This window comes from Peribacillus sp. NPDC097198 (assembly GCF_044762055.1).
In the GTDB taxonomy this organism is placed as follows: domain Bacteria; phylum Bacillota; class Bacilli; order Bacillales; family DSM-1321; genus Peribacillus.
Genome location: NZ_JBIWDO010000004.1, coordinates 345,208 through 402,878, shown reverse-complemented (window position 1 = coordinate 402,878; position 57,671 = coordinate 345,208). Strand labels below are relative to the sequence as shown.

The 57,671-nt window shown below is 39.7% G+C and carries 53 protein-coding genes, 1 pseudogene and 3 riboswitches (2 of these 57 only partly in view); of the genes and pseudogenes, 13 read left to right on the top strand and 41 right to left on the bottom strand.

The annotated features are described in order from the left end of the window. A protein-coding gene (locus ACIQXQ_RS09740) for a biotin transporter BioY (protein WP_402868850.1) crosses the window boundary here: on the top strand, window positions 1-384 show its 3' portion. It extends 186 nt beyond the left edge of the window; 384 of the gene's 570 nt are visible here — the last part of the coding sequence; its start codon lies beyond the left edge, outside the window; it ends in the stop codon at window positions 382-384. A 281-nt stretch (window positions 385-665) separates the two neighbouring features. On the opposite strand, the gene ACIQXQ_RS09735 is transcribed toward ACIQXQ_RS09740, so the two are convergent. The 17 genes from ACIQXQ_RS09735 to ku all read right to left on the bottom strand — a co-directional run bounded on the left by ACIQXQ_RS09735 (window position 666) and on the right by ku (window position 22,400). Continuing rightward, window positions 666-1,148 (bottom strand): YusW family protein, encoded by a 483-nt coding sequence (locus tag ACIQXQ_RS09735; RefSeq protein ID WP_402956929.1) that lies wholly within the window; start codon window positions 1,146-1,148, stop codon window positions 666-668. A 90-nt stretch (window positions 1,149-1,238) separates the two neighbouring features. Then, the gene (gene trhA / locus ACIQXQ_RS09730) at window positions 1,239-1,883 is read right to left on the bottom strand and encodes a PAQR family membrane homeostasis protein TrhA (protein ID WP_402868854.1); all 645 of its coding nucleotides are present in this window, start codon (window positions 1,881-1,883) and stop codon (window positions 1,239-1,241) included. A 174-nt stretch (window positions 1,884-2,057) separates the two neighbouring features. Next, a complete protein-coding gene (locus ACIQXQ_RS09725) occupies window positions 2,058-2,657 on the bottom strand; it encodes a cell wall hydrolase (protein WP_402868856.1) in 600 nt (199 codons plus the stop codon). Window positions 2,658-2,779: 122 nt separating this feature from the next. Then, window positions 2,780-3,349 carry a GNAT family N-acetyltransferase gene (locus ACIQXQ_RS09720; RefSeq protein WP_402868858.1) on the bottom strand — a complete coding sequence of 190 codons (570 nt, stop codon included), beginning with the start codon at window positions 3,347-3,349 and terminating at the stop codon, window positions 2,780-2,782. 27 nt (window positions 3,350-3,376) lie between these two features. Further along, window positions 3,377-3,781 (bottom strand): secondary thiamine-phosphate synthase enzyme YjbQ, encoded by a 405-nt coding sequence (locus ACIQXQ_RS09715; RefSeq protein WP_402868860.1) that lies wholly within the window; start codon window positions 3,779-3,781, stop codon window positions 3,377-3,379. Between the two features lie 228 nt (window positions 3,782-4,009). After that, the gene (locus ACIQXQ_RS09710; protein ID WP_402956925.1) at window positions 4,010-5,899 is read right to left on the bottom strand and encodes a PTS fructose transporter subunit IIABC; all 1,890 of its coding nucleotides are present in this window, start codon (window positions 5,897-5,899) and stop codon (window positions 4,010-4,012) included. A 4-nt stretch (window positions 5,900-5,903) separates the two neighbouring features. Then, window positions 5,904-6,824, bottom strand: a complete 921-nt coding sequence (gene pfkB / locus ACIQXQ_RS09705) for a 1-phosphofructokinase (protein ID WP_402956923.1) — start codon at window positions 6,822-6,824, stop codon at window positions 5,904-5,906. Beyond that, window positions 6,824-7,576: a DeoR/GlpR family DNA-binding transcription regulator gene (locus ACIQXQ_RS09700; protein ID WP_402956921.1), complete on the bottom strand. Its 753-nt coding sequence runs from the start codon at window positions 7,574-7,576 to the stop codon at window positions 6,824-6,826. Before ACIQXQ_RS09700 ends, pfkB begins: the two co-directional genes overlap by 1 nt. A 210-nt stretch (window positions 7,577-7,786) precedes the next feature. Beyond that, window positions 7,787-9,043 carry a 2-oxoglutarate dehydrogenase complex dihydrolipoyllysine-residue succinyltransferase gene (gene odhB / locus ACIQXQ_RS09695; protein ID WP_402956919.1) on the bottom strand — a complete coding sequence of 419 codons (1,257 nt, stop codon included), beginning with the start codon at window positions 9,041-9,043 and terminating at the stop codon, window positions 7,787-7,789. 1 nt (window position 9,044) lies between these two features. Then, on the bottom strand, window positions 9,045-11,891 hold the full coding sequence (locus ACIQXQ_RS09690) for a 2-oxoglutarate dehydrogenase E1 component (protein ID WP_402956917.1): 2,847 nt from the start codon (window positions 11,889-11,891) through the stop codon (window positions 9,045-9,047). Between the two features lie 353 nt (window positions 11,892-12,244). Next, window positions 12,245-13,015, bottom strand: a complete 771-nt coding sequence (locus tag ACIQXQ_RS09685) for a dioxygenase family protein (RefSeq protein WP_402956915.1) — start codon at window positions 13,013-13,015, stop codon at window positions 12,245-12,247. A gap of 84 nt (window positions 13,016-13,099) precedes the next feature. Then, window positions 13,100-13,858: a polysaccharide deacetylase family protein gene (locus ACIQXQ_RS09680; protein ID WP_402868874.1), complete on the bottom strand. Its 759-nt coding sequence runs from the start codon at window positions 13,856-13,858 to the stop codon at window positions 13,100-13,102. A gap of 203 nt (window positions 13,859-14,061) precedes the next feature. Next, entirely contained in the window at window positions 14,062-17,511 is a 3,450-nt protein-coding gene (gene metH / locus ACIQXQ_RS09675) for a methionine synthase (protein WP_402956913.1), read from the bottom strand. Further along, complete coding sequence (locus ACIQXQ_RS09670; protein ID WP_402956911.1) at window positions 17,504-19,351, bottom strand: bifunctional homocysteine S-methyltransferase/methylenetetrahydrofolate reductase; 1,848 nt, start codon at window positions 19,349-19,351, stop codon at window positions 17,504-17,506. The genes metH and ACIQXQ_RS09670 overlap by 8 nt, the downstream gene beginning before the upstream one ends. Before the next feature lie 106 nt (window positions 19,352-19,457). Then, window positions 19,458-19,556: riboswitch (SAM riboswitch) on the bottom strand. A gap of 110 nt (window positions 19,557-19,666) precedes the next feature. After that, a complete protein-coding gene (locus ACIQXQ_RS09665) occupies window positions 19,667-20,308 on the bottom strand; it encodes an MOSC domain-containing protein (RefSeq protein ID WP_402956909.1) in 642 nt (213 codons plus the stop codon). 485 nt (window positions 20,309-20,793) lie between these two features. Continuing rightward, window positions 20,794-21,468: a phosphatase PAP2 family protein gene (locus ACIQXQ_RS09660; protein ID WP_402868881.1), complete on the bottom strand. Its 675-nt coding sequence runs from the start codon at window positions 21,466-21,468 to the stop codon at window positions 20,794-20,796. An 89-nt stretch (window positions 21,469-21,557) separates the two neighbouring features. Continuing rightward, window positions 21,558-22,400 (bottom strand): non-homologous end joining protein Ku, encoded by an 843-nt coding sequence (ku, locus tag ACIQXQ_RS09655; RefSeq protein ID WP_402868883.1) that lies wholly within the window; start codon window positions 22,398-22,400, stop codon window positions 21,558-21,560. 137 nt (window positions 22,401-22,537) lie between these two features. On the opposite strand from ku, the gene ligD reads away from it, so the two are divergent. Beyond that, window positions 22,538-24,400, top strand: coding sequence for a DNA ligase D (gene ligD, locus ACIQXQ_RS09650; RefSeq protein WP_402868885.1), 1,863 nt, complete (start codon window positions 22,538-22,540; stop codon window positions 24,398-24,400). Window positions 24,401-24,484: 84 nt separating this feature from the next. Here ligD and dapF read toward each other — a convergent pair whose 3' ends face one another. The 4 genes from dapF to ACIQXQ_RS09630 all read right to left on the bottom strand — a co-directional run bounded on the left by dapF (window position 24,485) and on the right by ACIQXQ_RS09630 (window position 28,520). Continuing rightward, window positions 24,485-25,471, bottom strand: coding sequence for a diaminopimelate epimerase (gene dapF, locus ACIQXQ_RS09645; protein ID WP_402956907.1), 987 nt, complete (start codon window positions 25,469-25,471; stop codon window positions 24,485-24,487). Window positions 25,472-25,652: 181 nt separating this feature from the next. After that, complete coding sequence (locus ACIQXQ_RS09640) at window positions 25,653-26,945, bottom strand: NCS2 family permease (RefSeq protein WP_402956905.1); 1,293 nt, start codon at window positions 26,943-26,945, stop codon at window positions 25,653-25,655. A gap of 158 nt (window positions 26,946-27,103) precedes the next feature. Further along, window positions 27,104-27,676 (bottom strand): beta-class carbonic anhydrase, encoded by a 573-nt coding sequence (locus ACIQXQ_RS09635; RefSeq protein WP_402868892.1) that lies wholly within the window; start codon window positions 27,674-27,676, stop codon window positions 27,104-27,106. A gap of 523 nt (window positions 27,677-28,199) precedes the next feature. Further along, window positions 28,200-28,520, bottom strand: coding sequence for a DUF4870 domain-containing protein (locus ACIQXQ_RS09630; protein ID WP_402868896.1), 321 nt, complete (start codon window positions 28,518-28,520; stop codon window positions 28,200-28,202). A 199-nt stretch (window positions 28,521-28,719) separates the two neighbouring features. On the opposite strand from ACIQXQ_RS09630, the gene ACIQXQ_RS09625 reads away from it, so the two are divergent. The 4 genes from ACIQXQ_RS09625 to ACIQXQ_RS09610 all read left to right on the top strand — a co-directional run bounded on the left by ACIQXQ_RS09625 (window position 28,720) and on the right by ACIQXQ_RS09610 (window position 31,719). After that, entirely contained in the window at window positions 28,720-29,502 is a 783-nt protein-coding gene (locus ACIQXQ_RS09625) for an undecaprenyl-diphosphate phosphatase (protein WP_402956903.1), read from the top strand. A 355-nt stretch (window positions 29,503-29,857) separates the two neighbouring features. Beyond that, window positions 29,858-30,412 (top strand): GNAT family N-acetyltransferase, encoded by a 555-nt coding sequence (locus ACIQXQ_RS09620; protein ID WP_402956901.1) that lies wholly within the window; start codon window positions 29,858-29,860, stop codon window positions 30,410-30,412. Window positions 30,413-30,668: 256 nt separating this feature from the next. Then, window positions 30,669-31,061: a CidA/LrgA family protein gene (locus ACIQXQ_RS09615; RefSeq protein WP_402956899.1), complete on the top strand. Its 393-nt coding sequence runs from the start codon at window positions 30,669-30,671 to the stop codon at window positions 31,059-31,061. Continuing rightward, window positions 31,036-31,719 (top strand): LrgB family protein, encoded by a 684-nt coding sequence (locus ACIQXQ_RS09610; RefSeq protein WP_402956897.1) that lies wholly within the window; start codon window positions 31,036-31,038, stop codon window positions 31,717-31,719. Before ACIQXQ_RS09615 ends, ACIQXQ_RS09610 begins: the two co-directional genes overlap by 26 nt. 72 nt (window positions 31,720-31,791) lie before the next feature. Here ACIQXQ_RS09610 and ACIQXQ_RS09605 read toward each other — a convergent pair whose 3' ends face one another. The 5 genes from ACIQXQ_RS09605 to ACIQXQ_RS09585 all read right to left on the bottom strand — a co-directional run bounded on the left by ACIQXQ_RS09605 (window position 31,792) and on the right by ACIQXQ_RS09585 (window position 37,006). Continuing rightward, window positions 31,792-32,970: a Ger(x)C family spore germination protein gene (locus ACIQXQ_RS09605; RefSeq protein ID WP_402956895.1), complete on the bottom strand. Its 1,179-nt coding sequence runs from the start codon at window positions 32,968-32,970 to the stop codon at window positions 31,792-31,794. A 3-nt stretch (window positions 32,971-32,973) separates the two neighbouring features. After that, window positions 32,974-34,446: a spore germination protein gene (locus ACIQXQ_RS09600; RefSeq protein ID WP_402956893.1), complete on the bottom strand. Its 1,473-nt coding sequence runs from the start codon at window positions 34,444-34,446 to the stop codon at window positions 32,974-32,976. Then, the gene (locus ACIQXQ_RS09595; RefSeq protein ID WP_402956891.1) at window positions 34,421-35,530 is read right to left on the bottom strand and encodes an endospore germination permease; all 1,110 of its coding nucleotides are present in this window, start codon (window positions 35,528-35,530) and stop codon (window positions 34,421-34,423) included. The genes ACIQXQ_RS09600 and ACIQXQ_RS09595 overlap by 26 nt, the downstream gene beginning before the upstream one ends. A gap of 183 nt (window positions 35,531-35,713) precedes the next feature. After that, window positions 35,714-35,863: a YflJ family protein gene (locus ACIQXQ_RS09590; RefSeq protein WP_402956889.1), complete on the bottom strand. Its 150-nt coding sequence runs from the start codon at window positions 35,861-35,863 to the stop codon at window positions 35,714-35,716. Between the two features lie 54 nt (window positions 35,864-35,917). Beyond that, window positions 35,918-37,006: an undecaprenyldiphospho-muramoylpentapeptide beta-N-acetylglucosaminyltransferase gene (locus tag ACIQXQ_RS09585; RefSeq protein WP_402956887.1), complete on the bottom strand. Its 1,089-nt coding sequence runs from the start codon at window positions 37,004-37,006 to the stop codon at window positions 35,918-35,920. Between the two features lie 189 nt (window positions 37,007-37,195). Here ACIQXQ_RS09585 and ACIQXQ_RS09580 point away from each other — a divergent pair, with 189 nt between their 5' ends. Together ACIQXQ_RS09580 and ACIQXQ_RS09575 are read left to right on the top strand one after the other, a co-directional pair. Beyond that, window positions 37,196-38,308, top strand: coding sequence for a mechanosensitive ion channel family protein (locus ACIQXQ_RS09580; RefSeq protein WP_402956885.1), 1,113 nt, complete (start codon window positions 37,196-37,198; stop codon window positions 38,306-38,308). A 127-nt stretch (window positions 38,309-38,435) separates the two neighbouring features. Beyond that, window positions 38,436-39,791 (top strand): MATE family efflux transporter, encoded by a 1,356-nt coding sequence (locus tag ACIQXQ_RS09575; RefSeq protein WP_402956883.1) that lies wholly within the window; start codon window positions 38,436-38,438, stop codon window positions 39,789-39,791. A 56-nt stretch (window positions 39,792-39,847) separates the two neighbouring features. Here ACIQXQ_RS09575 and ACIQXQ_RS09570 read toward each other — a convergent pair whose 3' ends face one another. Next, a complete protein-coding gene (locus ACIQXQ_RS09570) occupies window positions 39,848-40,621 on the bottom strand; it encodes an SDR family oxidoreductase (RefSeq protein WP_402956881.1) in 774 nt (257 codons plus the stop codon). Between the two features lie 161 nt (window positions 40,622-40,782). On the opposite strand from ACIQXQ_RS09570, the gene ACIQXQ_RS09565 reads away from it, so the two are divergent. After that, a complete protein-coding gene (locus ACIQXQ_RS09565) occupies window positions 40,783-41,250 on the top strand; it encodes an Hsp20/alpha crystallin family protein (RefSeq protein ID WP_402956879.1) in 468 nt (155 codons plus the stop codon). 97 nt (window positions 41,251-41,347) lie between these two features. On the opposite strand, the gene ACIQXQ_RS09560 is transcribed toward ACIQXQ_RS09565, so the two are convergent. From ACIQXQ_RS09560 to ACIQXQ_RS09535, 6 genes are all read right to left on the bottom strand, one after another. Then, a complete protein-coding gene (locus ACIQXQ_RS09560) occupies window positions 41,348-42,205 on the bottom strand; it encodes a CAP domain-containing protein (RefSeq protein ID WP_402956877.1) in 858 nt (285 codons plus the stop codon). Window positions 42,206-42,669: 464 nt separating this feature from the next. Beyond that, window positions 42,670-43,113, bottom strand: a complete 444-nt coding sequence (locus ACIQXQ_RS09555) for a FixH family protein (RefSeq protein WP_402956875.1) — start codon at window positions 43,111-43,113, stop codon at window positions 42,670-42,672. Window positions 43,114-43,131: 18 nt separating this feature from the next. Next, window positions 43,132-44,544, bottom strand: a complete 1,413-nt coding sequence (locus ACIQXQ_RS09550; protein ID WP_402956873.1) for a sensor histidine kinase — start codon at window positions 44,542-44,544, stop codon at window positions 43,132-43,134. Next, a complete protein-coding gene (locus ACIQXQ_RS09545) occupies window positions 44,534-45,226 on the bottom strand; it encodes a response regulator transcription factor (protein WP_402956871.1) in 693 nt (230 codons plus the stop codon). The genes ACIQXQ_RS09550 and ACIQXQ_RS09545 overlap by 11 nt, the downstream gene beginning before the upstream one ends. 5 nt (window positions 45,227-45,231) lie before the next feature. Continuing rightward, the gene (locus tag ACIQXQ_RS09540; protein ID WP_402956869.1) at window positions 45,232-46,194 is read right to left on the bottom strand and encodes a YncE family protein; all 963 of its coding nucleotides are present in this window, start codon (window positions 46,192-46,194) and stop codon (window positions 45,232-45,234) included. A gap of 103 nt (window positions 46,195-46,297) precedes the next feature. Next, window positions 46,298-46,582: a hypothetical protein gene (locus ACIQXQ_RS09535; protein WP_402956867.1), complete on the bottom strand. Its 285-nt coding sequence runs from the start codon at window positions 46,580-46,582 to the stop codon at window positions 46,298-46,300. Between the two features lie 102 nt (window positions 46,583-46,684). Between ACIQXQ_RS09535 and ACIQXQ_RS09530 the strand changes: the two genes are divergently transcribed. Next, complete coding sequence (locus tag ACIQXQ_RS09530) at window positions 46,685-46,927, top strand: DNA alkylation repair protein (RefSeq protein ID WP_402868932.1); 243 nt, start codon at window positions 46,685-46,687, stop codon at window positions 46,925-46,927. Window positions 46,928-46,984: 57 nt separating this feature from the next. Here the strand turns inward: ACIQXQ_RS09530 and ACIQXQ_RS09525 are convergent. The 7 genes and pseudogenes from ACIQXQ_RS09525 to ACIQXQ_RS09495 all read right to left on the bottom strand — a co-directional run. Then, window positions 46,985-47,131, bottom strand: a pseudogene (locus ACIQXQ_RS09525) (DUF2188 domain-containing protein); the annotation flags it as partial. A 62-nt stretch (window positions 47,132-47,193) separates the two neighbouring features. Then, window positions 47,194-48,120, bottom strand: a complete 927-nt coding sequence (locus tag ACIQXQ_RS09520; RefSeq protein ID WP_402868934.1) for a CobW family GTP-binding protein — start codon at window positions 48,118-48,120, stop codon at window positions 47,194-47,196. A 127-nt stretch (window positions 48,121-48,247) separates the two neighbouring features. Then, window positions 48,248-48,781, bottom strand: a complete 534-nt coding sequence (locus ACIQXQ_RS09515) for a cupin domain-containing protein (RefSeq protein ID WP_402868936.1) — start codon at window positions 48,779-48,781, stop codon at window positions 48,248-48,250. Window positions 48,782-48,802: 21 nt separating this feature from the next. Next, entirely contained in the window at window positions 48,803-49,429 is a 627-nt protein-coding gene (locus ACIQXQ_RS09510) for a methylthioribulose 1-phosphate dehydratase (protein ID WP_402956865.1), read from the bottom strand. 2 nt (window positions 49,430-49,431) lie between these two features. Further along, window positions 49,432-50,088: a 2-hydroxy-3-keto-5-methylthiopentenyl-1-phosphate phosphatase gene (locus tag ACIQXQ_RS09505; RefSeq protein WP_402868939.1), complete on the bottom strand. Its 657-nt coding sequence runs from the start codon at window positions 50,086-50,088 to the stop codon at window positions 49,432-49,434. A gap of 2 nt (window positions 50,089-50,090) precedes the next feature. Next, a complete protein-coding gene (gene mtnW, locus ACIQXQ_RS09500) occupies window positions 50,091-51,323 on the bottom strand; it encodes a 2,3-diketo-5-methylthiopentyl-1-phosphate enolase (protein WP_402956863.1) in 1,233 nt (410 codons plus the stop codon). Between the two features lie 156 nt (window positions 51,324-51,479). Further along, window positions 51,480-51,637: riboswitch (SAM riboswitch) on the bottom strand. A gap of 115 nt (window positions 51,638-51,752) precedes the next feature. Then, window positions 51,753-52,937 (bottom strand): pyridoxal phosphate-dependent aminotransferase, encoded by a 1,185-nt coding sequence (locus tag ACIQXQ_RS09495; protein ID WP_402868943.1) that lies wholly within the window; start codon window positions 52,935-52,937, stop codon window positions 51,753-51,755. 100 nt (window positions 52,938-53,037) lie between these two features. Between ACIQXQ_RS09495 and ACIQXQ_RS09490 the strand changes: the two genes are divergently transcribed. From ACIQXQ_RS09490 to mtnA, 3 genes are all read left to right on the top strand, one after another. After that, window positions 53,038-53,820: a carbon-nitrogen family hydrolase gene (locus tag ACIQXQ_RS09490; RefSeq protein ID WP_402956977.1), complete on the top strand. Its 783-nt coding sequence runs from the start codon at window positions 53,038-53,040 to the stop codon at window positions 53,818-53,820. A gap of 73 nt (window positions 53,821-53,893) precedes the next feature. Continuing rightward, window positions 53,894-54,046: riboswitch (SAM riboswitch) on the top strand. 71 nt (window positions 54,047-54,117) lie between these two features. Further along, window positions 54,118-55,323 (top strand): S-methyl-5-thioribose kinase, encoded by a 1,206-nt coding sequence (gene mtnK / locus ACIQXQ_RS09485; protein ID WP_402869862.1) that lies wholly within the window; start codon window positions 54,118-54,120, stop codon window positions 55,321-55,323. 12 nt (window positions 55,324-55,335) lie between these two features. Continuing rightward, window positions 55,336-56,382 carry an S-methyl-5-thioribose-1-phosphate isomerase gene (mtnA, locus tag ACIQXQ_RS09480; protein WP_402868945.1) on the top strand — a complete coding sequence of 349 codons (1,047 nt, stop codon included), beginning with the start codon at window positions 55,336-55,338 and terminating at the stop codon, window positions 56,380-56,382. A gap of 525 nt (window positions 56,383-56,907) precedes the next feature. Here the strand turns inward: mtnA and ACIQXQ_RS09475 are convergent. After that, on the bottom strand, window positions 56,908-57,671 hold the 3' portion of the coding sequence (locus tag ACIQXQ_RS09475; protein ID WP_483878329.1) for a lmo1851 family serine protease. Its footprint extends 694 nt past the window's final position; the window shows 764 of its 1,458 coding nt (coding positions 695-1,458); its start codon lies off the right edge, out of view — the gene reads right to left on this strand; the stop codon is at window positions 56,908-56,910.

Here is a 57,671-nt window from a genome sequence, read left to right as displayed (position 1 = left end):
TTATTCATTGGTGCAGCTGGTGTTCCTGTCTTTGCAGAAATGTCTGGAGGACTGGCAAAGATTTTCGGTCCTACTGGTGGCTATTTATTGTCTTATATCCCTACTGTTTTCATTACCGGCTGGATTTTGGAAAAAACCCGTTTTACATTTCCCATTGCACTCATAGCTAATATCATTGGCATGATGATAACATTAACCATTGGAACAATATGGTTGAAATATGCAGCTGCATTAACTTGGACAGCTGCCATTGCTAGTGGATTCGCACCATTCTTAATCGTAGGTATCCTGAAAGCCCTCCTAGCATCCTGGTTAGGTGTTTCCATTCGAGCTAGACTTGCTTCAGCTAAAATGCTTCCCAAAAAAAATATCTCTATTTCCTAATAGACAAAATAAAGACAGGTAGATACCATGGATTTGGTACCCCCTGTCTTTATCGTTTAATTAAATATATTTAAAGTCGGGCTTTATTTTTCAGAAAAATAAAAAAAGACTCTTTTTAGAAAAAAGACTCTTTTTTTATATGTATTTACTACGGTCCTATCCCCATAAGCCCGAATTAAATAGCATAGTAAAAGTATGATAAACCCCTTTGTTTACCTACACCATTTTACTATAACAATTAAGATTTGACAACTCTTGAATATATTCTATCACGATTGTTTTTATTTATTAACGACTTTATATACCTTTGTTTTTCCATCGCTATACGTAACTTCCAATTCGAACTCTTGGTAATCCTCTTTTAAGTTAAAGGCTTTAGTCACCTCTTGTATGACCTCATCATCCGTAGAGTCTTGGGTGAAAGTCAACTTTTCTAAAATTGGCGTCAATTCTTCCATCGCTTCATCACCATGAACTTCATGTTTATTAGATTCATCATCGATAGAAGCTTCCGTTTGAGCACCCATGGTATCATATTCCGCTTCATAGTCATTGTTATTCCCTTTATAATCAACTTCTAGGTTAAAGGCTTTGAAAGTAAATGGAAGCTTTTCATTGGTTTCTGTTCCCTTTTCAGGATTTGTTTCCGCTTGGTTTTCATTTTCTTGTACCGGCGGATTCTTTACCTCGTCATCTTCTCCACATCCTGCTAATACAAGCATAGCAGCAAATGGGACCGAAAGTACTTTTAAAGATTTCTTCATATGGTTTCCTCCTAAGTCTCTTTTCTTATCTATTACCTAAATGGTAGAATTTAAAACACGAATTTATTTATATAAAGATAATCCCTCTAGTTATAGAGGGATAATATAAAATAAAACTACAAAGAAGTGTGCCACAGATCCTGCAAGCACGAAGAGATGCCATACAGCATGGTGAAAAGGAAAACCACGCCATACATAAAAGATGGCACCGAAAGTATAAAGTAATCCTCCGGCTATAAGTAATTGTATGCCTGCTGCTGGCATGGTGTTGGTTAGCGGGCCCCATGCCAGTACAATCATCCACCCCATTGCGATATATAAAATCGTGGATAGATAAAGAAACTTCTTAACAAAGAAAGCCTTGAAGATGACTCCTACCACTGCCACACCCCATACAACTCCCAGTAGCGTCCATCCTAAAGCCCCTTGAATGACGAGCAGCATGATTGGTGTATACGTGCCCGCAATGAATATATAAATGGCCGAGTGATCAAAAATCTCAAAAAGGTCTTTCAATTTCCCCTCAGGAAAGCTATGCACTAAAGTAGAAGCTACATATAAAAGGAGCATAGAAACTCCATAAATGATCGAAATCACAATGAGTGAAGCCGATCCTTGATGAGCAGAGAAAATTATTAATAAAACAAGAGCGGCAATGCTTAATAAGACACCAATTCCATGGGTGATTGCATTGAATACTTCCTCTTTTTTTGTATAAACGTGCGTATTAGCCATCTTACAACTCCTTATTCATTGAACCACTTTTTCAATTTCCTTTTCAATTATATCCTACTTCCAGAATGCATTAAAGTAAGTAATTCCATTCATCAGCCCTTTTCGACTATAACGTTTTTGAGGAAATACTCTTTTATTGAAAAAGGCCTGACCGTAGACGGTCAGGCTTCATGATCAAATGGCAAAATGGTGGCCACCGATAATTTTAACCACTTCTAATTTTTCCATCCACACACTGTCGGATATACTTGGATTCCAAAAATATAATGCATCATTCGTATAGCCGTGAATGGCTATTGCTTCATTTACTGCCCGTACTGCATCTTCTCCAGCAGGTTTGTTAATGCTACCATCATCAACAGGAGAGAATTGATTTTTTTGATAAATCACTTCTCTTACTGTTTCAGGGAATTCGCCACTATCAAGACGATTTAACACGACTCCTGCTACTTCTACCTTGCCTCTATATGGCTCACCTTTTGCCTCAGCATGAACCAATCTAGCTAATAATTCTTTATCGGTTTCATTCATGAAATGCGGAATAATCAATGTTTTGCCTGGTTCAGCAACATTATTCTTGTTATTATTGACTTCTTTTAACGTTTGAATTGGAACTCCATGCTGCTTAGCGATATCCCATATCGATTCACCTTGTTTAATAACATGTTTTTTAGCACCATTCGAAGCCTTGCTTGTGGTTTCCCAAGGGAATGCTAGTCCAAGTATGATGACACTAAGAGTTATGATCATCGGTAATACAACTGATAATTTCATCCTTTAACCTCCTCGTTAAGCACCTCCCTAGAATAACAGAATAAAAAAGAGAAAACAGCGTCAAATTATTCCCAAGGTAATCCAGGTGTTTTTTTACATTTTTTTAAAAAAGTGATTATCGTTCATTCGTTTCTCGCTTGCCATTCTTCACGTAACATCCCCATCTTGATGGAATCGTAGTAAATCCCATCGTGATAAATGCATTTCCTTATTCTACCCTCAAGTTGCATTCCTACTTTTTCAGCGACCGTCATCATTCGTTTATTTCCAGACCACGTCGTCAATCCTATCCTTTCAATGGTTAAATTTTGAAATAAATAAGGAATGAATAGGCTAATGGCTTCCGTTCCATAACCGCCATTCCAATATCTTGGTTCATATATGGTAATTCCGATTTCTAGCCATCTTGCTGGTTCATTCTCCCAATAATAAACAACCGACCCGATTATTTGGTGTTCCCTTTCTATTAATAATTCAGAGAAAACACCTAATTTTTGATCGTATCTCCGTAGTTTCATCTCATTGTTAATGTACGTAGGATAATCCATAATTTCATTAGCTGAGTAAGGTGTATCCCATTTTTTCCACATAGGATTTTCTTCTCCATACCTTAAACTCCATAAGGTTTTCAAATCGTCCTGTTGGACATTCCTCAACCGTACTTTTTTTCCTGTAATCAAAACATCTATCAAAATTGCTTCCCCCTGCATATCCTTGTCCTACTCAATCAGTTTGATGAAGTAATGACGATCTCTAGGACCATCAAATTCACAGAAATATATACCCTGCCATCTACCAAGGACCAAACTACCTTTATGGATAATAACTTGTTGTGACGACCCTACAGTGCTGGACTTTAAATGAGCAGCAGTGTTCCCTTCCATATGTAAATCCAACGTATGATTCCATGGATAAAGCTCATCCCATCTTCTAAGCATATCTTTTTTAACATCTGGATCCGCATTCTCATTAATTGTAATGCCTGCAGTAGTATGTGGACAATATACAAGCGCTATACCTTCTTGTATTCCCCTTTCCGTTACAAATGCCTGCACTTCTGTCGTAACATCTATCATATCATCTCTTTTGATGGTTTTTAGTGTGTTTTTCTTCAACAAGGTCATCCTTCTCCTTTTTATGTTATTTATATTCTCTACCCAAAAACTAGGGGAAACATGCTTTTTTATGTCTCTATCAATGGCTTATTATTCTTCATATAAAGACTTTTTAACCAATCTATAATATGGCCGAGGAACAACCTTCCCCAAAAGTGAATCATATGGAATCTTTGTACGATTAAAAAGTCTGGAAAACTGAAAAGACGGATTCAAGATTCTTGAATCCGCCAATCTTCAGTTCTGTTTTCTTTTCCAGAATCCCAAGATAAGTCCAGAGATGAGTGAGCCTATTAAAATGGCCAACAAATATAGAAATGGATGGTTAACTAATGGTATTACAAACACGCCCCCATGAGGTGCCGGCAATGTGACATTGAATGCCATCGTTAGAGCACCCGCCGTTGCTGCTCCAATCACACTACTGATAATGACCCTAAACGGATCGGCGGCCGCAAAGGGAATCGCTCCCTCTGTAATGAAAAAGGCCCCCATAAAGTAATTTGTCAATCCGGATTTTCTTTCTGTATCGTTAAATTTACTTTTGAAAAAGGTGGTCGCAAAGGCAATGGCAAGCGGAGGTACCATCCCACCCGCCATAACTGCTGCATGAGGGCCGAAGCTTTGTGCTTCAATAGCCGCAATACCAAAGGTAAAGGCAGCTTTATTGATGGGCCCACCCATATCTACAGCCATCATGCCCGCAAGAATCATCCCTAAGAGAACGGCGTTTGTCCCTGATAAGCCCTGAAGCCAATTCGACAAACCTTGGTTGAGAGCAGTCACTGGTTCATTAATAACGAATAGCATGATTAAACCTGTTATTAGCATTCCGAACACCGGATAAAGCAAAACCGGTTTAATCCCTTCGAAAGCCTGTGGCAAATTAGAGAATAATTTCTTCAATCCTAAAACAACATACCCGGCAAGAAAACCTGCAATTAGGCCACCTATGAAACCAGCATTGGCCTGGGCTGCCAACAAGCCTCCGACCATACCAGGGGCAAAGCCCGGGCGATCGGCGATACTTGAGGCAATGAAGCCTGCCAGGACTGGTACTAGAAAGAAAAAGGCCCCGCTTGTACCTCCCCCGATGTCACTTAATGCTTTGGCTATTGGATTATATTCCGGTTTTGTCGGATCGGATGCATCTATTCCAAAAAAGAAGGATAGTGCAATTAAGATCCCTCCACCTACAACAAAAGGAAGCATATTACTTACGCCATTCATCAGATGCTTATAAATTTCGATCTTTCCTTTTGTTGAAGTTTCATCTTCTCGACTATCCTTTTTAGTCCCTTTGTAAATGGGTGCATCCTGGTTAACAGCCCTTTTAAGTAACTCCTCCGGCTTCCTGAGCCCCTGAGCAACGGGAACGATGATAACCCGCTTACCGTCAAAACGGTCCATCTCCACTTGTTTATCCGCTGCAACAATAATGACATCCGCCTTTGCAATTTCTGCTGGATTCAACCTATTTTTTACACCTGTCGATCCATTGGTTTCAACTTTGAAATCAAGACCCATTTCTTTCGCCTTAGCCTTTAAAGCATCCGCTGCCATATAGGTGTGGGCAATTCCTGTCGGGCACGCAGTGACGGCCAGGATTTTTGCAGCCCCTATAGTCGTACTTGCTTTCTGTTCTTCATTTTCGTTTTCGTCTTGATCTGCTTCGTGTTCTTTTTTATTGATAATTTCCAACACTTCTTCAGCTGATGTGGCAGAAACCAATTGAGACCTGAATTGAGCGTCCATTAATAATGAAGACAATCGAGATAGGGTCTCTAAGTGAACCTGATTAGCTGCTTCACTTGCCGCAATCATGAAAAATAAATGAGCTGGCTGCCCATCAAGCGATTCAAATTGAATACCTGAAACTGATTTTCCAAAGCAAATGGCCGGCGTTTTCACAGCACTCGTTTTTGCATGTGGGATGGCGATTCCCTCACCTATCCCTGTCGTACTTTGCTCTTCACGTTTCAAAATGGCGGCCTTGAATCCACCTTCATCATGTAAACGTCCAGCTTGTGCTAACTTGGCGGATAATTCTTCTATCACCCCAAGCTTTGTCTCGCTTTGCAAATCTATAAGAATGGTATCCAATTTTAACAAGTCTGTAATTTTCATAGAGTTACCCCCCTTTTATCTCACTGATACTAATTTGCGGCAATACTTTTTCCATTAATTCCAACGTGCAAAGGTCCGATGAAAAAGCTGTCGCACTTCCCGCGGCGACACTATATTGGAAAGCGGTTATAACATCTTCCGTTTTTTCATAGATCCCGATAAATCCGGCCACCATAGAATCACCGGCCCCCACTGAATTGATGACCTTTCCTTTCGGTATATTTGCAGCATAAGATTTATCTCTTGTGATAAGTACAGCCCCATCTCCTGCCATCGAAACGATTACATTTTGAGCACCTGCTTCCAACAACTTCCGCCCATACTTATTTGCATCCTTCACAGTTCTGATTTCAGTCGAGTAAAGACTCGCTAATTCGTGATGATTAGGCTTCAAGAGAAAAGGCTCATATTGAACGACATCCAATAATTCTTTCCCACTAGTATCAACCACCACTTTTACTTTCCTCCCCAAACATATTTTCATCATCGTTTCGTACACATCACGTGGGAGGCTTGTTGGAATACTACCAGATAAAACGAGCCAATCATTTGGCTTGAGTTCACCAATTAAACTAAGTAAATGATGGTAATTCTCCATGGATATTTCAGGACCATGACTATTAATTTCCGTCTCCACTCCTGTTTTTAATTTAATATTGATTCTCGTATCACCTGTTATTTCCGTGAAATTAGTCCTAATATGATCTTTTTCTAAACAGGCTTTTACAAATTCCCCAGTTTGGCCACCTAAAAAGCCTAAAGCAGTCGTATCGTTTCCTAGCCTATTCAATACACGTGATACGTTAATTCCTTTGCCCCCCGGATATTTCTTATCCATGCATGTTCTGTTCACCAAGCCCATTTGGAAGTTTTCCACCTCGACCAGGTAATCTATTGAGGGGTTGAGCGTTACGGTATAAATCATTAAATCGTCACGACCTTTATCTTGGGATTTTTCAAGAGCTGTTCGACGGCAGCTTCATTATTGTTATCCGTCAGCAAAATGACTTCACTTACATCTGCCACTTTTGCGAAGGTGACTTCATTTAATTTTGAACTATCTGCAAGCACATAACTTTGATTAGAAAGCCTTATTGCCGTCTTTTTCAATAGCGCTTCTTCAGGATCTGGTGTAGTCAAACCTAATTCAGGATGAATGCCATTGATCCCTAGAAAACATTTATCGAATCGGTAATCACTTAAAAAATCGACAGCTGTACTACCTACAACCGCATTGGTGGAAGCCTTGATGGTTCCACCAACGATAACCGTTTTTATTTCCAATTCCATCAACTTTTGTATATGCATGAGACCGTTGGTTAAAACGGTTACATTTTTATCTTTTAAATAAGGGATCAGTTCAGAGATGGTCGTACCTGCATCAAGATAAATACAGTCATCATTCTCGATAAAAGTTGACCCCAGCTCTGCTAGGAGCTTTTTTTCGGATAACGCTTTGTTTTGCTTCTCCAAGATTGTCGGTTCCATGCCTTTTCTTTGAAGCAAGGCAGCTCCACCATGAACACGTTTTAAAAGCTTTAGTTCCTCAAGTTGGACTAAATCACGCCGAATGGTAGATTCTGAAGCTTGCAAATGATCGACAAGTTCTTGCATCTTTATAATGCCTTTTTTCTTAATCAACGTAAGGATTACGTCATGCCTCTCGGTTGTCAACAATTACCTCACCCCCAATATATTTCCATAATAACTTCATTTTTCAGATTAATCAATCATTATCGTTCACTTTTATTCAAAAACATTCATTTATATTAAAAAACCAATCATATTCCTGCAAGTGATGATATGATTATCTCTTTATCTATGAACTTTTCTACAAAAAAAAGCCCCCATCACCATGACAGGGGCTTTTTCATTATATAGGATTTATTAATTTTGTAATAAAAGTTGTTCAGGATCTTCAAGCATTTCTTTGATTGCCACTAGGAAACCAACTGCTTCTTTTCCATCAACGATACGGTGATCATAAGATAATGCAAGGTACATCATTGGTCTGTTTTCGATTTGATCGCCAACAGCAACAGGACGAGTCTTGATAGTATGCATACCTAGAATACCAACTTGTGGCGCATTCAAGATAGGTGTCGATAATAGGGAACCGAATGTACCACCATTTGTGATGGTAAAGGTACCACCAGATAAATCTGAAAGCGCTAATTTGTTGTTACGTGCTTTAACAGCTAGGTCCGCAATGTTTTGCTCGATTTCAGCGAAACTTTTACGATCAGCATCTCTTACAACTGGAACAACTAAGCCTTCTTCAGTCGATACGGCTACACCGATATCATAGAAGTTCTTTTTAAGGATATGATCCCCTTTGATTTCAGCATTCAATAAAGGATACTTTTTCAATGCCCCAATGACTGCTTTTGTAAAGAATGACATGAAACCAAGTTTAACGTCATTAGCTTTAACGAATGATTCTTTATGACGGCTACGTAATTCCATAACTGCAGAAAGATCGACTTCGTTGAAAGTTGTAAGCATTGCCGCTTCAGATTGGACTTGAACTAAACGTTTAGCAATGGTTTGACGACGGCGTGTCATTTTCACTACTTCTATACGGTCATCGTTGGCTTCAATAGGAGCTGCCGCTTGTTTAGTAGCTGCAGGTGCTTTTGGAGCTACTGCAGGTGCTTTACTTGCTGCTTCCACGTCTTGTACACGTACACGGCCTAGTGGATCAACAACAGGTACTTGAGTTAAGTCAATTCCTTTTTCACGAGCTAATTTTCTAGCAGCTGGTGATGCAATAACTTGTTGAGTGGAAGATGCTTCTTTCGTTTCAGCCTTTGGAGCTTCTTTGGCAGGTGCTGCTTGTTCCACTTTAGCTGGTTCTTGTTTCACTTCTTCAGCTTTTGGAGCTTCCTTAGCAGGTGCTGCTGCCGATCCATTTTCATCCACGATGGCAATAGCTTGTCCAACTTGAACAGTGTCGCCTTCTTCAGCTAAAAGTTCAGTAAGGGTCCCAGTGTAATCAGAGATGATTTCCACGTTTACTTTATCTGTTTCCAGTTCAAGGACATAATCTCCCTTTTCAACATGGTCACCAGGTTGCTTTAACCATTGCGCAATAGATCCTTCAGAAATTGATTCTGCTAATTCAGGCACTTTTACTTCAGCCATTTTATTTATCCCCCTCATTATTGCGTGTAATTGCTTGACTCATAATCCGTTGTTGTTCATTTTTATGGACAAGTGGATCTCCCTCAGCCGGGCTTGATCTACGTTTTCTACCGATATACGTTACAGAAAGATTTCCAGGAGCAGCCGCATTTAAGCGAGGTTCAACAAATGTCCAAGCTCCCATGTTTTTCGGTTCTTCTTGAGCCCAGTAGATTTCTTTAAGGTTCGTATATTTTTTCAATGCTTCTTGAACTCCAGTGAACGGGAATGGATAAATCTCCTCGATACTGATGATTTGCAACCAATCGGTATTTTGTTCAGTAGCTACTTTATCACGTAGTTCTACAGCTAATTTACCGCTTGCAAATACAATGCGCTCAACAGCTTTAGGTTTTTTGCCTAGCGTTTTCGTTTCAATGAATGATTCAAAACTTCCTGTGCTGAACTCTTCTGGAGTAGATGCCATCACTTGGTTACGAAGCATACTCTTCGGTGTCATGATAACAAGCGGACGCACTTGTTCCTGATCAAGTATTTTAGCTTGTCTTCTAAGGACATGGAAATACTGAGCTGCAGAACTTAAGTTAGCAACTGTCCAGTTATTTTCAGCTGCTAATTGAAGGAAACGTTCCAGGCGAGCACTTGAATGTTCTGGTCCTTGTCCTTCGTATCCGTGTGGAAGAAGCATAACAAGTCCAGATTTTTGACCCCATTTTGCACGGCCAGCCGCAATGAATTGGTCAAAGATTACTTGTGCCGTATTGGCGAAATCACCGAATTGGCCTTCCCAAAGTACAAGTGTTTCTGGAGCAAAAACATTATATCCATATTCATAAGCAAGTACTGCCGTTTCAGTAAGCGGACTGTTATGGACAGCGAAAGATGCTTTGGCAGATTCAAGAGTATGAAGCGGTGAATATGTTTTGCCGTTCACGCTATCATGCAGCATGATGTTACGTTGTGCGAATGTTCCACGTTCTGAATCTTGACCAGTTAAACGGATTGGTGTGGCATCATTTAAAATCGTTGCAAATGCAAGCGTTTCAGCATGTGCCCAGTCAATTTTACCGTTTTCACCAAACGAATCCAGACGACGGGACAAGATTTTACCTAATTTTTTATTAGGCGTAAATCCTTCTGGCCATTTCACAAGTTGTTCATTGATTGAAATAAGTTCTTCCTTAGATACAGCTGTATCAATCGTAGGAATGCCTTTTTCAATTATTCCCGGAGGATTTACTTCTTTGGAAGCTTCCGGTTTGTTTCCAGAAATTTTGGCATAGGCTTCTGCAAGTTTAGTATCCACTTGTTTTGCCATTTCTTTCACTTCATTTTCTGTAAACTCTCCAGATTCAATCAGTTGTTTACCGTAAATTTCTTTAACTGTTGGATGCTTATGAATCAAAGCATACATTTCAGGTTGTGTGACCAATGGCTCATCCATTTCATTATGGCCGAAACGTCTGTAACCGATTAAGTCAATCAAGAAATCTTTTTTGTATTTTTCACGATATTGGATGGCAAGATTAACTGCAGCCATACATGCTTCGGGATCATCAGCATTAACGTGGACTATAGGTACTTCAAAACCTTTTGCAAGATCACTCGCATATCTAGTTGAACGTGAATCTTCACTTTCGGTAGTGAAACCAATCGTGTTATTAGCGATGATGTGGATTGCCCCACCAACTTGGTAACCGCGTAGACGGCTTAAGTTAAACGTTTCAGGTACGATACCTTCACCTGGGAACGCAGCATCACCATGAATAAGGATTGCTAGTGACTTATCAATATCTTGCACTGGGAAGCCTTTTGCTGTCCTGTCTTCTTGAGCCGCACGAGAGTAACCTTCCACGATTGGGCCAACTACTTCCAAGTGACTTGGGTTATTGGCAAGCGTAATTCTTGCTTTCTGTACGCTTTCTTTTGTAATTTGTTTATCCAAACCTAGGTGGTATTTAACATCGCCAGTCCAACCATAATTAATGCCGGTTGAGCCTTCTGATGGGACTAAATCCTTATTAGGTGAGTGTTGGAATTCAGAGAAAATCACTTCATATGGTTTTCCAAGGACATGTGCCAGGACATTAAGACGTCCGCGGTGAGCCATGGCAATATTCACATTGCCAGTTCCATTTTGGACAGTCTGTGAAATCATCTCGTCTAACACTGGAACCAATGCATCTAGACCTTCAATAGAGAAACGCTTTTGCCCTACAAATGTACGATGTAGGAACTTTTCAAATCCTTCAACTTCATTCAGACGTTTTAGCATTAATGCTTTTTTCTCTTTTGAAACTTCAGGGAACATTTTACCAGATTCGACCATATCAGTAAGCCATTGCTTTTCATCCAAGTCATTTACATGGTGAAATCCAAAGGCTATTGTTTTTGTATAAAGTTGTTTAAGATATTGGAAAGCTTCGTATCCGTCTTTTACGTTTTCAGGTGATTGCGCGCAAATAAGATCAGCCGGTATTTTCCGTAAATCCTCAACCGTCAAATCGTATTTTTCAAAGTGGATTTGCTCTGTATCTGGCTTGTCTTCAATCAATGGATAAATGCTTGAAGCAAGATGTCCATATGCACGAATATTTTCTGCCAATTTTACTGCAGACATAATTTTCTTCATTGAAAGGACTTCACCAGTCTGTGGTGCACTTTCCATTACAGTGCCTGCCTCTACTTCAAATGAAGGAGGACCAGCAACCTCAAAAAAGTTTTTCAGTTCCGGATCTACTTCTTCCGGATTAACTTGAAATAAATCGTATTGCTCCATGACATACCCAAGGTTTGGACCAGAAAAAGATTTCCATGGGTCGTAAGCCTTAGCATCCTTGATGGTCATTTTTGTAAACCCCCAAATTTTTCTCATAATTTCGTTTTATCCATCCCCAAATTCCTTCTTCTAACATTTCCCCAAATAGATAATTTATAATAAATAACTTGGTCATTGAATAATAAAATTTTAAAGGATAAAACGTTTTCAGATGCTATATTAACATGTTTTTGTCGAAATATCCAAGGGTTTCACCTCTTTATACACCCTTTTTCAAACTATTATTCTGTTTAATTCGCCTTATTTCGTCTTAAATAGACCTTTTATCTTTTTTAAGTCTATTTTTTCTAAAAAAAGATTTTTCTATTTTCGTATATTAATTCAAACAAGCTAGATTTCGCACGATTGAAAACCCTTTCAACTCAAGCAAACTCCCAAGCTGTCAAACTTAAGTTTCCATACTGAAAACTACGATGCAACATTTTTGCCTTTTTATTGGAATCTCCTGCTCCCATCGCAATGATCAAGGGAATGAAGTGACCTTTAAATGGCACCGCCTCGGAACTATATGGCCCTATTCTTTCATAATCAAACAAGGATTCCAAATCCCACTTCTCTACCTGTTCTTCCACCCAGTTTTCAAAACGGATTGCCCACCCCTCCGCAACATGCAGGTCTGGCTGAATCTGGTTAAAATTATGCACAATCCCACCGCTACCAATTATAAGGACGTTATTCCGTTTGAGAGCCCCCAGCATTTTCCCGATTTCATACTGTTTTTCAAACGGTAGGTCGGAACTGATCGATAATGAAACTATCGGTATATCAACTTTAGGATACATGAGATGCAACAGCCCCCATGCCCCATGATCGAGAGGACGCCTTTCATCAAGCTCCCCCCATATGCCAACTCGTGACAACAGGGTTAAAATCTTATCGGAAAGCTCCAAATTTCCTGAAGCGGGATAGGATACCTGGTAAATTTCTTCCGGAAAATCGATATAATCATAAAGGATTTCATGCTTCTTGACAGCTGAAACCAACTGTTCATCACTTTCCCAATGGGCTGACAGAATGACTATTGCAGTTGGCTTCTCAATTTCTTTTGTATAAGCTTTTAAAAACTCGGTGTAGCTATTCTCTTCCAAGGCTAATAATGGCGTTCCATGTGATAAAAACAACGATGGCATCATAAAAACTTTAAATCCTTTCCAAACTATGATCTTTAAATTAAAATCCAATTACCTTTAATTTACTATAGTTGAGCTTGGCTTTCACTAATTAAATTGAACCTTTGGGGTTGTCTCATCTATCGTATCAAAGATATAGCCTTCTTTTTTTAGGATTTCTATTATCTTCGGCAGCGCTTTAACGGTATTTTTCATACTGTTGATATCATGCAGCAGGATATTAGCCTGTTTTTGATTTTTCAAGCCTCTTTGCACGGATGTGATGATTTGATGTTCGCTTATAGTAGGACTGATTCCATCCGTTGAATCTATATTCCAATCTGTATATATATACCCTTTATCCGTTAGCTGCTGAAGTATTCCATTAATGATTGGTTTTGTGCTTGCTTGTTGTCTCAGACGATTTCGTGATCCACCGGGAAGACGAACGATTCGGCTTTTTATTCCATAATCTTTTTCTAACATCGTTTCAAGACGATTTAAATCCTCAAAAAAACTATTCGTGGAACGATACACGATTGAATAGTCATGTGTATAGGAATGTAAGGCAATTTTGTGGCCTCTTCCTATCATTTCTTCATAGCATTTTTTTGCATATGGCTCTTCATTACCTTTAACAAAAAATGTTGCCTTTACTTGATACCGGTCTAAGATGTCCAGGATATCCATTGTATTCGTAGAAGGCCCGTCGTCAAAAGTTAAATAAACTGTCTTTTGGTTTTCTTTACTTTTGACGAGCGGAGTTATTTCTTCCGGAATTATTGCATGTACGGGTCCGGCAAGTGTTTCACTTAGGATCATTGAAAAACAGAATACTATCGTATATAAGTGCAATAATTTCTTCATAATTCTCCCCCTTGCTTTTTACCATTAAGGTGTACTATTCCAGGGGTTTCATGCATCAAATTTTTTTAGAATACAGGCATGGAATTATGGTCTTTAACAACTTCACTTTCTGTATCAGGAATTTATCACCATACTATTCTTAATGTGCTCTCGAAATTAACTCGCCATAATCAATAAGACAGCGGATTTAACCGCTGCCTTACTTATCTATCGACATTAAAATATCTAGCTTCAGGGTGTGCAAACACTATGGCGGAAACAGATGCCTCCGGTTCCATCATGAAACCTTCAGTCAATTCTACCCCAATATCCTGAGGCTGTAATAAGCGGAAGAGTTTTTCCTGGTCTTCCAGATTCGGGCAGGCTGGATACCCGAAAGAAAATCTTTGACCAATATACTTGGCAGCAAATCTCTCTTTCATGGTCATTTCGATAGAATCGCTAATTCCCAAATCGTCACGCATCATTTGATGGATTCTTTCAGCAAATCCTTCAGCCGTTTCGAGAGCAAGGGATTGTAGGGCATGATTTTTTAAGAAATCTCCCTCTTTCTTGAACTTTTCAGCCCACTTTCTAATGCCTCTTCCTGCTGTAACCAGGAAGAAACCAACATAGTCCATTTCGCCAGAAGAAATAGGCTTCGCAAAATCAGCCAGACAAAGGTTTGGACTTGTATCTTGCCTTGGAAAATCAAAAGTTTCCAATACTTCCTGATGATCCTCGGGATTGTATACCACTAATTTGTCACCATCACTTTGGGCGGGGAAAAATTGATATACTGCATTTAATCCATATTCAGGTTCGGATTTCAGGAATTCAATCAGCTCGTCAACCAAATCATTCAATTGTATAGCTTTATCGTTACCCTCCTTCAGTAATTCGGCCACCTTCCCTTTTAGACCCAGATGATGTCCAATCAACATCTGTCTATTGATATAGGGCTGAATGACTTCGAGTGGATATCTTTTTAGTATATGCCTTTTGACATCATGAGGTTTTTGAACCGGTACATTCCTTAGTGGAACCACACTTACTGGCTTACGTTCCGGTTTTTCAATTAATGCGGCGATGGCAGCATTGGCTTTTGCCTTTTCACGTTTATTTTTCAGTTCCTCTAGGTATACCATTTTTCTGTTCGTATCATGTAGGATATTCGTTACGACCAAACCATCCATCGCATCCTTAGAATATAGAACAGGCCCATCGTATTCGGGTGAGATTTTAAAATCGGTGAACTTACGGGATAATGCGGCACCCCCCACCAAAATTGGGGTGTCAATCCCAGCCTGTTTCAAATCCTGTGCTGTTAAGATCATTTGCTGAGCTGACTTTACAAGCAGGCCCGATAAACCGATAATGGTAGGTTCATGTTTCCGTACTTCCTCAATGATTTGCTGCGGTGCAACCTTAATTCCAAGGTCCACTACTTCATAACCATTATTGGAAAGAATGATATCGACAAGGTTTTTACCGATATCATGGACATCCCCTTTGACAGTGGCCAAAAGAATTTTGCCTTTTTTAGCATGATCCTCTGAATTTTCCATAAGCGGTTCAAGATGTGAAACAGCGGCTTTCATTGCCTCGGCACTTTGAAGCACTTCTGCCACAATAAGTTGGTTATCATTGAATAACCGCCCCACTTCGCTCATTCCATCCATCAATGGTCCATTAATGATTTCCAGTGGAGCATCACCACGCTCTATGGCTTCATTCAAGTCCTCGATCAATCCTTCTTTTGTACCCTCGATTATGTAGTTACCTAACCTTTCATCTAATGGAAGAATAATTCCATCATCTTTCTTTTCAGCTTTTTTACCACGATAAAATTCAGTGAAGGTCGCCAGTGTTTCTGTTGAGGTATCAAATAAAAGTGCTTCAGCAAGCTTCACTTCCACTTCTGGTATTAAAGCAAACCGTTCGAGTTTTTCCGTATTCACAATCGCGTAATCTAGTCCAGCTTTCGTACAATGATAAAGAAAAACGGCATTCAATATTTCCCTTCCACGTGAAGGCAAGCCAAACGAAACATTTGAAATCCCAAGAATCGTCAAACATTCAGGGAATTTTTCCTTGATTGCTTTAATTCCTTTTACTGTTTCCAATGCGGAGCCAATATATTGTTCATCTCCTGTACCGACTGGAAATACAAGCGGATCAAAAATCAAGTCACTTTTCTTTAGGCCGTATTTGTTTACAAGTAAATCCACTGAGCGAGTAGCTACTTCTATTTTTCGTTCGGCATCTACCGCCATACCAATTTCATCAATCGTTCCTACTACGACAGCCGAACCGTATTGATGAATAAGTGGAACGATTTTTTCAAACCTCTCTTCACCATCTTCGAGATTGATTGAGTTTATGATGGATTTCCCTTGGGAATGTTTCAAGGCTTGTTCAAGAACGGCTTCATCAGTTGTATCGATGACTAAAGGGACCTTTACCTTTTTGACGACCTCTTCAATGAATTCTTTCATGTCACCGAACTCATCTCCATCAGGGTCTGCCAGACAGATATCAATGACATGCGCACCTTTCTTAACTTGTGCCCGGGCAATCTCCGCTGCTGGTTCGTATTTCTTAGCACGAATCAATTCCTTGAATTTACGAGATCCAATGACATTCGTTCGCTCTCCGACAAACAGGGGTCGCATTGAGTCGTCATAAATAAGCGGCTCGATGCCAGATACGGCATGACCATGTGCAACCTCAGGTAATTTCCGTGGTTGAATATCTTTAAGAACTCTTGAGAGCTCTTTAATGTGTTCAGGAGTAGTACCACAACAGCCACCAATGATATTGACCCAGCCTTTTTCTGCAAATTGTTTCATTTTCTCGGCTAGGGAAGTGGGAGATTCATGGTAATGCCCCTCTTCATCAGGCAATCCTGCATTTGGATAACAGCTAATCGCATTGTCGGATAGATCTGCTAGAGTACGGATATGGTCAATCATAAACTCTGGGCCTGTCGCACAGTTCAAACCGACAGCCAGAGGGTTCATATGCTCTACAGATAAATAAAATGCCTCTATGGATTGACCGGCTAACGTCGTTCCCATCGGCTCGATTGTTCCTGAAATCATTATCGGTACTTCCTTGCCAGTTTTAGCGATGGCCGATCTAATTCCAGAAAAGGCCGCCTTTACATTGAGCATATCTTGACAGGTTTCCACGAGTAATAAGTCTACCCCACCGTCTATAAGGCCAAGTGCCTGTTCCTCATATGAATCGGTCAATATATCGAAAGTCGTTCCACCTGTAACAGATAAAGTTTTTGTCGTTGGTCCCATAGAACCCGCTACATACCTGGGCCAATTATCACTTGAATATTTTTCACATGCTTTTACGGCAAGCTCTGCCGATACTTTATTAAGTTCATATGCAAGCGTGCTTAATTGATATTCATCCAGCACTAAGCTTGTGGCACCAAAGGTATTAGTCTCTATAATATCGGCACCTGCCGCTAAATATTTTTCATGGATGGTTTGAATGATTTCAGGACGGGTTAACGATAAATACTCATTACACCCTTCGTATTGTTCTCCACCGAAATCCTCGGCCGTTAAATCTTCAGCTTGAATCATGGTGCCCATTGCTCCATCAAGAAGAAGAATCTTTGATTGTAATTGCACGTTAATTTCCCTTTTACTCATGTCCTGCCACCTCAGATGTTTGTTTACGATCATGATCCTTAATATATGTAGTAAGTTCCGCTGTCATTTCATAGCGTAAGAAAGGCGTTATTAAGTAAATTCCCTTGAACCTCTCTTGGGCTGCGTCTACCAATTCCCTTGCTATATTTATAGCTTCAATCCTTGATTTTACTGGATCAGCTCCCGCTGAGGCCATTGCTTTCCGTACACTGTCAGGTAATTTAATCCCCGGTATTTCATTATGGATGAATTCGGCATTCCTCGTACTGGTAAGGGGCATTATCCCCATGAAAATCGGTGTTTCCAAATGTTTTGTCGCCTGATAGACTTCTTCTATTTGTTCTACTGAATAAACTGGCTGTGTCAAAAACGAATGAGCACCGCAAGCGATTTTCTTTTCCATTCTCTGAACAGCCTTATCGAGATATTTCACATTTGGATTAAAAGCTGCGGAAATCTTGAAATTAGCCCGTTTCCCTAGACTTTGTCCGGAATAGGAGTAGCCCTCATTGAATTGCTTAACCAGACTTATCAAATCGAATGAAGATAAATCATAGACAGACGTTGCCCCCGGGAAATCACCAATCTTAGAAGGATCCCCAGTGATAACTAAAACTTCATCCAGCCCGACTGTATGCAACCCCATTAAATGGGATTGCAATCCAATAAGATTTCGGTCCCTGCACGTAATATGGACCATCGGATTCACCCCTAATTCAGCCTTTAATAAATTGGCTAAGGTCGAATTCGATATCCTTGGTGAAGCAAGTGAATTATCAGCTAAAGTAATGGAATCCACCCCAGCTTTTTTCAAGGCTTCAGCTCCTGCCATAAACGTTTCGATTCCTAACTTTTTCGGTGGATCAAGCTCAACTAGGATCGTTCTATCCGTTTTTGCCTTTTCATGAAGAGCTAATTCTTGTTTTTGGTTATTCACTTCAATAATTTCTATATGTCGAGCTTTCGTAATTTTTTCCTTGACTGGCGCTAAAGTGCCAATCATTTCGTTCACAGCTTGTATATGTAGTGGTGTCGTACCACAGCAACCCCCTATAATGGTTGCTCCTTGTTTTCGTAATTCGAGTGCACTTGAACCGAAATATTCTGGTTCCGCTTTATAGACCAGTCTCCCATCCACATAATCTGGAAGACTTGCATTAGGATAGATAGCAATCGACGCCTGCATAGGCAATTTCACTTCTTCCAGTGCCCTTATCATATGATGGGGGCCCAGACGGCAATTCACCCCAACGACATCTGCACCTAGGTACTCTAGCTTTTGAAAAGCTTCATTCAAATGAAATCCATTTTGAAGATTTCCAAGTTCATGCATCGATACATTTGCAATAATCGGCAGGTCCGTTTCCTTTTTAGCAATTTGAAGCACCGTTTCAAGCTCTTCAAAATCATAGAATGTTTCAAGAAGAATTCCATCGGGATCTTCCAGGAGCAAACTGTATAATTGTTCTCGAAAACCCCGTTTTATTTCTTCTATACTTAAATCCGATTTACGTATACTACGCTGGGCCCCAATTGTACCAAAAACATAAGCCTTCCCTTTCGCTACTTGTTTAGCAAGGCTGACTCCTTGGCGATTGATCCGACTGACTTCTTCCTCCAGCCCATACCGTTTCAATTTATTGAAATTGGCACCATATGTATTGGTTTGCAGAATATCTGCACCCGCTTCTAAATAGGCCCTATGTATAGACTCAATTTTATCAGGATTGGTGCAATTTATTTCCTCATAACATTGATCGATTCCATAGGAGTACAACAACGTACCCATCGCGCCGTCTCCAACTAGCATTCTTTCCTTCAATTCACTACGAAAATCCAATTAGTACACCCTCTCTTAAAAACACTATGGTTTTTGTCGGTTTCTATGAGTGTGAGAGTAAAGAAAAAAAACCTTCTCAAAGAAGAAGGCTTTTTTCGAAACATTCTCCTCATCTATCAAGCTCTGCTTGCTGGATTTAGCACCTTTGCCTAGGCTGGTTGCTGAGGTTTCATTGGGCCAGTCCCTTCACCTCTCTCGATAAGATTTATTAAATTTAATTTTCTAAACATTTCAAAATTTATTTATATTTAATTTACATGAATCATCTGATAATTTCAAGAGTATATTTTCATTTTTTCATTTTCTTCAGACTTTTTAACGATACATCCTTTTAGAAAGCAAGACTCCCCATTCTTCTGACAAGGATTCAATGGAAAGCAAGGACATTGCCCCCTCCTCCCCATCACGCTTATGAAGGATGACATCCGTTGCATAAAGTACCGTAACCTTATCTTGAAGCCTATCCAATAACACGATATCATCTTGTTGGCCAATTACCCCTTCTTGTAAGACCCTAGCAAAATAGCCAGTTAGATTAGTGTCCATCACCAATTTCAAAAACTCTGGCTCTTTGTTAAAGTGGGAGATGGTCGAGCAAGGAATACGCCCCTGTGTAATCTGAATAACGGTCCCGCCAATGCGATAGATATCGCCTATAAACGTTTGACGTTCAGTCATTCCAGCAATCGTCAAATTCTCCCCAAATGCAGGGATGGAAAGCTGCTTATTGAATGTTCGATTCCATAAATCATAATGCTCAAAGGGATAAAAACATAGAGCACGGTCAGGCCCTCCATGGAACTTTCTATTACCCACTCCATCCCCATCAATCCCTGATTTTGTTACGGTGATATAGTCGATGGCCTTCTTATCCATTGCCGTTTTGATCTTTACCCCCGAAAGCTCCTCCTCTTTTGGCATCCCAATTTGAAGAGACATGATTTTACGATTTTCCATTGGACATCTTCCATTTCTTTTAAATTTCCAGATTGCAATAAAGAAACATTCTTTATATTCAATCTATTCAATTATTTGATTATACCAAACAAAAGCAATAACCTCTTTACTAGGTATAAAATTCGATGTGAAAAGAGAATGATATAAAAATAATCCCTTTGTTTTAGTAATTTAGTTGCTATTTCCAAATTAATTATGATAGAATATGAACACAATATATAGTCGAAAAAGACAATCCGTCGCCTATATGTTGATTCACGATTAATTTCCTCATTGTCGCTCTTTAGGGGGCGAATTTTTTTGTCTCCTTTTAAAAAGGATGGAAAACAGTAGATCCTTACTAATTATTTATACCTAACAAGTAACTACCAAATTGAACAAGAGACCTTCTTTTAATGAAAATTTATAGGTACGATCATTACTTTCCTCACAGTACACCACTTTTTTGATAATTTTGGTGATTTTCTTATGCCTTCATTTTCCCCTTAGCTTCTATTTTTTCGCCCCTTATATTCCAGGTATCGTAACAGCCATGCCGATATCGTTAGCCAAGCAGCTCCGGCAACAAAACCTGCCACAACATCGCTCGGGTAATGCACCCCTAGATAAATGCGGCTCCATCCAATGACCAATGAAGCCAAAAAAGCCAAAAACCATATAATGCCGTTCATATATTTACTTTTGACGATTCGTAAACATACAACTGCAATGCTTCCGTAAACGATAACCGAAGCCATAGAGTGACCACTAGGAAAACTATATCCGGAAACGGATAATAATGGAGCGATATCGGGTCTTTCCCTTTGAAAAAGATATTTTAGCCCCCAATTAAATACCCCACCCATTGCTGAAGTGATTATTAAGTATAAAGCAAGCTGTTTTCTTCTGTATAAGGCCAAAATCAAGGCAAATATACCAATTAGTACGACTATCCATGTCACCGACCCAAAAAATGTGAGCGTAGTCACAAAGCTGATAAATTGTTCACTAAAGGGCACTTGGATGAAATTGATAAGGACTTTATCAAATTCGATTAACTCCCCTTCCTTCAGTTCTTCCACAATTTCAATAAAAATGAAAAAATAAACTAGGATTAAACCAGCCATCATGGCAATATAAAGAAGTTTTTTTGAAATATGTATGCTAAAAAAGTTATGCATTCTCGGACACCACCTTTTCCCTCATTTACCACGCTACCTCTAGGATAAAACAAAAAAAGCCTAAGCGATAGATTTCGCTCAGGCTTTTTTTACGCTTGTTTCTTTTTAGGCTCCGCTCTTTTGCGTGTAGTCTTTTTCTTTACAACCATTTTCTCCGGCTTCGTCCTGTCAATGGACGCTTGTAAAGCTGCCATTAAATCCGTCACATTATTGGCCACGGGTTCTTTAGATTTTGCTGTAATGGTTTTCTCGCCAGTTTTCTTTGATTCAATCAATTCAAGCAAAGCTGTTCGATAATCATCTTTGTATTTAGTCGGATCAAACGTCGATGTCAACTGATCAATTAATAATATGGCCGTATCGATTTCTTTTTTTGCAATGGCATCATTAGCAGGAATATTAGGAACGTCGGTTGCAGAACGAACCTCATCAGGGTAATGAATGGTTTCCATCAATAATGTGTTATCCACTACCCGAAGGATAGCCATTTGTTCTTTGGAACGAATGATGATTTTAGCGAGACCAACCTTGCCTGACTCCAAGAGTGCTTCCCTCAAAAGAGAATAGGCTTTTGTACCGCCATCGTTTGGAGACATATAATAGCTTCGGTTGAAATAGATTGGATCAATTTCCTCTATTTTAACAAAATCAATGATTTCCACTGCCTTATCTTCATTTTGTTTTTTTAATTGCTCAAGTTCATTGTCTTCTAGGACAACAAACTTTCCTTTTGTATACTCAAACGCACGAACAATATCATCCTTGCCTACTTCTTTCTGGCAAACTGGACAAACCTTTTCATATTTTATCGGTGAATGGCATTCCTTATGCAAAGTTCGTAAGGATATATCCTTATCTTCCGTTGCCGCATGAAGCTTTATCGGGATATTCACCAATCCAAAAGAAATGCTGCCTTTCCATATTGTATGCAAATTCCTCACCTCATCGTTGATTAATTGATTCACTATTATTATCATTCCCATTTCTTTCAAAAAAATTATATCTCAACTCTTAAAATTAAGATTTTATGGGGAAAATACTAATAAACGCATTGAACGGAGGGAAAAATGTGATAAAACCAATGTTGCCCACCTATCATCCAGAAGCTCCTTGTTCTAAGGAATGGATATATGAAGTCAAATATGATGGCTTTCGGGCCATTTTAACGATTGAAGAAAGTAAAGTGGCAAAGCTGACGAGCCGGAACGGAAAAGAGTTGCTGCCTCTTTTTCCGGAAATCGGTGAATTCCTAGAGACCTTGAACCTCGAAGGTATACTTCCCCTTCAACTAGATGGAGAACTAGTTTGGCTAACCAATGAAGCCAAGGCAGACTTTTCCGAGATACAGTGGCGTGGACGTTTGAGAAACCAAACATTGATATCCGAGGCTTCCACCCTCTCCCCATGCCGATTCATAGTGTTTGACTTACTAACCTTAAATGGAAAAGACATTACCAAACAAAACTTGTCGGAACGGAAAGCTATGTTGAAGGGCTTAGGAAAGAAACTTCATTTCCCAGAAAATCCTAGCCCCCATGAAGAAAGCCCAATCCAACTGATTGGAAACTATGATACTGCAAATGAAGCGATGAACAAGGTCATTCTCATGGATGGGGAAGGGATTGTAGCCAAGAACATCAACAGCATATGGCACGAAAAACGGTCAACCTCCTGGATCAAGGTGAAAAATTGGAGGGTATTCCCCTGCTTTATCACCGCTCTTCATAAAGAAAACGGATATATTTCAATTTCCGTTTATAAAGACGGTGTAATTACCCCGATTGGGAGCGTCAAAAATGGCATGAGTGCCCAGGATAAAACCATTTTACACGAATTGATTAAAAAAAATGCCGTCGAAGAGAATGCGAAGTTCTTTTACCTCCATCCTTCCATTTGTATCGAAGTGCAATTTCTGCATGTTCATGAAGAAAATGAATTACGGGAGCCTCAGTTTTCCCAGTGGCTGTTGCAAACGATACCAAGTGAATGTACTTGGGAGAGGTTCCTTATCAGTCAATTTACTTTTCCGGAGTCGGTCCATATAACATCCCCAGATAAACCGATTTGGGCATTTAAGGATAGAAAGGTGATAAAAGTTGAATACCTCCAATATTTACGGGAGGTGTCATCTCATTTCTTGCCTTTTCTAGCCGACAAACTTCTGACAACAATTCGTTACCCTCATGGCGCAATGAACCCTGAACGTTTTTTTCAAAAAAATAAGCCAGAGTATGCACCCGCATCGATTCAAACGTTCCTGAATGAAGACATTGAGTACATGCTATGTAATGAACTGGAAACATTGCTTTGGTTTGGCAACCAACTTGCCTTGGAGTTCCATGCACCATTTCAGAAAGCTGGCTCTACTAAACCAGATGAAATTGTATTGGATCTTGACCCTCCCTCGATTGAGTATTTTAACTTGGCGATTCATGCCGCTCTTGAAATAAAGAAAGTCTTGCTTCCATTACATATAGAAGCATTCGTAAAAACTTCAGGAAATAAGGGATTACAGATTCATATTCCACTACCGGAAGATACTTTTACTTATAAAGAGACACATATTTTCACTGATTTTCTTGGTCAATACTTAATAAGCTCCTTTCCAAATGACTTTACCTTAGAGAGAATGAAGAAAAATCGACAAAATCGACTTTATCTCGATTTTGTCCAACATAGTGAAGGGAAAACCATTATCGTCCCTTATTCCCCTCGTGGAAATCATTTCGCCGGGGTAGCCACCCCCTTATCATGGGAAGAAGTGAATGAAAACCTTAGACTGGAAGATTATACAGTGGAAACTGTACCTAACAGGATCAAAAGGTTGGGCTGCCCCTTCAAGAATTACAGGCAGATTGATAACGGCCCAGCATTTCTAGAGGTTTTATCCTTCCTTAAACAACAAAAGGGGCCTTATAAGTCCAAAAAATAAAACAGGTGAAGAAAAACGAATCGTTTTTCTTTACCTGTTTTTCTTTTTTTATAATAATTTACTGATTTGACAGCCTTTTGTCCCTTACCATTTCGTTTTCAAAAAGCTTTGTACTTCATCCTGCATCTTTGCATATAATTTTGTTTCCTCTTCATATTCATGTTTTTCAAGCACTGTGAAAACCTCTGGCTGATCGATGTCTATTTCAAGCAACGCTTTGAACTCATAGGTTGCATTTCCAATCAGGTCAATGGAATACGCATTACTCTCTTCATCATGGTGAACGATACATTTCACTTTTCCACCGTTGTTATAAACGGAAATTTCCTGTTCAAGCGAATTAAGTCCAATCGAGCAAGTAACCAGACTTGAAGCCGACATCGCAGTTCCACAAGCATTCGTGAAGCCTACACCTCTTTCGAAGGTACGAACATAAATGCTCCCAGGTGTCAGTTCTTTTACAAAACTGACATTGACCCCATCCGGAAACAGGTCATTCGGTTGGTTCACTTTCGTGGCAAGCTCTTCCTGTAAATTACTTTGCAATACATCGCTATCCACTAAGGTGATCAAGTGTGGATTTGGGACAGCCAATGCCGAAAATAGGAGGGAATCATGCAACTCAGGGAGCAATTCATTTAACAACTGATCCTTTTCTATTGCAAGCGGAAGATCCTTGACCCTAAAGCTGACCGGAGAAATTTCCACTTTGAATGTTGGAATTCCCGCATAAATATCATCCGTTTTTTCGACGAGTAAATTCACTTTCATCGTCTCAACAGTCATTTTATCAAGACCTAAAACGTCATTCATATACCTGGCCACACACCGAAGTCCATTACCACACATGGATGCTTCTGATCCATCTGCATTAAATACCCGCATTCTGGCATCTGCATGCTCACTTTTCATGACAAATAGAATGCCATCCGCTCCAAGCTTTTCTCTATTGCAAAGGACCTTCGCTAATTTTTCGCGTTCTGCCTCTGTAAAGGTCAGAGTTGTTGTTAATTCATCAATAATTAAAAAATCATTGCCCGATCCATGAATTTTAAAACCTTCAATTAACATCCTGTCACATCCTCAATGCTGTTCATTTATTTTAAATATTCTTTATCATAGCATTATAAGTTCGAACATGTCATCGGGAAAATTCCAATTAAGCGAATATTCCATCAAGAAAGCCGAGTTGCCATACAATAAAAAGCCTGTGGAGGCAATTCTACCCACTCCACAGACTCTTCAATTCATATTAACCTATTATAAAATAGATAATAAACAATATAGCGCTAACATACATTGGACCTGAAACTTCTTTCGCCTTACCTGTGACCACTTTCAGGAATGGGTATAGAATAAACCCGAAAGCCATTCCATCTGCAATACTGTAGGTAAATGGAATGAAGGTAATGATTAAAATTGCGGGGATGCTTTCTGTATAATCGCTAAAGTCCATTTTCTTAATATTTTCAAGCATGAGCATGCCGATAATGATTAAAATTGGCGCAATGGCACTATCCGGAATCACCTTAATTACCGGAATAAATAAAAGTGACAGAAGAAACAAGAACCCCGTGATGACTGATGTTAAACCGGTCCTGCCCCCTGAGGCGATGCCTGCAGCGGTCTCAACAGTGGCTACCGTCGGACTGGAACCGATAGGGCCAGAAAGAAGAACGGAAACACTCGTTGCCTGTAGAGACTTCTTATAAGCCTCCGGACGTTCGATGCTGTTCACATGTCCGTGTACAAGACCAATGTTTTCAAAGATTAGTACCATGGTCATCGCAAAAACACTTATCCAAAATTCAATTCGCCCCACCTCGATAAATGTCAGTGAAAAAAAGAGTTCACTATAAGAGGCTGTATCCAAACCAGAAAAGTGGATGTTCGAGATTTCAATCGTGCCAAAAAAGTACGCTATACAGCTACCTATGATGATCGTGATCATAAAGTTTCCTGGGACATTTTTAATAAATAAAGCAATGGCAAGTAAAAATGTCAAAATCGTTGCTAGAACAGATGGGTCACTCAAATGACCAAGTCCAAGAAGCGATGAAGAGCCCCTTGTAATAATCCCACCCTTTTCCAAACCGATTAACAGCAAAAATAAACCAAGACCAACAGAAATGGCGTCTTTTATGGAACCTGGAATGGAATCATTAATCAATTTCGAGAACTTTGTAAAAGCCACGATTACAAAAATGAGGCCCGAAACAAAAACAGCTCCAAGAGCCGATTGGAAGGATAAGCCCATTCCTTGAACCATTGTGTACGCGAACAGGGCATTGACGCCCATACCGGGGACGATGATTATTGGTACATTAGCCCACAACCCAATCAAGATACAACTCACTGCGGAAAGGATAATGGTTGCAATCACCGCTCCATTAATAGGTATACCTGCTTCAGATAAAATTAGGGAATTCACGACGAGAATATATACGATTGTGAAATAACCAACCACACCGGCAAGAATTTCACGTTTTCCATTTGTTCCATATTGGGAAAAATGAAAAAACGTTTCTAAATTTGTTTTCTTCATGTAGTATCCTTACTATGTTGTCCCTCGCCCACCCGCTTGTATAAGTGACAAACTGCACTTCGTGATTTTAACAAATATTCATTTAAAAATAAATAGAAACTCTTAAAAATGAAAAAGCTGATGGGATGATTCCATCAGCTTTTGGTACATTGTTTTTATTATTTTTCTATGTGGTCATAACCGTTAACGACCAGTTCCAATTTGCCTTTATCCGGAGAAATGATAAGTCCATGGACAGGAACATTCTTTGGAATCAGAGGATGGCTTTTAATAACCTCTACACTATTTTTTAAACTTTCATAAACGTCATCAAATCCACGAAGCCAACTCTTGATATCGATGCCTGAAGCTCCGATTGTATCGATTGTTTCCTTTTGAATGCCACGTTCTACCATTTTTTCTACCGTAACATCAGCATTGACAGAAGCCATGCCGCAATCATGATGAGGGATGACAAACACTTCATCCGCCTTCAATTCATATATAGCAATCAAGATACTACGCATGACGCTACCAAACGGATGAGAAACAATCGCTCCGGCCGTTTTCAATATTTTCACATCACCATTTTTGACATTCATTGATTTTGGTAACAGCTCAACAAGGCGAGTGTCCATACAACTGACGATAACCATTTTCTTTTCAGGGAATTTGTCTGTTTTGTACTTAACATATTCCTCTTTTTCAACAAATTGCTCATTATAATCTAGAATTTCATTAAGTAAACTCATACCTTCACCCTTTTTCTATGTATTCTATTATGTATTACTATTTGATTATATCAAATCTTTAGACTATTAGCCAAAAAAATTGCCTAATGCTAACCTGATGCTAATAGGAACGATGATGATGTACGGCTACACAAACCCCAGATCGCAAGTTTGCAATCCTCCTCCATACGCAAAGGGAAACTAAGAAGAGGTGTATTGGCCTTGAATATCGTTTCCCAATCCTTCGACAGCACCATACTTGATAGCCACCTTCTTTCCGGTGCCACTCATAATTTCAAAAGAATAAGAACCCTGCTGAAGTTTGTATGGATATCCATTCATTCTTGTCATAATTATAAATCATTCTATTGATCTTCACGAGGGACTTTGTACCGTTTTCTTCATAATAACCAATGAGTTCGCCTCTTCGGTTCATGGCCGATACTTTATTGATACCCCCCTTTTTATTATACTCGGCTAGTAAATGACCCTTGTTCCATCATAAAAAAAGGGATCCGCCTAAGCAGAATCCCCGGTATAAAACTTATAAAATCCTAAATATGAAGGGAATGCGATAGTCGACCCCTTCATAAGCTCTGACTGCAGCTATAATTGTAAATACAACTAAAGCTATACCTATGACCGGTAATAGTACTGCACCAATCAATATGATTACAAGTAGACCAGCGACGATGGAATATACCGTATAAGAGATAAAGAAGTTCAAATATTCCCTTCCGTGATAATCTACAAATTGGGATGAATCCTTCTTAACTAACCATATGACTAAAGGACCGACAAAAGCGGTAAAAAAGCTAATTACATATATTAGGGCAGCAAACACTCTTTCATCTTTAGTGGGCATGTGTTCTGTTCCTCCTTTCTTATATGAAATAATACGATTCAAAAAGCAATTAGTTTCATTTCTTACATGTTTTTTTTAAAAAAGTAAGTCTTTTTTCCCCCATCTTAAAACGTTAACGGATAAAAAACCGAATAAGTTGGCCCTTCCCACGCATACAGATTAAATAGTGGATTGTCCACGTAAGAATGGAGGGATATATTTGCTAAATGAATTCCAGGCCTTCATCCTTGGAATCATCCAGGGCTTAACTGAGTTTTTACCGATTTCAAGTACAGGCCATTTATATCTGGGGAGGCACATTTTCCATCTTGACGAAGCTGGCATCTTTCTAGATACTATGCTACACATTGGAACTTTACTTGCTTTATTGGTCGTTTACAAAGATGAAATCATATTCTTATTGAAAAATCCATTCTCAAAATTGACGCTTCTTCTGGTAATAGGAACGCTTCCTGCTGTTATTGCCGGTCTCCTTTTAAGTGATTGGTTTGACAGCCTTTCAAAAACAGGGTTGACGATTGGTTGGGAATTCCTCGTAACCGGAATGATTCTATGGTGGGCCGATGGAGTCAATAAAGGGAATAAGAAACTAGATGATATCTCCATAAAAGATTCCTTTATCATCGGTACCTTTCAGGCGGCTGCAATCATGCCTGCCTTATCACGTTCCGGATTGACCATCGCAGCTGGTCTTTTTTGCAGGCTTGACCGGGCAACAGCCGCCTATTTTTCTTTTTTACTTTCCATCCCTGCCATTTCCGGAGGAATCGTCTTTCAGATGAAACCCATTTTCACGGGAGAGGTTGAAAGGATCCCTTTCATGGCTCTTTTGATTGGGACCCTCGCTGCCGCAATCTTTGGATATATAGCCGTAGTCTGGATGATTGATTTCTTAAAGAAACGATCTTTGAAGGTATTTTCCATGTATGTCTGGGCACTCGGTACGATAATTTTATTCATGCAATTCACTGGACGATTTTAACAAAATAAAAAAGCAACTTTTCTTAGTGAAATGCTGACAATCGGGCTCAAAATCAAGTTGAATGCTAACCAAAACCTTCCCAATTTCCACCTTCAAAAAAAAGTTAGAAATTGACGAAAAAAAAGGCAAAAAACCTATTCCCAAACCGTTTATTTTTTAGTATTATACCTTCGTAAGGTACTTTAGATTTAAATACTTTCTGAAAATAAAAATAGGGAAGGCAAATGGTGCGCCACCGGTTTCCGGTTCTAGTGGGTTCGATTCCCACCCCGAAATTTTTTGATGAACGACTTAAAAAATTTCGAGGGTGGGCAGCGGCTACGCATAAGGACTGCCCTCAAACGGAGGGACGGAAATGTTAAAAAAGAGAGATTTTGCAGATTGTTTTTCTCTTTATGAACACATGACTCATCCAGATGTCTTCCCTTTCGTGCGCCATAAAGTAGATTCATATGAAGAATATGTATTCATTACTAAGCAAACGATTGAGGCTGAAGAAAAAGGTGAGCTCATTTCACGAACAATCTTAGATGAATGGGAAAATCCCGTTGGTTGTATTTCTTTATACGATATTGAAAACGGAGCTGGGTTCCTAGGTACATGGCTTGGAAAACCTTTTCATGGTAAAGGGTATAATGCCGTTGCCAAAGACGCCTTCTTCAAGGAATTATTTTTTGAGCTCGGCATGGAAACGGTTTTTATGAGGATTCGAAAAATAAATATCCGTTCCATTAAAGCAGCCGAAAAGCTTCCCTATGCAATCAAGGCAAATGAAACCAGAAAAGCTCTCTATGATCAAATAAATCAAAAGGAAGACATTTATGATTTATTTGAAATTCCCAAGGATTTATACACCTTGCATATCCTTAGACAGGATAATGATGAAGACCAGCAATTACTTGAAGCTTAATCTTAATAAAGGCATGCCAACTCTTTCTTACGAAAGAAAAGGTACCCTATCATTTATATACAGAAAACGGAAGCGTCCCGGATTTGGGACGCTTTTTTTATGTTTATTTACATTTCCCCCTCTTTTAGCCATATGGAGTACAATTTTTCTGGGCCGAATAAGCATATACCCTATTAATTTACTCAATCTTTTTCTATAATAAATACAATTGACCAATTACTAAATACATTCAAATAGTCATGGAAAGGATCTAATTATGAAAAAAATCATTCTTTTTATCATCCAGCTTTTCCTGTTGGTTATCATTTGTGAACTAGGGATTTATTTATCCAATTTCTTCAGTTTGCCCATTCCAGGAAGCGTAATTGGCATGCTTATATTATTCATTTTATTACAAACTAAAATTATAAAAGTGGAGTGGGTTGATATTACATCAACCTTTTTAGTCAAACATCTGGCCTTTTTCTTCATTCCGATTTCTGTAAGCTTAATGACCATGGGTTGGCTCTTTCTAAAATACGGACTTCCCTTAGCCCTAACACTGTTAATCAGTTTGATTATCGGGTTCATCGTATCATCCCTGGTCGTCCAAAAGTTCTCCCGTAGAGAAGAGGTTAAACAGCGTGACAACATTCATCACACTTTATAGTATAATGATTACGATCTTAGCCTATGCTATCGGTAGGAAAATATACAGTACACATCCTTCACCTTTTACGACGCCTGTTTTTTTTGGAACAGTCACTATTATTCTCGCGTTGCTAATAAGTGGGTTGGATTTCAATGACTATACCCCAGGCAAAGACATCATCACGTATTTCTTAGGACCGGCTACTGTTGCGTTGGCCGTTCCTCTTTATAAAAATAGAGCCATAATCGCAAAATATGCGATACCAGCAATCAGCGGCATGGTTCTGGGTCTTGCCGTGACATTAACCCTTGCCTTAACCATCGCCAAAGCCTTAACACTTCCGCTTTATATCCTTCAGGGATTGGCGGTTAAGTCCATTACAGTTCCGATTGCCGTGGAAATCACCAAAATTTATGGCGGAAACCCTAATATTTCTGCAGCTTTCGTCATTTTGACCGGTGTTTTAGGCACGATGATCGCACCTAAATTGATGGATAAACTGAACGTCACGATGCCTTTCGCCCGTGGCATTGCTTATGGCACAATTGCACACGGACTTGGGACTGCCCAAGCAACACAGGAAAGTGAATTTACAGGAGCGGTCGCAGGTGCGGCAATGGCCCTTTCCGGCATCATCATTTCATGCTTATTTCCACTAATTAATCATTTTCTGTAGCATGATAAAAAATCCACATCGTCATTTGCCGATGTGGATTTTTTATGAAAAGATTCTGACTGAGGACCTAGCCTATTGCCCATCATTCCCAGGCAATTTTGAACTTTTAAACGGATGGTAATCAAGTGTACCAGCGTTGGTCAGGTTAACTGTTATGTTAATTTGGTCAATTGAATTTTCCTTCAAATAATCATTTGGTTCCTTAAAGCCTTTAGCTTGCCAAAATTTCAATTCTTTACGGTATAGAGTTCTCCCCAGACCCAGTGGATCTCCATTCCGTTTTAAGCCTATTTCATATGTCTTTTCAATTTCTTTTCTTATATAGTCTTGAACTACATTTTCAAAGTTCTTTAAAGGTTCTGTCTTTGACATTTCCAAGATACTCCCATTAATATGTATATCCAGGTTGTATTTAGCTTCATTATCTTTAATGAACGGTTTGATTTTCACTTTAGGGTGGGATAATGAGATGTAATTCGTGCCCTTGCCTTTTTTAAATTCAAGTGGTGTTTTATTCGTATCCTCCGTTACCCAGCGCAATCCTTTTAAATCATCAATGGAATACCAATTTAACGATTTTTTATAATACAGGACAAAAGCCCCATCAATCATGAAAGTCCTGCGCTTTTTCTTGTCCTCGGTCCAATCCTTTTCACTAAAAGAAATCGTCGGAAGGATTGTTGTTATAGAGACGTCCCTGTAAGTGGAAATAAAGGTTCTCAATGAAATCGGTTTAATATAGGAAATATTTTCATAAACTGCTTTTGGAAAATGCAATTCTGAATATAAAGGAGTTAAATTGAAAAAACCCTTAATAGCAAACAATTCCTCCAATGGCTTGTTCGTCGCAAAAATATTACTTGAATACCGAATCAAATTATATCTGAAAGCGGCATCAATTATATCATTTATATTGTGCTTTAACGCCCTATCCGTCAACACAAAGGTAGAAACTTGACCAAGGTATAAGCGTTGTTGTGCCGACTGATACAAATGGTTTATTGCCTCCGCAATGGATTTCCCTGAATGTTTCCCGACATACACTTTTCCCGGTTCTGTACTCTTGTTTTCTTGCTTGGCCACACCAGATAAGTCAACCAACTGTACATATACCACATACTTGCCATCAAGATAATCTACTCCTAAAGTAGTCACGTAATGGATATCCTGAATATCCTTATAATCCCAACATCCCGTTAAAAGTGTAAAGGCCGATAAGATGAGAAAAAGCTTCGACAATCGTCGTGTCACTGTTTACTCCCCCTTTTCCGTTTGGTCTAGAGCGCCTTTAGTTTTTTTCTTAACATTCCATGGGATTTTTATAAAAGCATCTGAAACTTTCGAAAGACTTGGAGGTGAAAGTTCATTCATATAAGGTACTCCAAACGACTCGAGAGAGGAAACCCAAAAAGTAACGAATATAAATCCAATAAGTAAACCATAAATACCTAGAATAGAACTAAGTATTAAGATTAATAAACGGATGATTGATACGACCCCTGTCAAAGATTGATTAACCAAGGTATAGGAAGCCACTGACGTGACTGCAGCAATGACAAGCATTGTTGGAGATGTCAATCCGGCACGAATTGCTGCATCACCGACGATCAAACCACCAACGACTGCAACAGTCTGGCCAACTGCTTGAGGTAACCGTACTCCCGATTCACGGAACAACTCGAATAACCCTAGCATGAGAAACATTTCAAGCGCAACAGAGACAGGTAGTCCCAATCTGGAGATACTGACTGTTGCAAGTAAAGGAAAAGGCAATTGGTCTATGTTATACGCCGATAATGCCACCCAAAAACCTGGAAGCAATATAGAACACACCAATCCAAAGACTCGTAGAAGCCTTTCTAAAGAAACGAATATGAAAGGAAGGCTTGAATCTTCGGCCGCTTTAATCTGAAGCAATAATGTTGTCGGTGCTATGATGACGGTGGGTGAACCATTCATAAGTACAATGAACCTGCCTTGGTTTAATGATCCCACGCAAAAATCGGGTCTACTCGTATAATGAGTCAGTGGGAACAGCCTGAAATTTGCCTTTGAGATCAACTCCTCAAGCTGTTGATTACTAATCAATACATCAATATCAATTTCATTCAGTCTTTTCCTTACCAGCTTAACAAGTTCAGGATTTATTATGTTCTCTATATACATTAGGGCGACTTTTGTTTGGGTGCTCTTCCCAATGGTAAACTCTTCATAGGATAGCGAAGCTGTTCGCATCCTTTTACGTATGAGAGCCACATTCGTTGCAAGATCTTCCACAAACCCATCCCGTGGGCCCCGAAGAGAAATTTCAAATGATGATTCCTCCGGACTCCTGTTTGGAATGTCTGGTAAAGGTAATGCAAAAAGCTGCTGTGTTACTTGGAAAAAAATAAGGATTTCCCCGCTGAATACCCGTCTACTTATGTCCTCTTTATCAATCGGACTGCAAGAAAGCTCTGTCAAAGTCAAAGAAGGATGAAATGGAGGCTCGAGCTTTTCATGATCATCCTTTTGCTCCAGCATAACGTGAATGTATTGCAATACATTATTATTCAATTCAATTGTATCTACCATTCCGGGGTAATAAAATAAGAGGATGTTCGCTTTTTTATTCTGTTCACTTTCCATTACCCTAAATAAAATATCCGAACTATTCCTGAAAAGCTCTCGAAAAACTTCTTCCGTATAATAGTATGGTTTATCATGGGCGCTTTTGAATCGTTTCATCAGGAACCACCTTTCGTTTAGGTTTCATCTTGGCTACCACTGTAAATAAAAGAATAAGGATAATGAGCAAAAAGAAAGTACCCAGAAAATAATAGTTCTTTAAGAATGTATAAAAATGAATATCGCTTAAGGGAATTACATTGATAATAATCATCATTATTGCCAGGACCAACAGGATCCCTTTCTTCATATTCGCTGTTTTTACTCTTAATAAATCCGGAAGTAAAAACATCGCCATTGATACCCGAATAAAGGCGCCAGCAATCCATTGATATATGGAAAAAAAGTCTGTATGGGCAATGTACTTCCCGATAGTCAACAAGCGCCATTGTTCATAAGCCGGATATCGCATTTCGCTAGAAAGAATTGGGCCGAACTCAATAATGGCACCGGTAAGCGGGCCAAGGATTAATACCGTGATGATGCCCATCATCCCCAATACCGTTTTCAGTTTAATGGCCTCTCCATTTGAAAGATGATGCTGAAATAATATAACGATAATCAACTCCAGATATCCATTTGCAATGTAGTACATTGATTTAATCCCAAAAAAATAACCCTGCTCAAATAGTGGAAAGAGAAAATCATAGTTTTTTTCGGGTATATTACCAGTAGCTACAAAGATACCTAAAACAATCACAATGGGTAATAAAATCGCTGAATTAATGGCAATGGTCTTAAGGTTAGAATACGCAAGCACGGCACATATACACGCAAAAGGTATAATAATGGCGATTGAAGGTGTTTCCGGCAAGGACGTGGTACGGACCCAGTCAACCATATCTTTAGCCGTCGTCAAGATGATCGTGATCAAATATACTGAAAGCACGAAACATATTACCTTTGTAAACCGTTTTCCCATTCGATTTGCCAACCAGGGAAAAAGATGCTCCGTTTTTTTCTTCTTTAAAATCCAATACAGAAGGAACGCCCAACCAATAGATAAAACACCTGTGAGAACAGCAAATATCCAAGCATCTCTTCCTGCCACATCCAATACCAAAGGAATGATCATAACGTGGTTCAGCAATCCTACCGAAAGGATGACTATCGGTAGTGAAGAATTAAAATTAATCTTTGTCATATTTTAAACTCCATAAGGGAAAAGTTTTATCCATAACTATAAAGCATTCATTGTTTTGGAATAATAAATAGCATTTGCAGTGTTATAGGAATATATCCAAAAAGAAAAGTTATAGGGTCTATTTCTAAAAGACACTTCAAGAAAAAACATAAGGGAGCCGCAACGTAATACGTTGCGGCTCCCTTATGTTTTTTCTTTTTTAGTGAGTTCATATAAATGTCTTAACTCATAGGTTTTATACAATTCTAACTTTCTTCGTTCAATAGGATGATAACTGATTCCTGCAGTTTTTAACTGCTGAATGAACCATCCTTTCGAGTATTGGTGAGCCATCCTTCCCCCTCCTCTTTTCGAAAAAAGATATGCTTGAGGAAGGGAAATAATAACCTACTTTTTACTTTTCATTACATTCGTCAACAATTCATACATTTCCGCCGCAGTTTTGAACGGACGCTTTTGACGCATTTTCGTTTGGTATGCGTCGGAATTATTGACTAGATCAAGAAGTGCCTGGTTAAAGACTTGATCTGATAATTCCTCTTCCTGAATCACCTTACAGAAGCCTTGCTTTTCAAAGCTTGCAGCATTTAAAATCTGATCCCCACGGGATGCGGCCGCACTAAGTGGAATAAGTAGCATTGGCTTTTGTAGGCCGAGGAATTCAAAAATTGAATTCGAACCTGCTCTTGATACAACAACATCAGCAGACGCTAGCAAATCGAATAGTTCTTCATGTACGTATTCAAATGGGGCATACCCTCTTTGCTTAAGTTCCGACTTGACATTACCTTTTCCGCAAATATGAATAATTTGATAATCCTTTAATAATTGATCCAAGTTATCCGTTATCAAGTTATTTATTTTAACCGCTCCAAGGCTGCCGCCCATGACCAATAATACGGGCCTGCTATTCGTGAAACCACAAATGGTCTTGCCTTTTGAAGGTTTACCTGTGAATATCCCATCACGTAGTACCGCTCCAAGGTACATGGCCTTATCTTTTGGCAAGTCCTTTTCCGTCTCTTCAAATGTCGTGAATATTTTAGAAGCAAGCGGCATGGCAATTTTATTGGCTAGCCCTGGTGTATAGTCAGATTCATGAATCGCTATGGGGATTTTCAACATCCTTGCTGCCAATACGACCGGAACCGAAACAAATCCACCTTTTGAGAAAATGAAGTCAGGCTTAGTTCGTTTTAAAATCTTTCTTGCGTCAAAAATCCCCTTTATTACACGGAAAGGATCTTTTGCATTTTCTACAGAAAGGTACCGCCGGAATTTACCAACTGAAATCGTTTCATATCGAATTTCAGGAAATTCCTTTTCAATGATATCTTTTTCAATCCCTTTTTTAGAACCGATATAAGTAACATCCCACTCATGTTTTAAAAATTCCGGGATGATTGCTGCATTAACTGACACATGACCGGCTGAACCTCCACCGGTAAACACTACTTTCTTAGTCAAAATTTCCACCTTCCAAACTTAAAAAATCACTTTCCATCCATAGTACCACATTTCAAGGGTATATTTACTCGAAAATGCAAACAATGATATAGAATAACGTAATAAATGCAATGAGCGATTATTTTTTCATTTTCACTCTGAATATATTATAATCTTAGTATTCTACAATTCTACAGAATACATTGGAGGAACATTACATTGCAAGAAGTTTCTGAATCTCTTAATCAATTTGAAGGAATTGATGCATGGACACAACTAGGAATTTCTATCGTCATTTTCCTTCTGGTCCTTTTGTTAAGGAAAGCATTCACTACTTATATTTTCAAATTTTTCCTTAAAATCGCAAAAAAAAGAAAAATTGAATTTGCCGCCAACCTAATGCTAGCCATTGAGCAACCAGTAAGATGGCTCATCGTTTTGATAGGGATCATCATTTCGATGCACTACTTTCCAATTGACATCCCATCAGAAATTATGAGATCGAAGATATACCGTTCGGTCTTTGTCTTCTTGTTCTTTTGGACGATTTTCAATATCAGCTCGATTTTAACCATCTTGTTCCCTAAGTTAGTTAGTAAATTCGGACTGGAAGTCGATCAAATCGTGATGCCGTTCTTAACGAAAATCATTAAATTGATTATCTTGGCACTGGGAGCATCCATCATTGCGGAAGAATGGGGATTTAACGTCAATGGATTTGTTGCAGGTCTTGGACTAGGAGGTCTAGCCTTTGCCCTTGCTGCAAAGGATACTGTCAGTAACTTCTTCGGTGGAATCGTTATCGTTACCGAAAAACCTTTTACTATCGGCGACTGGATTAAAACACCAAGTGTCGAAGGGACGATTGAGGACATTACGTTTCGTAGTACGAAGGTTCGTACATTTGCGCAGGCTCTCGTTACGGTTCCGAATGCCACCCTTTCGAATGAACCAATCATCAACTGGTCGAAGATGGGCAAAAGGCAGATTGCTTTTCATTTAGGCGTGAATGTCACAACGCCAAAGGACAAGTTGGAAAATGTCATTAAGAGAGTTGAAAAAATGCTTACTGACCATCCGGAAGTCCATCCCGAAACCATACTGGTGAAATTTGATGAGTTCAGCCATACGGGTTTCAACATCTATTTGTATTTCTTCTCAAACGAAACCAACTATGGGGAGTATTTAGCCATCAAAGAAGATATCAACTTTAAGATTTTGGATATCCTCGAAGAAGAAGATGTCCAGATTGCCATCCCTTCTCAGGCATTCATCCTACAAACCGATTCGCATACAGCAGACATGAACGATTTTCAATCCATGCATGACTGACAAAAGGGACTGCCTAAATACCGGCAGTCCCTTTTTATATCTTGCCTTAAATAAAATCAAAATGTTCAAGGGATTTTATGATATAATTCTTTCATTGTGAAAAAATTTCATACACCGAGGTACATCGATGAATCAAACTTATAAAAAGTCAGAAAAGATCCGTTTGTTATTTTATATTTTGATACCTATCCTCATCACCCAAATCAGTCTCTATGCCATGACTTTTTTTGATGTGATGATGTCGGGCCAATACAGTACCGAAGATGTTGCCGGCGTCTCGATAGGAAGTTCGCTCTGGACTCCAGTCTATACGGGATTGAGTGGCATTTTGATTGCCTTGACTCCGGTCGTCTCACAGCTAATCGGATCAAGACGTACAAAATTGGTATCCTTTTCAGTGATGCAGGCCATATACTTGGCCATATCCTTAGCCGTCATAGTTTTAGTCGTCGGCTCATTTGTTTTAAACCCTATTTTGAATGCCATGGATTTGGATTCAACTGTCCACCGGGTCGCGCATGACTATCTGGTTGCCCTATCAATCGGGATTGTTCCATTATTCATATACAATGCCTTAAGATCCTTCATTGATGCACTGGGTCAAACAAGAATTTCGATGGTCATTACGTTGATCGCACTTCCGATAAATGTTGTGTTCAATTACCTTCTCATATACGGAAAATTTGGTTTTCCGAAACTTGGAGGGGTCGGTTCTGGTTATGCCACCGCGATTACCTATTGGTTAATCGCTATCATTGCCATCTTAGTCGTGGTGAAAATGAATCCGTTCTCTTCCTATCTCGTTTTCCATGAATTTTTCAGGGTATCTTGGATTGAATGGCGGTCCCTATTAAAGATAGGCGTCCCTATCGGATTGGCCATCTTTTTCGAAACAAGCATTTTCTCAGCCGTTACCCTCTTCATGAGTAAATATGATACGATCACTATTGCTTCACATCAAATTGCGATGAATTTCGCGTCATTGCTTTATATGATGCCGCTTAGTATATCTATGGCCCTAACCATTGTCATTGGATATGAAATTGGTGCTAAACGATATAATGACGCCCGTGAATACAGCAAGATAGGAATAATCATGGCTCTGTCGATGGCCCTCGTCAGTTCAGCTATCCTATTTTTCTTCCGGGAACCTGTAGCTGCTCTCTACACAAAAGATCACGCTGTAGTTGCACTAACTTCCCATTTTTTGATCTATGCCATCTTCTTTCAGATATCCGATGCCCTGCAGGCACCCATTCAGGGAGTATTACGTGGATACAAAGATGTCAATGTCACTTTCGCTATGTCACTTGTCTCCTATTGGGCACTCGGACTGCCTATAGGCTATCTATTTGCTAAGTTTACGGAAATGGGAGCTTTCGGATATTGGGTCGGTTTAATCTCAGGTTTGGCACTAGGAGCAATAGGTCTGGCCGCTCGTTTACGATACATTCAGCATATAAAATTCAATAAAACCGCTTAAAAAGGTGAAAAAAGGATTTATCCTTTCTTCACCTTTTCTTATCTTTATCTATCCTATTAGTTCTTATTGATTTTACCTAGAATATCACTTCCGCCTGTGATTGGAATGACGCTTCCGGTAATGAAATCAGATTGATTTTCGCACAAAAAGGTAATGACTCGTGCAACGTCTCCTCCTGTTCCGGGTCTTCCTACCGGGACCAACTCATCCTTCTCCCCCTTGGCCATAAAAATCTCGGCTTCCTTCCATGCACCTACGATATCCCCTGGACAGACCATATTGACCGTGATTCCATTGGTTGCTTCTTCTAATGCCAATGTTCTTGTTAAAGAGGTCAACCCGCTTTTTGCAGCAGCAAACGCCGAGCGGTAAATCCAGCCAGGTGCCGTCTCACAACGGTCAAAACCGAGCGTGATGATCCTACCCCATCTTCGCTTTCGCATATGAGGGATGATTTCCTTTGTCATAAAGAAAAAACCATTTAGATTACCGTTCATCATGTAATTCCATTCTTCACTGCTATACTCGGTCATGGATTTTCGTTCATGCAAATAAGGTCCTGCATTATGGATGAAGAAATCGATTCTTCCAAAAGTATCCATAACCACTTCCACCAGGCTCTTGCAATCTTTCTCAACTGAAGCATCGCCTTCAATTGCCAATGCTTTTACTGAGTAAATTTCCCTCAATTCTTGTACCAATGCTTTTGCTTCCTTTTGACTTTTCCGATAGGTGATGACTATTGACGCCCCCATACTTGCTAGGGAATAGGCAGTCCTTCTACCGATTCCCTTTGCTCCTCCCGTAATAACAGCTACTTTTTCATCCACAGGCATCCCTCTTTACCAAATGATTTTTATTTTATATTATACATAGGCACGAGTTATTTTCCTAAAAATTAACATATCAGAAAATGAACCCATAGGTTTGAGCCTGCATAAAATAACAAAAATAACCCTGTCACCAGAAATGCAGGAGAAAGGAATTCAATATGTTTCCTTGGAATTCACTTTTTTCTTTCCAGAAAAACTCAAATCAAAAAGACTTCTTAAAGAATATGCAGCAAAGTGATGTACAGACCTTTATTGAAAAGGTATTTACACAAGTCATACCAGAAAATATGCAAGGAATGACGAACCAAGCTAATAATCCTTTCCAAAAGGATAATAAGCCTTCAGAACACCCCTTACATTCAGAAGTTTTCGAAACGCATTCATTTGTCTTCATAAGAATACCCATCGAGGATGAAGCCTGGCTCAAACAAATGAAACTGAAACATACTTCTAATCAATCAATCGTTGAAGGTATACCAGAAGCATCGGACCGACATGTGATTACATTGCCTGCTCTCGTTAAGAAAAAAGGTGCTGCTGCACAATATAAAGACGGTACATTAGAAATCCGTCTGCCTAAAAGCTTTAATTCGCAGTATTCCGAAATCGATGTTTCAGAATTTTAATTCCTCTAGAACGAGTACATGCAATCATTTCTGAACTAACGCAAAAAAGAGTGTACCTCAAATTTCAAGGTACACTCTTTTTATTCTATTAAACTTATTATTTACCGATGAATTGTTGAGTCCAGTAGTTACCTGATTCTACATATCCAACACCGATATGAGTAAAGCTTGCATTCATGATATTTTCACGGTGGCCTTGGCTGTTCATCCAAGCTTCAACCACTTCTTCTGGTGTTTGTTGACCTTGTGCGATGTTTTCTCCAGCTGATGTATAACTAATTCCGAATTGTTTCATCATATCGAATGGAGAACCGTACGTGGGGCTATTATGATCAAAATAATTATTGTCTTTCATATCTTGAGACTTCGCACGGGCTACCTTGCTCAATTCTGTATCAATTTCAAGAGCTGCTAGACCTTGTTTTGCTCGCTCAGCATTTGTTAGTGTAACTACTTCTTGTTCAAAAGCACTTAATTCTGAGCTTGTCTCTTTTTGTTCCTCATTTGTTTTCTCTGTCGTTACTTCTTCTGTTGCCTCAGGTTGTGCTTCTGGCGCTGTTACTTCTTCTGTTGCTTCAGGTTGTGCTTCTGGTGCTGTTACTTCTTCTGTTGCTTCAGGTTGTGCTTCTGGTGCTGCTACTTCTTCTGTTGCTTCAGGTTGTGCTTCAGGTTGTGCTTCTGGTGCTGCTACTTCTTCCGGTGTTTCAGCTTTTGCTTCCGGTGTTAATTGTACTTGCTGTACTAATTGTTGGAATGCGAAGTGTGAAGTTGGCATTGCAATATTATACTTAGCTAAGTATTGTTCAAGTACTTTTTGTATATCTTCCTGATTGATAGATTTATATGTTACTTGTTTCACAGTTTCACAGCTTGCCGCTTCAGTTTGGCTAGCACCCGCTCCTGTAAAAATTATAGCTGCAGCTGCTGCTGCTGATATGAACATTTTCTTTTTCATTTGTATTTCCTCCCGTTAATTCATTGATGTGTCTTGGCTCTGGAAATATCATATCATGCATTTTTTGTAATAAAGGCACCATCAATTTCCAATGCCACATCTAACAACAATTGATCGGAAGGAATATTATCCTAGTTTCATAGTCATAGAGATAAACCTTATTCTATCAATGTTTTGCTATTTCTTACATATTCATATATTTTCCATGATTTTTTTGTCAATGGAAGATACGTATTACCATTACCATGGAATACTAATAACTTTTAGTTGACAACTTGTATAAACCCTTATTGATATGACTTTTTTTACTTTTATATTACAAATATTTCGTATGAAACACATTTATAATGTTCCTTTTTCTTTATTTTTTTGAAAAATAATGAAGATTCAATAGAATTGAAAAAAGGTTCGAGTTTTACCGAACCTTTTTTCACTACGAGAAATTGTGACAAAAAAATTTATTTTCAATGATCACTTTCGTCATGATCCATCTCATCCATATTTTTGGAACCACCATTTTCCTCGGGTGAGCTTGGAGTTCCGATTATGAATTCCTTCTTAGGCATATTGTGCATATCCCTAGCCGTTACATGGGCATATACATAATAAGTTCCTTCTTCATTAAACGCCTTTTCCAATTCATAGATTCCATTTCCTTTATGGGTGGCGGCTATTTTTTCATGATCGTCACTATTTGCCAGCCATATTTCAAAGCTCACATCATCTGCATCCTTCACTTCTTCTTCACCATAGGTCACTTTTGCCTTGAATGTTACAGGCTCGTCCCTTTCCCCTTTAGTAGGTTCGACCGTTAGATCTACATTCAGCAGTTTTGGAATCTCCTCTTCTTTACCACAACCAGCCAGTAGGGCTAAAGCTACACACATTACAATCATCATTTTTTTCATTGCCATTCCCCTTTTTTATTAATTCCATTCATCTACTATAGTCGGTAGCACTATGCTAACTTTTGTACCTATCTGTTCCTCACTTTCTATAGTAATTTTACCTTTTTGCTGCTCAACCAATTTCTTGACGATGGAAAGCCCCAGCCCCGAGCCCCCATCAAATCGGCTTCGTGCTTTGTTTACTCGATAAAAGCGTTCCATCACATGGGGGAGATCTAATGCCGGTATTCCTCTTCCAGTATCTCCGATGATTAGTTCACACACTCCTTTTTGCTGGGTCAATGTTAAGTAGATGGTGCCCCCCGTTTCCGTATATGTAATGGCGTTATCCAGGATATTATGAAGAACTTGTTCTACTCTTCCTTCGTCACCCATAATAATCGGGTCAGGATCTAGTTCAACCTCCAACCGGATTTGCCTTTCTTTCATAATAGGCTCATATTTAACCAACACTTCTTCTATGAATTGGGCAAAGGCAATTGGCGTACTATGAAGACCACTTTGTTCACTGTCCAACTTAGCTAAATTCATTAAATCCCTTAAAAGTTTTTGCAGCCTTTGCGTTTCCCTTGAAATGAGTTGAAGGTATTTTTGTTTTTCTTCTTCATCTTTCACAATGCCATCCTTAATGGCCTGCGTATATCCTAAAACGTAGCTCAATGGTGTTCTAAGCTCATGTGCTACATTTTCGAGGAATTCTTTTTTTCTTTCTTCTTCTAAATAAATGGACTGTGCCATCTCATTGAATGCTTGAGCCAAACTCCCTATTTCGTCTTGGCTCTTGACTTGAAGCTTAATATTATAATCACCATCCGAAACGCGATTGGCAGCGTGTTCCATTTCCTTGATCGGCTTGACCAACTTTTTCAACCATTTTGTCATAAAGAAAATCACAACAATTAAAAATAAAAATACGGCCCCCAACCATTTTGCTGCAAACTCTCTAAGTAAATCGGTAATCGAATCAACGGGAATATATGTATAGATGATGCCTTCAAGGCGATCTCCATCGTTTAAAGGAATAATTGCCGCTACAATATTCTTATCGAACCTTTTCTCATACCCTTCTTTTTCTACGGCTTGTCCGGCCAATAGGAGTTGCCTTTCTTCTTCTGAAATGAGGGTGTCATAATCGATTTCAAAGGGCAGGCAAGCACTTAATTCCCTTGGGTTGCTGACAACAAAGACTTCACTATCATTTTTACTATTGAACCATTCTACCTTTTCCACGAAATCTTCAGTGATTTCCCCTCCGGAATAGTCCACACCAAGCAAGCTGGCTTCATTAACTAAATCTGTTTTAATTTTTTTTACATATAAGTTTTTGTAATAATATTGTGATAGCGAGTATGCGAATAGAACCGATAGAATAATTGCGGCAATAATCGTTACCCATATTTTAATAGATAGGGACGGTCGCTTATTCCACATGTTTTTCCTCGATTTTATAGCCAATGCCCCATACCGTTTGAATATAGTCGTCAGTCTTCAATTTCATCCTTAACGTTTTGATATGGGTATCTACCGTACGTAAAGAACCGCCATATTCTCCGCCCCAAATGTTCTCGAGGAGCTGCTCGCGGCTCAGCGCTTGATTTTGGTGACGGATGAGGAATACGAGCAATTCAAACTCCTTCAATGTCAATATCACTTGCTTCCCCTCTAGAGACACAGTTCTGGAATCAAGGTTGACGTTAATTTCACCCAGCTGAATGCTATTTGTATCTTCTCGTTTCAATGACATTTTCCCTGCTCTGCGTAGTACCGCTCCAACCCTGGCCACCAGTTCACCTGGATTAAAAGGTTTCACCAAATAATCATCGGCACCTATCCCTAATCCTTTTACCATATCCCATTCCTCACCTTTTGCACTGACAAAAATGATAGGGACTTCAGATTGTGAGCGGATTTTTTCACATATGGAAAAACCGTCCATTTCCGGCATCATGATATCCATTAAGATTAAATCTACATCATGAACTTCAAGCAGGGATATAGCCATTCTCCCATTATCCGCTTGAAGACATTTATATCCTGAGTTAAGCAAATACATTTCTACCAAGTTACGCATATCTTCTTCATCATCAACGATTAAAATGGTGTAATGATGCATGTTATCTACTCCCTAACCAACATTTGAAATGGACCTTCACCGACTTTTGCCGTTTTCTTGACCTCCATGGTTTCAGTATCCACTATATACACTTCATCACTGTCATACCCTGCCACTATCAAATCCCCCTTGAAGTTTCCCATTTCAAAAGGATTGACACCTACAACAAGGCTCTTGATCACTTCATATTTGTCATTCAATTTATATAAAGAACTTGAACCATGACTCAGAATAAAAATCCCGTCATCATTTTCAATGAATTTTATTGGCATAGTCGCCGCCTTAATCCTTTTCTTCAACTTTCCCGTCTCTGTCGAATAAATATAGAGATTTTCTTCTACCTTTTTTCCCTCACCATGACCGCCTATCCAAATTTCTTCATTTTCCTCCCTTACTAAAGCGCCTGTGGAGGAACTCTTTATCGTAAACTCCCGATCAACTTTTTTTGTTTCAAGATCAATCACCGAACAGATGGTATCCCCAAAATTAACGACAAATAAATTATGTGATTGCTTCCCTTGAAGTACGGTTAAGGGGCTTTGACCAACCCTGACCCTGTCTTGCTCCTTGCCTTCTTCATCTAAAAAGGAAATGGAATGATTCAATTGGTTGACAGCCACAATCCCCTTGTCTTCTTCTAGCATAAGCATATTGACGATCCCCTTCCCTGAATTCCAGCTGTTTATGTGTTTACCAGCGGATAGGGAAAAGATTTCAATCGTCGACATCTCCTTTCCATACAGAAGGAGCGTATCTTTGTCCGCTAAGAGCAAAGCTCCTGTAAAGGGTTCAGAAATATCCCAACTGGCAAAGCGCTGATAGTTTTCATCCAGGAACGTCAAGCTTGTATTTTTAATGTTGACAGTAGCCAAAAAAGATTTATCCAGGTTTATTTTGGTATACGTTTCATTGCTGTCGCATCCACAAAGCAGGGCAACGGCAAGCAAAAGGGGAATGACCCGCATCATGACTTTGACTCCTCATTCGTTTAAAAGCTATTTTCAAATATTCTAACAATAAAATGTGAAAAAAGTATGAAGCAAAAAAGAAAAATGATGAACAACTCCCGCTTCACTTTGAAGCCAACAGTCGTTCCTGTACCGCATGGTAAGCTGAAATGATTGCTGTCTTTTCTGCATCGGTAAGAGAGGATTCCCTCACCCGATTGACACTTAAATGAAATTTATCATGAATTGGCTTCCTTGCCCGAGGATGGGCATTTTCATCCAAGAGTTCACGTCGGATAAGTTCTGACAGAACTTTTGACGGTTCTTCTTCCCCCTTCAATACCCTCCTGTTATTCCATAGGCTTAGATAAGCCTCCAATATTGTCTCATCATTCATTAAATTTTTCATCCATTTCCCTTCCATCCATTACTAATTTATACATATTAAAAATTATCTTCGTAAAGACTATAAGTATATTTTAACTTTATTACTTCTAAAGGAGTGAGTGAATTGTCTCAAGTATATCGTTGTCCGAATTGCAGGACAAATAAATCCCGTTTCAATCTCATTGAACAGGTTCCCACCCCTGTTAAGAAAGATCCGCAATCCGGTGAGATTGTCGAACAGTACTCAAATGATGCCCTTCAGCCGTTTCACCTAGCCTATAATGGTCCTGAAGTTCGAGTACAGTGCGCAGCATGTGGGCTTATTGAAGATGAGAAAACATTTGCAGCTTTTGGACTGCAGTCATAAAAAAATCAGGCCCATGCTTTAAGGGGCCTGATTTTTTTATTCTTTTCCGACTGCCATTTTTGCTCGATCAATGGCGATTGGAATAGCTTTCCCGTCCTCATATCCTTCATCAAGTAAAGCGTTCGCTATCTCAATGGCTTTTTCACGGACATCTGCATCAAGATTTTTCATTGAATTAGGATAATCGCTTTTGTTCCACGGCATCCATAACCACCTCCTCGATAACTAGTCCTCCTCTTTTCCCGGTTTCGATTGGTGGTAAACGCCTATATCGCCGCTTTCACTTCCAAAGCTTTTAACTCATTGATTATCTTCTCTTTATCCAGTTTTTCGCCGATTATGACGATATTCAAAGGCATTTTAATCATTTCATTCATATACAATGGCATCCCATAAGAATATTGGAATAAGTAAGGATGCTGCGAATGCGTGAAGGAAAGATATCCTTTCATCCTGTATACCGTTTCAGGGAGGGCCCTGAGCCAATCCTCAAAGTCGGTTTGATTAATGGTCCCTGTAAAAGTATGCACGATTGCACTTAAATGAAGATGGCTATGTACTTCGAGCTTTTGATGGTTTTTATGTTGGTTCCTATGCATTTGTTGCAGGGAACCTATAGATACGGCTGCATATTCCGTCAATAAACATACGGCTTCTGGATTCAACCCCTGAATGGAATAGATGAGTTGGGATGCTTCCATTTCACTTACCAAATCCGCTTTATTTAATAAGATGAAATCTGCGTGGTGTATTTGCTCGGACAACAACTGTCTAAGCTGTGGCGAGAGCTGTTCGCGGTCACGCCACCTCAATAAATCGACCACCGTGATAATCCCTTTATACTCTAACTTATTAGCAAAAAATGGTGACATGATTCCATCGAGTACTTCTACTGGATGTGCTGCACCTGTTGTTTCAATATAAACGGCATCTAGATCATTTTCGGTCAACAATTCTTGCAGCTGAATTTCAAGCTTGTCCTGAAGGGTACAACAAATGCAACCATCAAACAATTCCTTTAACGGTACGTCATCGCCAATCAAACCACTATCCACCGATACACTGCCAAGTTCATTTAAAAGCACGGCCACTTTTCTACCCGCTTCACTTTCCTGCTTTAATATATTTCGAAGAAGCGTCGTCTTCCCGCTACCGAGAAAGCCGCCTAATATATATACTTCGGTCGTTTTCATTAGTATCTTCTCCTATAATGTACACGATTTTTATTTCCGTTAAAATTTTATCATACTTTTCCCGCTTAAGCACCCTGCGGGGCCACATAAAAAAACCAGCCCGAAAGCTGGTTTTTTCACACTTTTATTATGCCTGAACTTCATCTTTTTCATATATCGGAACCCAGCCGGCCGCTGTAACGAAAATACGGACCGCGACTGTTCTTCTATCTTCCGCTAGCGTGAAGTAGTGACGAGTCGATTCAGGTACGCTGATCAAATCTCCAGGGTTAAGTCGGACATCGAACCATTTTCCCTCGCTACCCTCGATGGCGAAGATACTCGTTCCCCCAGCGATGAACCGTACCTCGTCATCTTCATGATGGTGTTCCTGCTTGAAGTTCTGCAACAATTGGTCCAAATTCGGATTGGAATCGGATAATGTGATAATATCATGCGCTTTATATCCTCTTCTTTCCGAAATTTCTTTAATCTCTGACTGGAAAGCATCAAGAATCTCTTGTTTATCTTCATCCGTAAGATCATATTTTTCCACCAGATGGGCTGGCAATTTTGAAATATCCCATTGTTCGTAAATTACGCCTTGAGTCTCTAAAAAGCTCTGAACCTCTTCATTTGTTTCAATTACTTCATTTGTTTCTTGGAATCTAATTGTAGCCATTATTTTTCCTCCTTTATATTTTTAGCTGAGCGAACCTGTCAATATCTTTTGCTGGTTAAGTAACAGCTGATATTGAAACAGGAATTCACATGCTTCTAAGATTTTTTTTGCTTCCAACCCGCTTTTTCCCCATACGGTTATACCATGATTTCTGATAAGCACCGCTCCTGAGTCTGCATCGACATAGGGACTGAATGTCTCAGCCAACAACGGAATATCTGCATGGTTATGGATGATGGGTATCTTCAATTCTGCATCTTCCTGCCATCGTCCAGTAGCCTTGATAATTTCATGATGACAAAAAGTCACTTCCCCAACTTCACTATATAACTCGGAAATCACGTTATTTTCTACTGTATGGACATGGAGGACGCAATTGGCATCCGTTTTCCGATAAATCTCTGTATGAAGAAGAGTTTCAGCGGAAGGTCTGAGCTCGGTCATTTCGACTGGTTTTCCTGACAAATCCACCAAAATAAAATCGGAATCTGTCTGCTTGCGTTTATCCTTGCCACTTGCGGTTATATAAAAAGAAGGGCTATTAGCCTCACGGATCGATAAATTTCCACTCGTCCCCATGAACCAATCTCTCTCGGCTAGTTCTCCCTTTATTTGCGCTAGTTCCTGCCACTCTTTTGAAGCTGTCACCCTTACACCTCCTGCATTTTTTTTAGAATATCAATCACATCATGGAAAGTTTCAAACTCTTTATGGGGAATGGCTTCTGTGCGGCACTTTTCAAGGAGCCTGTCACGGGCAATAACAAAATCTGCCTGTTTAGCCGCTTCAAAGTCGGTAACGGAATCTCCAATCACCAATTTATACTGATCCTTTGTAGAAAGCTTTCTCATAATCGTAGGTTTACAGCAACCACACCCATGATTACATTGGTCATCACAAGTATGCGGCCACTCAATCATAATTTCTTCCTGACTGAAGTCGGCATGATTACAGTAGACATTCTCTACAGGTAAGAGGTCATTCAAAAGAGGTTCAACGAAAAAGTCCATTCCACCACTGACAATATAGAGAGGAATATCTGATTTTTTTGTAAATTCCACAAAATCACTGAACCCTTGGCGAATACCCGCTGTCTCCTTCACATATTGAATGATGTCCTCCTTTAAATCGCTATCCAGCAGGGAAAACATTTCCCCTACACCGTGGGAAATGCTGATTTTTTGCTGAAGAACACCATCTTTTAATGCCTCCCAGCCGGGCGGGGCAAACTTCTTCATGATTGAGATGATATTATCCGAGTTGGTGATCGTTCCATCAAAATCACAGAAAATGATCGGTTTGACCATGATTATAGCCCTCCCCATAGGGCCAGTGCTTTTTGAAGTTCCTCATCTTCCTCAGCCGCGATTGACAATGATTTTCCGGAAAGGACAGCTTCTACTGCGGAACGGAAGGCCTTAGCTCCGCCTTTTGCACCATCCGGATGACCATGGACGCCCCCACCAGCATTGATCACACTTTCTATCCCAAAATCCTTGATGAGATCTGGAACCATGCCAGGATGGATACCTGCCGATGGAACCGGGAAAGTCCTTTTCCAAGATGTTTCATTTCTCGTCAATCCTTCAGCAATCGCCAATGTCTCTGCTTTATCGAGTGCCACATTTCCGTATGGAGAGGGAAAGAGGGATAAATCTGCACCTGATATCCTCACCAGTTTTCCAAGGAGAAGCGGATAGCTGAGTCCATAAAATGAAGATGAAGCTAATGCTCCGCTATATGCCGGATGAGCCATGATCGGTAAGTTGATCCGGTCATTTTCGCGTAAAGCCTGTAGAACATCCAATCCATATGTATGAACATTAAATAACAAGGCATCTGCGCCGGCTTCGGCTGCCAGTTCAGCTTTATCCAATAGTTCTAGTGTTTTTCCTGACAGGTTCACAGCATATAAGGTTCGATGTCCCGTTGTCTCATAGATACCTTTCAAAATGGCCTTTCCGGTTTTGACTCTATCGATGAAAGGCGTCTGATCTTGGTCAAAAAGAATCTCATCGTCCTTGACAAGATCGACTCCTCCCAATGCCTGTTGCTCCAATTGTTCATTATGAAAGGCGAGGTCTCGACCTAACACACCTTTAAAAATACTCATCACTAGGGGGCGGTCAAACACATCAATTTTTTCCCTGATCCCACTAATTCCGAATCGAGGACCTGGAAAGGCTTTTTGAATATCGCCGACAAAGTCCAAATCCATCAATTTGATTTCCCCATCCAATGACAATTTACCGAATACTGTCGTCAAGATAGCCGGTAGATCATTAGAAAAATTACCTGCCGGGTAGGCAATCCTGATTGTTGAACGGTACACTTTTTGACCGAAATAGAGATTAACTCGCTCTTCTTCGGGAAGGGGTGTTACGGAAACTACCCTACCTTTATGTTTTTCCAGTTGCTGTTGTACCAAGTGAGGAAGTTCAGTCCATGTCCCTACAGTCAATCCTAACGCAATGCCTTCTGCTTTTTTCTCATGCTCTCCTTTGAAGTCATGAAGTAAATACGTAGCGATTATTTCGCTCATCTGATCACTCCCAATACGTAAAAGTCATTCTTAAAGTTGTCATTGTTGGTCTTTCCTTTAACAAGCTTCTAACCATCTGCGAACAAAGTTGCACTCCAATTCTCTGTTAAAAATGTAAAAGCCCCTTCCTAAAGAAGAGGCTTTGAAAAAGCCATCTTCTTATCTCCCAGCTCTATAGCTGCAAGAATTAGCACCGTGCCTTACGGAATCAATAAAATGATCCGGCGGTATTATCTCCGCCCCATTTCACAATGGTATTACAGTCGGTTGCTGGGCTTCATCGGGCTAGTCCCTCCACCTGCTCAAAATAAGAAAATGCTATTATATTTTCGTTTATGTATCTTAACTAAAAATTTAGAATTCTTTTTTATATTCTTTCACGCAATTCATACTTTGTCAATAGGTATAATGTTCAAACTATTCAATATCTCACTGATTTTCTTTGAATATATTCAATGTACGAATTCTTTCTACCGCTTCTTGGAGTCTGTCTTCTGAAGTGAGAAGTCCCACCCTGACGTATCCTTCACCAAATTCACCGAAACCATTTCCTGGTGCAACTGCTACATGGGCATGTGCCAGTAAATGATCTGCAAAGCTCGCTGAAGTATATCCTTCAGGGACCTTTAGCCAAGCAAAGAAGGAAGCATCTGGAGCCTGGACATCCCATCCAATGGATCGTAACCCTTCGATAAATACATTTCGTCGTCCTTCGTACATGTTCACGAGTTCCTTCACACACTCTTGTGAATCCAGTAAGGCGCATGCCGTGGCTTCTTGTATTGCGGGAAAAAGGCTGACGTAAAGATGATCCTGCAATAATTCAAGCGATTCGATGACACTCTGGTTGCCAACCGCAAAGCCAACCCTCCACCCCGCCATGTTATATGTTTTAGAAAGGGTGTAAATTTCTATCCCCACTTCTTTTGATCCTTCTGCTTGAAGGAAGCTTACCGGTTTTTTCCCATCGAACCCAATTGCACCATATGCGAAATCATGGACCACACATATCGAGTGTTCTTTTGCCATGGAAACCGTTTCTTCGAAGAATTCTGCTGACGCCGATGCTCCTGTGGGATTATTGGGATAATTCAAGAACATCATCTTCGCTTTGTCAAAAACCTCTTTATCTATTTCCTTATAATCGGGAAGAAAATCATTTTCTTCGGTCAAGGGCATAATTTCCGTTTTAGCTTGGGCTAACGCTACACCTGACAGGTAATCTGGATAGCCCGGATCAGGCACTAAAATTGTATCGCCTGGATTCAACAAGCATTGCGGTAATTCGACTAGACCAGCCTTTCCACCGAAAAGAATCGCCACTTCCGTTTTAGGATCTAGCTTGACGCCATATTCACGTTCATAAAAGAGGGCCGCAGCTTCTTTTAAATAGGGAAGCCCCCTAAAAGGAGAATATTTATGATTCATGGAATTTCCTGCTGCTGTCTGCAGGCTCTTCACGATATGTTCAGGAGTCGGTTGGTCTGGATTTCCCTGCCCAAGATTAATGACATCCTTGCCTTCTGATGTTATGTTATTAACTTTTTCGACTAAAGAAGCAAAAAACTGCTTTGGAAGCTCTTGAAGAAGTCTGGATTTTTCGAATTGCACCATCTTTGCACCTTCTCTGAAATTTCTTGAAATTATAGTCACAAATGATATATGTTTATCTTAATCTTGTAAAGTACTTTTTTACATATGGAGGTTTTAAATGATGAAATGGAAAATCGCCTGTTTACAAATGGACATTGCCTTTGGACAGCCAGATATAAATTTCCAGGTGGCAGAACAATGGATTGAAAAAGCTGTACAGTCTAAACCGGACATCGTCATGCTGCCGGAACTATGGACAACCGGCTATGACTTAACGAGATTACATGAAATTGCAGACGAAGAAGCAGAACAAACCATTACCTTTCTAAAAGCCCTTGCAAAAAAACACCGAATTAACATAATCGGTGGCTCGATTGCAAAGAAAACTAAGGAAGGCATCTATAACACAATGCTCATCATCGATAAAGAAGGCAAACTGGTTAAAGAATATGATAAACTCCATCTGTTTCAATTGATGGATGAACACCATTACTTACAACCTGGCAAAAAAGACGGCTTATTCTCCCTCGATGAAAAGATTTGCGCCGGATTCATTTGCTATGATATCCGTTTTCCGGAATGGCAACGGGCCCATACGGTACGAGGTGCGGAGGTTATCTTCGTGACCGCCGAGTGGCCAAAGCCTAGGCTCCATCATTGGAGGGCACTGTTAATCAGCCGGGCAATAGAAAACCAAGCCTTCGTTGTGGCTGTGAATCGTTCCGGTTCTGACCGAAATAATCATTTTGCCGGACATTCCATCATCATCGACCCGTGGGGAGAAATCATTTGTGAGGCTGGTGAAGAAAAAGAACTTCTACTCGGCACCCTTGACTTAGAAAAAGTAGGAGAAGCAAGAAATAAAATACCCGTTTTCGAAGATCGGCGGCCGGAGTTTTATTAATTTACCATTGACAAACTATTTGAAATATTGATATCATTCATTCGAGATTAATTTTCTGAAAATAAATACAATACTCTTATCAAGAGCAGGCTGAGGGATAAAGGCCCTATGAAGCCCAGCAACCGACTGTAATACCATTGTGAAATGGGGCGGGAATTCCGCCGGATTATATCCACAGAGCACGGTGCCAAATCCACCAGAAAGAATTCTTTCTGGGAGATAAGAGGTTCGAAGTGAAGCTTCTGCCTCTTTCTATGGGAAAGGGGCTTTTTCATATTTTTTAATGTACTTGGAGGGATAACAATGACTCAACCATCAAATTTCAAGCTATTGACAAACGAAACGGCAATTGACCTAACGAAGAAACTTGGGTTACTGCATTCAGATGACTCATTACTATGTAATGAAATCGGTGACGGAAATTTAAATTATGTTTTTCACGTTACAAATCCCGTAACAAATAAAGGAGTTATCATCAAACAAGCAGTTCCTTACGCAAAGGTTCTTGGTGAAAGCTGGCCATTGACTTTAAAAAGATCGGCTATCGAAGCGAATGCATTAATTCAATTCAGAAGCTATTGTCCCGAACTTGTCCCACAAGTCTATTATTCTGATGAACAGCTTGCAATCACCGTCATGGAAGATTTATCACACTTGAAAATCGCCCGGACCGGATTAATTGAAGGAGATCATTTCCCTCTATTATCCAAACACATTGGTGAATTTGTTGCAAAGACCGCTTTTTATACGTCTGATTTTCATTTGGAACCGGCAGCGAAAAAAGAGGTTGCCCGGAACTTCACGAATCCAGAACTCTGCAAGATTACTGAGGTTTTCATTTTCACGGATCCTTTTTTGGAGGAACATCCAGGCGAGTTTGAGCTTGAGTTGCTGGAGGCTGCCAAGTCTATATGGAAAGATGCTGATTTAATACTGGAAGTGGCTAAGTTAAAACAAAGCTTCGAATCCGAGCAGGAGGCCCTTCTTCATGGCGATTTACATACGGGAAGTATATTTGCAAGTGATACAGAAACAAAGGTAATTGACCCTGAATTCGCTTTTTATGGTCCTGTTGGATTTGACCTTGGACAATACATGGCGAATCTCCTATTCCAGGCAGTAACACGCGAGGCCACTGGGAAGGAAGAAATCTTTACTCATCTTCAGGAATTTTGGAATACATTTGAAGAAACATATACGAACCTGTGGAATTCTGAAAATAAAAGTCCTTACAGTAAGATCGAAGGTTATCTTCCATATGTACTCAACAAGTTTAAAGGTGATGCATATGGCTTTGCAGGATGTGAACTAATTCGAAGAACCATTGGCCTATCTCATGTTGCTGATTTAAATGGCATTGAGAATAAAGAAACTAGAATTACAGCTAAAACGGCTACCTTGAAAATCGGGGCCCATATAATCAAAAATCGGAAAGAACTGAATATTCCAGCAGTGATAGAAGCCGTAAAGCAATATACATTGCCTTCCTATTCAGCCCTATAAGGAGATATACATATGACAACTACAACGCCACTACCCTATTCCGTCCAATGGAATGATACCCATATTACCTTATTGAATCAACAGGCCTTGCCATCAAAAATAGAATTCATTGAACTTTTTACGGTTAAAGATGTATATGACAGCATCTTGACCTTGAAGGTCCGTGGTGCCCCCGCTATCGGGCTAACTGCAGCATTTGGCGTTGCTCTTGGTGCAATCCAGGAAAATACCACGGATTTATGGCAATTTAAACACAATGTCACGAAACATGTTACTACACTCGCTTCTTCAAGACCAACAGCGGTCAACCTTTTTTGGGCACTGAAAAGAATGGAGAATACTCTACAAGCAGCCAATAGCATCGCTTCAGCCAAAAGCGCTCTTGTTGCTGAAGCAAAAAAGCTATTTTCAGAGGATGTGGAGATGTGCCGAAAAATTGGTGAATACGGATTGTCTTTATTCAACGAGGGTGATTCTATTTTAACCCATTGTAATGCTGGGGGGATAGCCACTGCACGGTACGGAACAGCCCTCGCACCTTTCCACCTGGCCCAGGAAAGAACCTTTCCTATAAAGGTCTATGCCTGTGAAACGAGACCTGTCTTGCAAGGGGCACGACTCACCGCATGGGAACTTATGCAAGCTGGAGTGGACGTTACATTAATCTCGGATAATATGGCAGCCCACACCATTCATCATAAAAAAATCGAAGCCATTATAGTCGGAGCAGACCGTATTGCGGCAAACGGTGATACAGCCAATAAAATTGGTACATTGGGTTTGGCGATATTAGCTAAGCATTACGATATTCCTTTCTATGTAGCAGCACCATCAAGTACATTCGATTTATCTCTCGAGTCGGGTATCTCCATCCCAATCGAAGAAAGGAATGGGGATGAAATCACTTCTATACAAGGAGTCAGGATAGCACCAGAAAATGTGAAGACATTCAATCCTGCTTTTGACGTTACGCCCCATTCTCTTATTACAAGCATCATTACCGAAAATGGCATCATTTCACCTGATTACAGGAGTAATATCCCGCTTTTTGTAAAATGAAATTATTTATAAAGGATTAATCAAGGGGCTGTCCCAAAAGGTGTAATTACACACCGAAATTGAATAAATAGTAAAAGGCAGAAACGTTGATTTAACAACATTTCTGCCTCTTTGTTTTTGCGAAATTCACTGGAATAAGGACTTATTAGACAGCCCCTTCATTCTTTTCACGATTAACCTTGGAAACCCATTCAGTTGCTCCTGTTATATTTATTCTGACGAGGTTCTTTTTGATAGATATAATCGCAGAATTTAGTCAGAGTGGCATCTAGCCTTCTTTGATTTTTCTGCCGCTTTTCGGTAGTAATCATTCTTAGCCTTGTATGAAAGTTCATGTTCCTCAAGCAGGGTTTACCGCTCGTTTTCTTCAAATTCTACTTCATCATGGATACCCTTCCATTCCCCACCCATTGGTACTTCTTCCATGGTCACCTTATGGATTACACACACACCTAAGTCAAGCATACGAAAAACGGCCCATCAGCAATAAATGCTTGCTGATAGGCCGCTTGTTTTTATAAAAGATTATTTGATTTTCTTTTTCAATACTTCCACCGCTTTTTTCACTTGAGTATCATTTTTAAGGATTTTATCCCTAATGACTTCCATCAATTTAACGGTTGTATCGTCTTTAATGACACCTGTTTCTTTGATCTTATGATCCTTTTGGAATTCCTTGACCGCTACCTTTGTTTCTTCATCGAAATACTTATCCACTTTTCCTGGATTATACCCGGCTTCTTTCAGCATTTTCTCCGCTGCTTCTACTTCACTCGAGGAATCCGATACTTTCAATCCTTTATCAGGAGAGATATATGGAAGATTGGCATACTCGGGAAGCTTGACTTTTATATCCGGTTCAATCCCTTTTTTATGGATCCAATTGCCTTTCGGAGTCAGCCATTTTTGTGCTGTATACTTAAAGTTGGAACCATCATCAAAGTCTGCGGCTTTTTGCACGGTCCCTTTCCCGAATGATTTTACCCCTACAAGCTGAATACCCGCAGATTCACTAACAGCGGCGGCAACGATTTCAGATGCACTTGCACTTCCATCATCAATTAATACGACCACTGGTAGCTTCAACTCACCATTATTCTGGGATTTATAGACTTCTCTTTTTCCTTTTCGATCCTCGACCTGAAGGATGACTTCCCCATTCGGGATAAATAAGTTTGCCATCGCGATCGCTTGGTCAAGCAATCCACCCGGATTTCCACGTAAGTCCAATATTAGGCCTTTCATCTTTTCTTTATCCATGTCTTCAAGTGCCGTATTCAGCTCTTCCA

Bases quoted from the DNA above. Each gene is read 5' to 3' on its own strand.
- ACIQXQ_RS09735 (WP_402956929.1), bottom strand. From the start codon at position 1,148: ATGAAGAAATCTTTAAAAGTACTTTCGGTCCCATTTGCTGCTATGCTT.
- trhA (WP_402868854.1), bottom strand. From the start codon at position 1,883: ATGGCTAATACGCACGTTTATACAAAAAAAGAGGAAGTATTCAATGCA.
- ACIQXQ_RS09725 (WP_402868856.1), bottom strand. From the start codon at position 2,657: ATGAAATTATCAGTTGTATTACCGATGATCATAACTCTTAGTGTCATC.
- ACIQXQ_RS09715 (WP_402868860.1), bottom strand. From the start codon at position 3,781: ATGACCTTGTTGAAGAAAAACACACTAAAAACCATCAAAAGAGATGAT.
- ACIQXQ_RS09710 (WP_402956925.1), bottom strand. From the start codon at position 5,899: ATGAAAATTACAGACTTGTTAAAATTGGATACCATTCTTATAGATTTG.
- pfkB (WP_402956923.1), bottom strand. From the start codon at position 6,824: ATGATTTATACCGTAACGCTCAACCCCTCAATAGATTACCTGGTCGAG.
- odhB (WP_402956919.1), bottom strand. From the start codon at position 9,043: ATGGCTGAAGTAAAAGTGCCTGAATTAGCAGAATCAATTTCTGAAGGA.
- ACIQXQ_RS09690 (WP_402956917.1), bottom strand. From the start codon at position 11,891: ATGACCATCAAGGATGCTAAGGCTTACGACCCATGGAAATCTTTTTCT.
- ACIQXQ_RS09685 (WP_402956915.1), bottom strand. From the start codon at position 13,015: ATGATGCCATCGTTGTTTTTATCACATGGAACGCCATTATTAGCCTTG.
- ACIQXQ_RS09680 (WP_402868874.1), bottom strand. From the start codon at position 13,858: ATGAAGAAATTATTGCACTTATATACGATAGTATTCTGTTTTTCAATG.
- metH (WP_402956913.1), bottom strand. From the start codon at position 17,511: ATGAGTAAAAGGGAAATTAACGTGCAATTACAATCAAAGATTCTTCTT.
- ACIQXQ_RS09665 (WP_402956909.1), bottom strand. From the start codon at position 20,308: ATGGAAAATCGTAAAATCATGTCTCTTCAAATTGGGATGCCAAAAGAG.
- ACIQXQ_RS09660 (WP_402868881.1), bottom strand. From the start codon at position 21,468: ATGCATAACTTTTTTAGCATACATATTTCAAAAAAACTTCTTTATATT.
- dapF (WP_402956907.1), bottom strand. From the start codon at position 25,471: ATGTTAATTGAAGGTTTTAAAATTCATGGATCGGGCAATGATTTTTTA.
- ACIQXQ_RS09640 (WP_402956905.1), bottom strand. From the start codon at position 26,945: ATGAAGAAAACAAATTTAGAAACGTTTTTTCATTTTTCCCAATATGGA.
- ACIQXQ_RS09635 (WP_402868892.1), bottom strand. From the start codon at position 27,676: ATGAGTTTACTTAATGAAATTCTAGATTATAATGAGCAATTTGTTGAA.
- ACIQXQ_RS09630 (WP_402868896.1), bottom strand. From the start codon at position 28,520: ATGCCCACTAAAGATGAAAGAGTGTTTGCTGCCCTAATATATGTAATT.
- ACIQXQ_RS09620 (WP_402956901.1), top strand. From the start codon at position 29,858: ATGTTAAAAAAGAGAGATTTTGCAGATTGTTTTTCTCTTTATGAACAC.
- ACIQXQ_RS09615 (WP_402956899.1), top strand. From the start codon at position 30,669: ATGAAAAAAATCATTCTTTTTATCATCCAGCTTTTCCTGTTGGTTATC.
- ACIQXQ_RS09600 (WP_402956893.1), bottom strand. From the start codon at position 34,446: ATGAAACGATTCAAAAGCGCCCATGATAAACCATACTATTATACGGAA.
- ACIQXQ_RS09595 (WP_402956891.1), bottom strand. From the start codon at position 35,530: ATGACAAAGATTAATTTTAATTCTTCACTACCGATAGTCATCCTTTCG.
- ACIQXQ_RS09590 (WP_402956889.1), bottom strand. From the start codon at position 35,863: ATGGCTCACCAATACTCGAAAGGATGGTTCATTCAGCAGTTAAAAACT.
- ACIQXQ_RS09575 (WP_402956883.1), top strand. From the start codon at position 38,436: ATGAATCAAACTTATAAAAAGTCAGAAAAGATCCGTTTGTTATTTTAT.
- ACIQXQ_RS09565 (WP_402956879.1), top strand. From the start codon at position 40,783: ATGTTTCCTTGGAATTCACTTTTTTCTTTCCAGAAAAACTCAAATCAA.
- ACIQXQ_RS09560 (WP_402956877.1), bottom strand. From the start codon at position 42,205: ATGAAAAAGAAAATGTTCATATCAGCAGCAGCAGCTGCAGCTATAATT.
- ACIQXQ_RS09555 (WP_402956875.1), bottom strand. From the start codon at position 43,113: ATGAAAAAAATGATGATTGTAATGTGTGTAGCTTTAGCCCTACTGGCT.
- ACIQXQ_RS09550 (WP_402956873.1), bottom strand. From the start codon at position 44,544: ATGTGGAATAAGCGACCGTCCCTATCTATTAAAATATGGGTAACGATT.
- ACIQXQ_RS09545 (WP_402956871.1), bottom strand. From the start codon at position 45,226: ATGCATCATTACACCATTTTAATCGTTGATGATGAAGAAGATATGCGT.
- ACIQXQ_RS09540 (WP_402956869.1), bottom strand. From the start codon at position 46,194: ATGATGCGGGTCATTCCCCTTTTGCTTGCCGTTGCCCTGCTTTGTGGA.
- ACIQXQ_RS09535 (WP_402956867.1), bottom strand. From the start codon at position 46,582: ATGAAAAATTTAATGAATGATGAGACAATATTGGAGGCTTATCTAAGC.
- ACIQXQ_RS09520 (WP_402868934.1), bottom strand. From the start codon at position 48,120: ATGAAAACGACCGAAGTATATATATTAGGCGGCTTTCTCGGTAGCGGG.
- ACIQXQ_RS09515 (WP_402868936.1), bottom strand. From the start codon at position 48,781: ATGGCTACAATTAGATTCCAAGAAACAAATGAAGTAATTGAAACAAAT.
- ACIQXQ_RS09505 (WP_402868939.1), bottom strand. From the start codon at position 50,088: ATGGTCAAACCGATCATTTTCTGTGATTTTGATGGAACGATCACCAAC.
- mtnW (WP_402956863.1), bottom strand. From the start codon at position 51,323: ATGAGCGAAATAATCGCTACGTATTTACTTCATGACTTCAAAGGAGAG.
- ACIQXQ_RS09495 (WP_402868943.1), bottom strand. From the start codon at position 52,937: ATGGTGCAATTCGAAAAATCCAGACTTCTTCAAGAGCTTCCAAAGCAG.
- ACIQXQ_RS09490 (WP_402956977.1), top strand. From the start codon at position 53,038: ATGAAATGGAAAATCGCCTGTTTACAAATGGACATTGCCTTTGGACAG.
- mtnA (WP_402868945.1), top strand. From the start codon at position 55,336: ATGACAACTACAACGCCACTACCCTATTCCGTCCAATGGAATGATACC.